This window comes from Verrucomicrobium spinosum DSM 4136 = JCM 18804, assembly GCF_000172155.1.
In the GTDB taxonomy this organism is placed as follows: Bacteria; Verrucomicrobiota; Verrucomicrobiia; order Verrucomicrobiales; family Verrucomicrobiaceae; genus Verrucomicrobium; species Verrucomicrobium spinosum.
The window spans coordinates 576,715-634,385 of record NZ_ABIZ01000001.1; the positions used below are offsets into that span (position 1 = coordinate 576,715).

Genomic DNA, 57,671 nt, shown 5'->3' on the forward strand with positions numbered 1-57,671 from the left:
AATCGAAATCCAAAGTGGCGACCGCGCAACGTGTTTGCCGGGCATTTTAGTTTACGCCGTTGGCGTGGAGTTGCTCGCCAAGTCGCCAGCACTATCCCAACTCCTCATGAACATCGCTTCTAAGTTTCATTTCTCGCCCGCTTTGGAGCAGGTCCGTATGAATTGGCGCCCTCAGACCCAGGATAGGTTCCAATAATAAGTGAAATGAGCGGGCCTGCGAATGGAATCAGACTTAGCAAGACCAGCCAACCAGACATGTTGCAATCTCGCCAACGTTTGGCTTGTATGGCGAAAGAAGACCAGATCAGCACTGGAAAGAGGCAACTTGCCACAAGCCAAGAGGGCACAGTCCATTCAGAATCGCGATCCAAGAAGGAAACACTGGCCCAACGAACCATCAAGTTGAGCGTTGCCAGAGTGACAAAGGATTGAAGCGCGTAGGCCAACCAGTAGGGTGCGCGAGAAACACGTCCTGAGAACGATAGCAGAAGCTGAACGACTGAGAATGTGTATCGTGACCTGCACCACACTGCGGTGATGAACATGGCCAGGAAGAATGTGGCGCACACCGAGAGGATGCCCTTCAACTTGAGCCAAAGGAAGATGAAGTCGCGTGGGTCTGCCTGCCAGAACGGCAAATCCCCGATTCCGATCGCCAGTAGCGACATGCCGAGCAGCCCAAGCCAAAATCTGCCATGAAGGCCGCGTGTCGTAAAAGCGATTGCCAGAACGAAAATGCAAAACGCAATTTGAGGCAGATAGAAGAGGTATTGAATTCCTGAACTCATCGGAGGACGTAATGGGGAGGGGTGGCAGTCCCGCTGTCAGTGTTTTCTAAAGAGCTTGCTGGCAGGTCCACGGTGGCTCTTCCGGCAGGAACAGGTGAGCGGACGTAGATGCCCAAGTGTACGGGAGCGACTATGCGGACAACGTCTGGTTGTCTTTTGTTGGCTGCCATGGGTCTTCGACATGAGGGTGCCCATAAGACGGGCCATGCACGTTTTCTCCATCTGATCCAGGGAGCGATCCTATGATTGCAGTGGCGACCGCGCCCACCCCAGGAACAAAGATCAACAGTGAGAGCCAGCCGGATCTACCGATGTCATGCAAACGCTTCACGTGGATCGAAAGGGTCACCCACACCAGGACAGGAATGGGAAGGGAGGCGGCAATCCAAGCTGGCCAGAAATTCAGCGTCCCGTTCCCGGGAGCCTTTTGATGATACGGGAGATTCTCCATAGTAATCGCGATATTGCCTCCCGCATACAGAAGCAGAAGGAAAGTCATCCAGAAAATGGAACGTGGCAGGCGCCCTGAAAGCCTGAAGAGTTCGTTCACGGAGATGCTGCGCATGCGCTTGTCGGCCCACAGCGAAACGAGAAACATTCCCAGGCAGAAATAGCCGTAAAACAGTGTCAGAGAAGCCACGATAGACCAGGGCAAATCAGGAAAGTACGACTCGCGGTTTGCAAGCAGTGTTGCTCCCAAGTTCATCACTCGGCAACCTGCGAAGGCGATTAGCCACTGCTTCCCTGCGACGCGCGCCGTTAATGCGGCAACCACAAACAGAATATTCAGTGCGATGAAAGGACCAAACTCCAAGGCCCAAAGCTGAAAGGACATGTCGGATTCCATGAAAGATAGGCAAAAGCCAACCAGGCGAAAAGCAGCGTGACCGGTGCTGCTTCAGCTGAGGGGGCAGATCAAGTTAAATACACTATCACGTGGCGCAAGATAAAACGCCACAGAGAACATGATCCGAATCTGACACCCATTCTCCGCACTCCGGTTCTGCTGAGTGGGGAGCAGCGGAGTTTTGAACGCAATCCAACGCTCTTACGCCAGCAGTTCCGTCACCACCCTGGCCTCGGCGTTTTCCACGAGCACTTGATCGGTGCCGTTGCGCTTGTAGCTCAGCTTTTTCGGATCAAGACCAAACAGGTGGAGGAGGGTGGCGTGGTAGTCATAGTGGTTGACCACATTCTCCACGGCATGGTGGCCGAACTCATCGGTGGCACCGTGGACGTACCCGCCTTTGAAGCCGCCGCCGGCGACCCACATGCTGAACCCATAGGTGTTGTGGTCACGGCCAACCTTGCTGCGGTCGTTCTTGCCGCCCGCGCGGTTTTGGATGACGGGCAGGCGGCCCATTTCTCCGCCCCAATGAACGACGGTGCTGTCCAGCAGGCCACGGTCCTTGAGATCAATGACGAGGGCGGCGGCGGGCTTGTCCACGTATTTGCAGGCAGCAGGGAGGCCGGTGCCGATAGAGGCGTGGTGGTCCCAGGTCTGGTTGCCGGTGAAGAGACTCACAAAGCGCACGCCGCGTTCCACGAGACGGCGGGCGATGAGGCAACGGGTGCCAAACTCCTGGGTGGCGGGATCATCAATGCCGTAGAGTTTCCTTGTACCCTCACTCTCCTTGCTGATGTCGAGGGCCTCCTTGGCCGCGGTCTGCATGCGGGCGGCCAGTTCAAAGCTCTGAATGCGGGCCTCAAGATCGAACTCGCCCGGCCGGCGGGCCAGGTGCTCTTGATTCAGCTGGCCGAGGAAACCGAGGTAGCGGTCCTGGGCCTCGCCGCGGAGGGACATGGGGGCGTCGAGATTGAGGATGCGGGGCTCACGAGGACGGATGACAGTGCCTTGGTAGAGGGAAGGCAGCCAGCCGTTGGACCAGTTGTCCACCCCCAAGACGGGCACGCCGCGGGGGTCGGTGAGGGCCACATAGGCAGGCAGGTCCTGGTTCTCGGAGCCAAGCCCGTAGGTCACCCAGCTCCCCAGGGTGGGGCGGCCGCCCACGATGCGGCCGTTCATAAGGGCATAGATGGACTGGCCGTGATTGTTCACCCCGGTGTGCATGGAGCGGATGAGCGTGATGTCATCGGCGATGCTGCCCATGTGCGGCACGAGTTCCGACATCTCCATGCCGCTCTGGCCGTGCTTTTTGAACTTCCATGGGCTGCCCATCATTTCCAGGCTGGCACCGGCGGCGTCATCCTGCTTGATCTCACCGGTGTAGCTCTTGCCGTCGTGTTTGGTGAGCTCGGGTTTGGGGTCAAAGAGATCGATGTGGCTGGGGCCGCCCTGCATGAACATGGAGATCATGGCCCTGGCCTGCGGCGGCTTGTGGGCGGGCTTGGCCAGGAGGTCGAAGTGCTGGGTCTTGAGCCGCTCGCTGGAGGCCAGCAGGCCTTCTTGCTTCAACAACCAGGCCAGGGCCACGGAACCGATGCCGTAGGCGTTCGAGGAAAGAAAGTGGCGGCGGGAGAAGGGGTTGCAGGCTCCAGAGTTCATGGGGCGAAGGACAGAAAAACGGCGTTCCAGGGGAGTGATCGGTCAGTCAACGTAGAGGAATTCATTCGCGCTCATGAGCGCGTGGCAGAGGGCCGCGAGGCTGAGCAGTGCCGGATCTGCATAGGTCTTGGAGGGTGGTCCCACGGCGTATTCCAGCGGGGCGGGATGTTCCTTGTAAAAGCCCATCTGGGCTGTCACAAATTCCACGGCGCGCGTGGTTTCCTCCGGCACGGCCGGGCGGCCGTAAGCCAGTTCATAGGCGCGGCGTACCTGGGCGGGCACATCGGCAGGGCGTTCCTTTTGCAGGCGGGTGGCGAAGAGCTGTGCATACTCGCGCATGGATCCATTGTTCATGAGCAACAAAGACTGCGGGCTCACCGTGGTGCGGGGGCGCTCCGCACAGTTTGGCTCCATCATAGTGGGAGCATCGAAGGTCTCCAGCATGCCCAAGGGCCGGGTGCGGCGGGCCTGGATGTAAATGCTGCGCCGGTATTCCTCGCCTTTCAGCGGGATGATCTTGCCGGTCTGCCGCCCTGCCGTGTCGGCGGTGTCGATCCCCACCACCACCTGGCCTTCTTCGTTGTACATGATCGGCACAGGCGGGCCGAACATCTTGGGGGTGAGCTTGCCTGCCACGGTGATCATGGCGTCCCGCAGAGATTCGGCCTCCAGCCGGCGCACGTTCATGCGGCCCACCAGGGCATTGTCGGGGTCGAGTTGTTCTTTCCTAGGATCGCGTGTGGAGGTCTGGCGGTAGGCATGGCTGGTCATGATGAGCCGGTGGAGCTTCTTCAGGCTCCAGCCTTCCTTCATGAAGCGGTCTGCCAGCCAGTCCAGCAGTTCGGGATGACTCGGTCGCTGTCCCAGATGGCCAAAGTCTCCGGCGCTGGTGACGATGCCGCGGCCAAAGTGGTGCATCCACACGCGGTTGACCATCACGCGGGCCAGCAGGGGGTGGGTACCGTCGGTGAGCGACTGGGCGAATGCCAGGCGGCGTCCGCTGGTGGGCAGGCTGTTGTTTTTAACCGGGACATCCACATTCCGGCTGCCGCCCAGGATGGTGAGATCTCCCGGGGTCACCGCTTTCTTGGGCTGGTCGGGATCGCCCCGGTGGAAGATGTAAGTCACCGGCACCGTGGCCCCCACAGGCTCGGTCAGGGCCTGGACGAACTCCTCCTTTGGTTTCTTCGCCCGCACAGCAGCGGCAGCATCGGCCATGGTTTTCAGCTCGGCGGCGTGTTTGGTCTTGTAGGTCGTGTCGTAGAGATAGAGCGATCCGCCGCTGAGCTTGTTGATGCTCGGGTGTTGGGCCAGCAGCTTCACCTGCTCCGGCGAGCGTTTCTTGACCTCTGTTTTGTAGGCGGTACGCAGCGGGTCACGCAGGGCCTCTTCACGTTTGGCGAGTTCCTTCTCCAGGGTGGCGTCAATGAACTCGGCCTGCCTGGCAAGGCGGATGTCGTCCAGCTTCTTCGCCTCCACCTCAATGGCGGCGGCCTCCGCGCGTTGTGCGTCACTCATGAGGGAGACAAGGCGGGCGTTGGGGGCCTTCCACTTCTTCCAGTCCAGAGCGGGTTCGAGGAGGGCACGGATGCGGTGGTAGTCCGCATGAGTGATGGGGTCATAACGGTGGTCATGACACTGGGCGCAGTCGATGGTCATGCCATAGAGGGCGCTGCCCATGATTTTGATGGTGTCGGCCAGCACCGCATTGCGGGAGGTCTTGTCGTCCATGGTGCCGGTGCCGTCGGCAGCCATGCGCAGGAAGCCTGTGGCGGCCAGCTTTTCAGCAGCGTCCGCAGAGAGGTTGCGATAGGGCTGTGGGACCATTTCATCACCAGCGAGTTGTTCGCGGATGAACTGGTCAAAGGGTTTGTCCTGGTTCAAGGACTTGATGACATAGTCACGGAAGCGGAAGGCATGCAGGCGCTCGGTGTCTTTTTCCGTGTAGCCGTCTGAGTCGGAATAACCTGCTACATCCAGCCAGTGGCGTCCCCAACGCTCGCCATAGTGAGGCGACTCCAGCAGGCGGGTGATGAGCCTGTCATAGGCACCTGGCCGGGTGTCGGCCTCATAGGCGGCCACCTCCTCGGGGGAGGGCGGCAGGCCGGTCAGGTCAAACGTGGCGCGTCGCACCAGAGAGGCGGGGGTGGTTTCGGGAGACAACTCCAGGCCCTGCTGGCGCAGGTGATAGAGCAAAAAGGCGTCGATGGGGTTCTCCACCTCTGGCCCCATGTCCGGCACGCGTGGCGACTGGATGGGCTGGAAGGCCCACCAGGCGCGCTCCTCGTCCGTGAAAGCGTACTCTGGTCCCAGTTTCTCCGGTTCCGGCCGGGCGGTGTTCGCGCCCTGATTGACCCACTCCTCCAGGATGGCGATTTCTGGTTGGCTTAGCTTTTTGGCCCCTTTGGGCATCTCGCCTGATTTTAGCATTTCCAGGAGGAGGCTTTCATGGGCCTTGCCGGGTACGATTGCCGGTCCCGTGTCACCCCCTTGGGCGAGGAAGCGACGCAGCCGCACGTCAAGGCCTCCTTTGACTTCGCCGTCCTCGCCATGGCAGTGAAAGCAATGCGCCTTCAAGACCGGGCGCACGTCCTTCTCATAAGTCAGGCGTTGGTCTGGGCGGAACTCCGGTGCAGGGGCCGCAGCCTGGAGCAGCGATCCAGCCAGACTGGAGGCCGCCACGGCGGCGAGCACGAAGTTCTGGCGATGACGAAGGGGGAGGAGAGACGGGGACATGAACGCCATGGGCCACATGGCCCGATGCGTTCAACTACGACCCTCCCATCGCGCTCTTTCCGCAGGGCTTGGAAACGGCCCTGGATTGACAATCTTTTTAAGAAAGCGGTACTTTTATGTCTCCTTTGGCGACTGCCTTAGGAGAGAGGGGGCAAAACTTGCCTCCGAAATGCATCAGTCCAGCTTCATCGGCGGCGGCGGGGCCAGCTTGATCGGAGTCGTCTTTTCCTGTGGGTCTTCGACCGGAATGGCCCGCTGCACCGTGGAGCCGTCTTCCAGCACGGGTTCGGCCCGCAGCACGGGTTGCACCGTGTTGTAAGGGTCGGCTCCCAGCACAGTGAGCCCCTTCATGCGAACAGGGGAGACGTTGGCCACCTCCGGTGCCTGGGTGACGAGTTGCTCCTGGATGGTGGCGGAGCCGAGCCCGGCAATGTCATCGCGCAGTTCGCCGTTGCGGTGCAGGTCGCAAAACACATCGAAGTTGGACCGCTGGCGCAGGGCCTCGCGGTAGGTGTTGCGGACGGCGCGGATTTTGCCGGTGGCCGGGTCAGGGATCTTGTCGTAGCAGGTGTCCAGTGCACGCAGTCCGCTGCGGCGGCACACTTCCACCATCTGCATGTCGTGGGGCGGGAGAATTTCCTCCGGCTTGTAGTCCTTGATGGAGGCATTCATCACGTCCGCCCACATGGGCAGGGCCACCTTGTTGCTGAAGGCCCCTTCATAGATCTGTTTCTGCTGGTCGAACCCGCACCACACACCGCAGGTTACTGCGCTGGTGTACCCCACAAACCAAAGGTCCTTGAACTCATAGTGAGTGCCCGTCTTGCCTGCGGCAGGGAAGTCCTTGAGACCGTAGTCGTCGTAAGCCTTCTTGCCCGTGCCCTGGCGGAGTGCGTCCACCAGGCAGGAGTGGGTCTGATAAGCGGCCACTTCATCCATGGCCTCCGTCAGCACTTCTTCATCCTGCTTCACCTGGAAGATCACATTGCCGCCGTGGTCGGTGATGCGGTGGATGATGGAAATCTTCTTGGGACGCATGCCTTTGTTCGCGAAGGCGCTGTAGGCCAGACACATCTCGTCCAATTTCACCTCGCTGGCTCCGAGGAAGGAGCTGGGGTAATCGCGAAGCGGGGATTTGATGCCAGCTCTCGTGACGAGGTCCTTCACTGCGGGCAGTCCCAGTTCAAGTCCCAGACGGGCGGTGGCGGCCGTGCGGCTCTGGCTCAGGGCTTCGCGGGCGGAGATGCTGGTGCCATACACCAGGCGGGCATCCTGCTCCGTGCCCCACTCTCCCAGAATGCCCTGAAGGCCGCCGATCATCACGTAGCGGTTGTCCAGCGGGCCATCCTTCAGGCGCTGGGGAGGGAAGTAGTCCGGGCTCTGGAATGCCGTGGCATACACAAAGGGGAGGAAGGCCGTCCCGGCAGGGCGGCGGGACTGCACCGCACGGTTGAACATGCTGTCCACAAAGTCACGCCCGCCCACCATGGCCAGCACGCCGCCATCGCGGTTGTCGATCGCCAGCACCGCCGTCTGGAGGTATTCCGGTTGGGGTTTGGGCGTGTCTTCTGGAATGGTCTTGGCGTTGATCCTCTTCTTGTACTCCTCCAGCAGGGCGCGGTAGTAGGAGAAGGTCTGGTGTTTGTAGCCCGGGGTGCTTTCCACCTCCTCCATGCGTGTCTTGACAGAAGCCTCGGCCGTCCGCTGGAGCTGGCCATCGATGGAGGTGTAGATGTTGAACCCGCCGATTTGGGCCGCCTCCTCACCAATGATGGCGATGGCCTGCTGGCGGATTTCTTCATAGACGTAGCTCAGGCGATTGTCCGTGGTGCGGGGGGAGGTCACTACCGGCTGGGCGGAGAAAGTGTCGCGCTCATCCTTTGAGATGTAGCCCTCCTCGTACATGCGATCCAGCACGTGGTTGCGGGACTTCTTGGAGCGCTCTGGGTGGCGCAGGGGCTGCAGATTGTTGGGACTCTTGATCAGGCCGCAGAGGGTGGCGCTTTCCAGCAGGGTGATGTCGCGCACTTCCTTGCCAAAGTAGCCTTTGGAGGCCGCCTGGATGCCATAGAAACCGGCACCAAAGTAAATGCGGTTCAAGTACATCTCCAGGATCTCGGACTTGGAGTATTTCTTCTCGATGCGCTCGGCTGCGAACCACTCCACGATCTTGCGTTGATAGCGGGAGTTCTTGTCGGTCGTCTCCATCTTCTTCAGGTCGAAGGCGCCACGCGCCAGCTGCTGCGTAATGGTGCTTGCGCCCTGATTCTCTTCGCCCGCCTTGTAGTTCAGCCAAATGGCGCGCAGGATGCCCATCACATCCACACCACTGTGCTGGAAGAACCGGGAGTCTTCCGCGGAGGTGAGGGCCTGGATGAAGTGCATCGGCACGTCATCCACCTTGATGGGCGTGCGGTTTTGCACGTAGATCTTGCCCAGTTCCTCCCCCTTGCGGTCCATGATGCGGCTGGCGACTTCGATCTTCTGGAGATCTGTGATGTCCAGGGACTCGGCCTGCTCCTGAAGCGGGGCTAGGATGGCCATGATCATGCCGAAGGCGGTCACACCGATGATGAGCGTCACCACCACGAGTGCGCCGAACCATCCGCGCTTGTAGATCGGCACCCGCCGCCGGACGTTGCCCCCCTTGCCCGGTGGGCGGGGAGACTTGCTCTTCATCAAGCTGCGGGCAATGGGATTGACTTCCTGATCGGACATTTCGGCAGTTTACGTTGAGGGGAGAAAGCAGTATAGCGGCCAAATCTCACATGGCGAATGCAATCCCTCGGGTCCCGGAACTGCTTCTTGAACGGCTGGCCAGTGCCCCGGGAAAGGTTGCCCCCTGGGCGGAGGTGATGCAACTCGCTCTGTATGAGCCACTCGTGGGATACTATCGCCAGGGGGTGCGCCGGATCGGGCGGGGCGGCGATTTCTACACCAGTGTCAGCGTGGGCCCGCTCTACGGTGAATTGCTCGCGGAACATGCCACTGGCGTGTGGACAGCCGCGGGGTGTCCGGAGCGGTTCGCCGTCCTTGAGCAGGGGGCGCATGATGGCACACTGGCCCGGGACTTGGTGGAAGCCGTGCACCGTCATCACCCGGAACTGGCGGTCAGTCTCAGGTACGTCATCATTGAGCCCGATGAGACCCTTCGGGAGGCTCAGCAGGCCCGTTTGGGGCCGGAGTTTGCGGCTCATCTGAGCCACGCCGCGACTTGGGCGGAAGTCCCGGAAGTTCAGGGACTCCTGATCTGCAATGAGTTGCTGGATGCCTTTGCCGTTCATCGGATCGAGTTCACCTCCGAGGGGTGGAAGGAGCTGCATGTGACCACCCGTGGGGATGGGGCGTTCGAGTTTGTGCAGGGGCCGCCCTCTACACCGGGCCTGCAGGTCGAGCTGGAGCGCCTTGGCAACGATTTCCCCATTGGCTTTGTCACTGAGCTGAATGTGGCCATGCTGGGCTGGTTGGCAGAAGTCTCGCAGAGCGCCTTCACTGGCGAGATCCTGCTGGCTGACTACGGGCATGCTGCCAGGGAGTACTACATTCCAGAACGCAATGGCGGGACCCTCCGGCGCTACTGTCAACACCGGACAGATGACCGGGTGCTGGAGAATCTCGGCGAGGCCGACCTTACGGCCCATGTGAACTTCACCCGTCTCGCAGAGCAGGCCGTTGCGCTGGGAATGACGGTGATGGAATTCATTGAGCAGGGCCGCTTTCTCACGCACGTTGCGGCGCACTTGCTCCGTCGGCCTGGGTTTTCACCGGATCCCGCCTGGCTGCGCCAGTTTCAAACGCTCACCCATCCCGGGCACCTCGGTCACGCCTTCCACATCCTTGCGCTTCAGAAAGGCGGCTGGGAAAGCAAGGCAGAGCCTGACGCGGGCCGCCGGGCGGCTGCGTTGCGCAGACTTGGCATGGAGTCCGCTCCCATCCACTAGAACCCATTGCATGTCAGAGCCAGTCACTTACTACAACCGCTATACCCGTCAGACAGAGACCGAGACCATCTATGGTGAAGGATTCTTGCGCTGGGCTTACGAAAAGCCCCTGGGGCGGGTCGCCGTGTGGGTGCTGGTGAAGCGATCCCTTTTCTCCAAGTGGTATGGCCGCCGCATGAGCCAGTGGAAGAGCCGGCAGCGGGTGCAGCCCTTCGTCGAGAAGTATCACATCTCCGTGGAGGAGATGGCGGGCGATCCGCAGCGGTTTCCCAGTTTCAACGCCTTCTTCGCCCGGCGCCTCAAGCCAGAGGCCCGGCCCATCACACCCGAGCCAGAAGACGTGGCCTTTCCCGCGGATGGCCGGCACTTTGCCATCCCGGACATCGGCACCAACGACGGCATCTTCGTCAAAGGCGTGTCGTTCAACCTTACGGCCCTGCTGGGCGATGCCGCCCTGGCGGAGAAGTACCTGCGAGGATCCCTGCTGATCTCCCGACTGTGCCCGGTGGACTACCACCGCTTCCATTTTCCGGTGGGTGGGCTCCCCGGCAGGGCCCGGCTCATCAATGGCCCCCTCTATTCGGTGAGCCCCATCGCCCTGAGGCAGCGACCCACGCTCTTGTGGGAGAACAAGCGATACATTACGGTGGTGAAGACTAGGGCGTTCGGCGAGGTGCTGTGTCTTGAGATCGGTGCGACCTGTGTGGGCTCCACCCACCAGACCTACCGTCTCGGCTCAGAGGTGGCCAAGGGAGAAGAGAAGGGGTATTTCACCTTCGGCGGCTCCTGCGTCATCACGATCTTTGAACCTGGCCGGATCAAGTTTTCCCCTGACCTGCTTGAGCAGAGCAGCAAGGGCATCGAGATGTATGCCCGGATGGGGGACGTCATGGCCACAAAGACCATGACGCCCTGAGTTCGCTGAAATCGCCAAGTCGCCTACGGGATATAGCGGGAGCCGGTGTCAGTCTCCTCCTGTGGTGAGTGCACTGAGCCCGGCGCGATGAGCGAGCGCAGCTCCGCGACCTCGGCGCGGAGGGCTGCCACTTCCTGCTCCATGCGCCCGCGCCAGTCCGCGTCGTACACAGCTGCTGGCGAGGCTGTCGCCGCCGCTACGGCGAGGCTTGGCGCGCTGAAAACACCGGGTTCCACCAAGCCGGACAGCAGATGGGCAAAGGTCACCGTCTTGCGCCCGCCGCCGGGGGCAAATTGCACTGCCAGGGGGTGGCTAGGGTAGTCGATGAGTTTGTGCAGCTCATGTTCCACAGCAGGAATGTCAGCAAAGGCGTGGAGCCGCTCCGTCCGCTGACGCAGCTCGCCAGAAGTCTGCACCCCGCGCAGCATCAGGACCGCCAGGAGGGCGATGCCGGGTTTGGTCAAGAAGCCAAACTTGGTGCCCAGCGTGTGTTTGTACTTCTGCACCCGAGCGCCCACCAGGGTGAGCTGCAGGACATAGCCGCGGCGTTTCAGGCCGTCCAGCGCCTCCAGCACGGTGTCCTCATCGTAGCGCACCACCGGCTCGCGATTGGTGGTCTGGTTGCAGGCGTTGACCAGGGCATTCAGGGTCAGAGGATAGGCCTCGGGGGTGGTGCCCTCCTTCTCAATCAAGCAGCCCAGCACCCGGACCTGCTCTGCGGTGAGGGGGATGAGCGTCGGGGCTTCGACTTGGGATTCAGCTTCAGAGGCGGTGGGGTCGGTGTCCATGTCCATGGTGAGTTGCGAGTCTAGCTAAAGAGCACTCCTTCGATCAAGTCCTGGATGTGTTTTGGCAACGTATGGGTGCGACGGGTGACCATGACGATCTGCCGCTCAAACCGCCGGGGTAGCGGCACCCGCTGGAGAGCCTTCTTTCTGGGATACGCCGCCAGGGCGCGACGCGGCACCCAACTTGCCCCCAACCCCATCGCGACGAGCTGAATGAGGATCTCGAAGTTGTCCAGCTCCATGGCCGGAGTGTGGGGGTAGTGCTGCTCCTTGAGCCAGCCTGCCAGCTTCTGTCCAGTATGGCTCTGCTGGCTGAGGTGCATCCAGGTCTGGCGATCGAGCCACGCCTGGAGCGTCGCTGCGGGCCAGGGAGGAGGGCCCGGCGGAAGGGTAGCCTGGGCCCCGACGATGAGCTCAAACTCATCGGCGAAGCTATGCTGCACCTGAAGCGCGGCATTGATTTTCTCCGGAGCCGTCAGGATCGCGATGTCCAGGCGGTGATCCAGCAAAGCCGTGAGCAGCCCCGATCCGGCCTCGTGTGAGACTTGCATGCGCACTTCCGGCGAGTTGCGGTGAAATGGCAGCAGGATGCCCGGCAGAGAGGCCAGCCCGACGGAGCGGGAGAAACCGACCCGGACTGTTTTGGCGGCATCCACATGTTCTTCCCGAAACCTTCGCAACCCGGTTTCCAGGGCTCCATTGAGCTGGCGGGCTTCTGCCAGCAGGGCGTATCCAGCCTCCGTCAGCGTGACCCTGCGGGTGGTGCGCTCCAGCAACGTCACGCCCAAGCGGTGCTCCATGCCCTGAATCTGGCGCGTCACTGCGCTCTGGGAAATGCCCGCGAGCTCCGCCGCGCGGGTGAAGCCCCCTTGTGTCGCCACCAATTCGAACAGGTGCATGGAGTAGAGGTCCACGGGCCGGGTGGAAAGGTATTCATGCCTCATACGCATGAATGTATGACATTAATGAATTTCTAGCAACGGGAAGCGCGTGGGAGACTTCAGAAGGCAAACTTCAAAATTCAAACCTCAAACTTCATTTCAACTCCCGCGAGTCATGCCCAACCCTCATTCCAAAGCTCCTGCCAACCACCAAGGCCCTTACTACGTGGACACCGACTGTATCGACTGCCACGGCTGCCGGGAGATCGCACCCCGGCACTTCGGCCTCGATGAGGACACGGGCCTGTCCTATGTGATGCGGCAGCCAGAGACCGCGGAGGAAAAGGAAATCGTGAACGAGGCCATGAACCACTGCCCGACGGAGTCCATTGGGATCGATGGGGAGGAGTAGGGAGAGAGACGCCAGACTGCCAGACTTGAGGTCTGGGGTGGGGCATGTGCGACAGCGTAGCGCAGATTGTCAATCTGCTGTGCCGCCGATTGGCAATCGGCATCAGTCGATTGTCTCCTGATCACCTTTCCCGGCATTCCGGCAGGCACTTCCCCAAGGCCATTCATCAGCGGACTCGCATAGCCTCCCCTTTACAGGATTCTGCCGGACGTATTCTTTGATCCGGGCCATTTCTTCGTCACTGCGAATCCAATGATCGTATGACTCCGGTTGCCAGAAACTCTCTCCGGTTTTTCCAATAAGTTTGTTCGCCTCACGGGCGATCAACCGCTTTCGACTGTGTAAAATGGAACTGAGCGAATGGTTGGCCAGAGGGAGCAGCACGAGATGAATGTGGTTGGGCATGATCACCCACTCATCCAGCTCATACCGAATTCCGTTGAAGTGTTTCAGGGCTTCAACCGCCATCTGAGCGACCTCAGGCCTTTGCAGCCAGCAGGCACCGGCCCCCTGATCCAAGTAACGCTCAATCATCCGCTGCCTGGCCTTCTTTCGTTCTGAGGCAGTAAGCCCCCGGCTTTCGCCACCGACTTCATGCCTGCTATTTTCGAGCTCGAACTCCAACTTGGCCAACACGGATGTCGGCAAAGAATCCGCCAGTCGAAATGTCACAAAGTACCAAGCACCTTCCCGCTTCACATGGGGGAGGTATCCTCGCGTATGTATGCCAGAAAGCAGAGGCGGCAGCTGCTCGGGGGCCTTTCCTTGAATCCGCATCTGGAAGCGAATGCGGTCAAGTTGCTTGGATTCATCTGGGTGATCCATGGCAAAAAGTAGTGAGGCCTGGGACGGTTTCGAGCGTTATTTCGCCGAAACATCTCACAGGCCTCGCGACTGATGCCGATTGCCAATCTGCGGCACAGCAGATTGCCAATCTGCGCTACCAGATGATTTCCCGTGAAGCGGCTCAAGCAAGCCCCGCGCGCACGAGCAGCGCATCCGGATCGGGATCGCGGCCCATGAAGTCGCGGAAGAGCTTCGCGGGATCTTCGCTGTTGCCTTTGCTGAGGATGCAGTCACGCAGGGAGCGACCGACCACGGGGTTGAGCACGCCTTCGTGCTGGAAGCGGGTGAAGGCATCCGCATCGAGCACCTCGGCCCACTTGTAGCTGTAGTAGCTGGCGGCGTAGCCGACGGGGCTGCTGAAGAGGTGGCCAAAGCGGCGGGCCATCGTGGGCGGGCGCGTCTCGGTGGGGAAGGTGTAGTCGTTGACGATGCGGCGGGTGAGCGCGTCGAGATCGGCGGCCTGCTCCGTGGCGTAGTGCATGTGGAGTTCGAGGTCCAACTTGCCAAAGGAGAGCTGGCGCATCATCGCCACGGCACTCATGTAGTTGCGCGCGGCGAACATCTTCTTGAAGAGAACGTCCGGGATCCGCTCGCCGGTCTCGTGGTGTTTGGCAAAGAAGTCGAGGCTCTCCCGCTCCCAGCAGAAGTTTTCCATGAGCTGGGACGGCAGTTCCACGAAGTCCCAGGCCACGTTCACGCCGTTCATGCTCGGGATTTCCACGGTACCCAGGAGCTGGTGCAGCAGGTGGCCAAACTCATGGAACACGGTGCACACCTCATCATGCGTGAGGAGGCCGGGCTTGCCTTCTACCAGCGGGGACATGTTGCCGCACATCAGACCCAGGTGGGGTCGGCGCTCGCGACCGCTGTCACCGGGCCAGCCGCCTTTGAGATAGTTCATCCAGGCGCCGCCACGTTTGGAATCGCGCGGGTGCCAGTCGGCGTAGAAGCTGCCGGTGTGCACGCCTTCCTTGTTGCGCACTTCGTAGAGCTTCACCTCAGGATGCCAGACTTCCACCGGCGAGCCAGCGTCAGCGTCGGCCGGAGTCTGGCCCACGGGGTGAAACACCGAGGGGCGCTCTGTGATGGTGATTTCAAACAACCGCTCGGCCAGCTTGAACATGCCGTCCAGCACGCCCACGACGGGGAAGTACGGGCGGAGCTCCTCGGAATCGAATTCATAACGCTCCTGGCGGCGTTTCTCGCTCCAGAAGGCGATTTCCCAGGGTTCGAGGAGTTTGACATCCGAGCCGGTCTGGTCCGCCTTGTATTCCTGAAGGTCCACGACCTCCCGGTCAAAGGTCTGCTTCACACGGGCGTGCAGGCGCTCCGTGAACTGCAGGGCGGTGGCGCCGGTCTTGGCCATGCGGCGCTCCAGGATGTAGTCTGCAAAATTGGCCTTGCCCAGCAGTTGGGCCTTTTCATGGCGCAGGCGCAGGATCGTCCAGATGAGATCCGTGTTGTCGTATTGGCCGCCGTTGCCGATGGAGCAGCTGCCGGTCCAGACCTGCTTGCGGATGGCGTCGTCTTCCAGGTGTTCCATCACGGGGATGATGGACGGAGCCTTGAGCGTGAGACGGTACTTGGGGGATTCCTCGCTGCCGAGTCCTTTGGCCAGGGCATCAGCTTTGGCAGCGGCCAGGGCGGTTTCGGGCAGCCCCTTGAGCTTCTCAGCATCGTCGAACACCAGCTCCCAGGCGTTCGTGGAGTCGAGCACGTTCTCTGAATACTTCTGGGTGGCCTGGGAGAGCTCAGACTCCAGTTCCTCAAGGCGCTTTTTCTTCTCGGCAGGCAGTTCCGCACCATGCTGGCGGAAGTAGGCGAGCGTCTCATCCAGCGTACGGCGACGCAGGCCGGTCAGGCCACGGGCTTCATCTGTGTTGCTGTAGGTGAGGATGAGGTCCCAAAGCTCGCTGTTGAGCGGGATCTTGGCAAAGAACGCGCTGACCTTCGGCAGCATGCCGTTGTGAGCCTCCCGCAGGGCGGGGGAGTCACAGACGGACACCAGGTGGGTCACCAGACCCCAGGACTCATTCAGCCCACGAAGGGCCTCTTCGTAACCCAGCATCACGCTTTCGAAGGTGAGGCCACCGCGCTGCTGCCCGATCACGGCACTGAGCCGGGTCTCCGCTTCCTCGAGCGCCTTGGTGATGTCAGGCTCAACCGCCTCCGGGGAGAGGGTGGACCAGCGGACATAAAACGAGTCGTCGAGGAAGGGATGGGACATGGTGAGGGGTGCCGGCTGAACCGGCAGGGCAGGAGAGGACGGAAAAACGGAGCAGGGACTGTGCAGGATTACGAATCCAGCACCATGCAGTACACTCTTTTCACGCCGGGGATGGTTTCCAGATCCTTGATCACGACGTCAGCCGGGGCGGTGTCGAGGGTGAGCAGCGTCATTGCCGTGCCGCCCTCTTCGTTGCGGCTCAGGGACATGTTGGCGATGTTCACCTGGTGCTGGCCGAGGATCGTGCCGTAGGCACCGATCATGCCGGGGCGGTCGTCATTTTCCAGCAGCAGGAGCGTGCCTTCCGGCTTGGCTTCCACGCGGCGGCCGTTGATCTTCACGATGCGGGGATCGCCACCGAAGAAGGTGCCGGCGATGACGGCAGTCTGGTCGCCCGAGCCCACCTGCACCTCAATGAGGTCTGTGAACTCCGTCGGTCCGGGCACGCGGCTTTCCGTGAAGCGCAGGCCGAGGTTTTCGGCCGTGCCGATTGCGTTGATGAGGTTGACCTGATCGGCACCGATGGGCTTCTCAAGGTAGCCTTTCAGCACGCCGCGCGAGACGAGCGTCGTGTCCATCTCACCCAGCTTGCCACTGTAGTTCACACGCAGTTTCTCGGCGCGGGCAGGAGCGATCTGGGAAATGAGGCGGCCCAGGATCTCACCGAAACGAAGGGCCGGCCCGATGGCGGCGAGCGTCCTGGGATCCACGTTGGGCATGTTCACCGCGTTCACCACGGTGCCTTCCAGAAGGTTGGCCTTCACCTGCTCGGCGATTTCAATCCCCACCGACTCCTGGGCTTCATCCGTGGAGGCGCCGAGGTGCGGGGTGAAGACCACGTTCGGGGCCTTCAGCAGGGGGTAGTCTGCGGGCGGGGGCTCCACTTCGTACACGTCCAGAGCTGCACCGGCCACGTGACCTTCTTCCAGGAGCTTGGCCAGGGCGTTGTCATCCACCAGACCACCGCGGGCGCAGTTGATGATTCGGACACCCTTCTTGATCTTGCGCATGCGCTCTTCATTGAGCATGTGCTTGGTCTCGGGCGTGAGTGGCATGTGCATTGTAATGAAGTCCGCGTCTTTCACGGCGTCATCCAGATTGTCGGCCAGCTCCACCTTGAGCATCTCGGCGCGGTTGGCGCTGAGGTAGGGGTCATAGGCCACCACGCGCATGCCGAAAGCCTGGGCGCGCTTGGCGAACTCTGCACCGATGCGGCCCATGCCAAGCACGGCGAGGGTCTTCTTGTTGAGCTCGGTCCCCTGGAAGGTCTTGCGGTCAAACTTGCCGCTCGCCACGTTGGCGTGGGCCTGGGGGATCTTGCGGGCCAGGGAGGTCATGAGGGCAAAGGCATGCTCCGCGGTCGAAATGGTGTTGCCGCCAGGGGTGTTCATCACCACCACGCCGCGCTTCGAAGCGGCCGGGACGTCGATGTTGTCCACGCCCACGCCCGCGCGACCGATGACTTTCAGGTTCGGGGCGGCTTCCATGACCTTGGCGGTCACCTTCACGCCGCTGCGCACCACGATCGCATTTGCATCCTTGGCTGCCTCGCAGAAGTCGGACTCTTTTTTCAGGCCAAGGTTCACGACGACTTCGAAGGACGGCTCCGCCTGGAGCAAATCAATGCCGGTCTGCGAAATGGGATCAGCAACGAGGATGTGGAATTTGGCCATAGGGACGCTCAGCGTAGCACGGACCGCAGGGCACTCAAGCGACGAGTGAATCTCCGGGATGAACCCAACGGGCTGTTCGGGTGAGCAGGCGGGAGGCGGGGTGGTGGTGCCGGAACGCAGATTCAAGCTTGTTCATCCTGCGGTTCTCTGGAATAATTCCGAGCCATGAGTTCGTTTTTCCTTTGCAGAATGGCGCTGGCGGTTGGGGTGCTGGCTGGCATTTTGGGACTCCTGCCGGTCTCAGGAGCCGAGCCTGCCGATGGGCAAAAAGCTGCTACTCCGACGGAAATGCTGGCCTTCTTTGATGACACGAAGGAGGCGGTGTTCACCGAGTGGTCAGACCTCGACACAGACACTCAGGCCTGGTCCAAACACACGAAGGACAGTTACGCACCCATCCGCAATGAGGGGAGGGTGCAGGGCGGGGCCAGCCAGTATCGCAAGGTGTTTAAGAAAAAGCTTCCGGGCATGACCGTGTGGTGTCGTACGGCCGAGTCGGAGGTGGCCCACAAGTCGAACAATGTGAGTCTGCTGAAGAAAGGCTACGTCCTGGTGCGGTTGCAGGTCTTCGTGGATACGGAGGGGGCTGCCCGTTTTCAGGGGCTATGGGTCAAAGTGGCGGAGCCGCCAACCGATGCCGCAGGTTGACCGTGGAACGGGAAGCGGGCGTGCCTACCTGGCTTTGCAGGGGATCATCACCCCATCCCGCATGCCGTGCAGCAGCTTCTTGTCTGCGGGCACGATCGTGGCCAGCACGCCGCCGAGTGTCACCTCGCCATGGTGGGCAAAGTAGTAGGGGCAGAGCCGGGCGCGACACTGCATGGGGACGATGCGACCGCTGGCCTGGTCATGCCTGGGGTGGGTGAGCACCCTGGCCCGGTGAAACCTCTGGAGCAGGTAGGGATTGCCGGGATACGAGTCCAGAGCCTCGTCGATTGCCTCGGCCCACTCGTCCTGGGGCAGATCGTGGCCTATCTTCACCCCGCGGGAACCCCAGCTCTTCTCTGACCAGCCGCTGATTTTTACGACCAATTCGCGCTCCCGGCTGCCGAATCGTTTCATCTCCTGCCAGTCGTGAATGCCCAGGCGCGGCCATTCCGCGTGCAGGGGCAGCGGGGTGGGATCGAGGGTCCAACCGTAGGGTATCGACTCCTTCAGGAGCTGGAGGTGGTCTGGGGTCAGCGCTGCCTCCCACCACCGGCGCAGGGCGGGCGACCAGAAGAGGGCCAGCCAGAGTTTCTCCTCCAGATAAGGTTTCATGGGAGGCGTGAAGCGCAACTCGCCAGCCTCCGCCATGCTCAGCAGCGCCTCGGCGTGTTCCACGTTGTCGGTGTCCCACAGCTCGAAGAAGCGGTACACATCCTTGCCCTGAAGATCTCGTGGTTGGATGGACCAGGGGTTGAGGACCCGCCGTCCTCCCCCGTCACGAGCATTGAGCTGAGCGGTCAGCCAGGCCATCTCCGGTTCGTAGTCTGCGGCTTCGCGGGAGACGAGGATGTCATGATCAGGGAAGACGCGGTCAAAGCCATCCATCATGCCGGCGGGACCGCCCAGCACGTCCTCGCCGATGGCGGAGTAAGTCTGGCCCATCCATCCGGTGAGACCGATCCCTCCCGGCAGGTTGTCCAGCTCGGTGATGCTGAGGCCGGTTTCCGTCCACACCAGATCCGGGCGGATCACCCGGGGTAGGGCGTCCTTCCAGCGCGAGTTGCGGCCCAGGGCGACCATGCGCTCCGGTTTGCCCTGATCGAGAACACGCGCCACCCATTGGAGGGAAGGGGTGTCCACAGCCTCCTGGTAGAGGCGGTTGCACGCCGCCTGAAACGCGGCCGTGGCCGGACCGAGTGCATGAATGCGCTTCACCACATCTGCCGGCAGCGGCAGGGCAGAGGGGGATACCTGCCAGTCCTTGTCCCGGAACATGCCGCCCTCCGGCATGGCTGCCCGCACCGCTTTCACGCGGTTAAGCTGCTCGGATTCAGGGGAGGCGAGTTCCTCCAAAAGGGGCGGATTCATGCAAAGGGGCCGACTGGGCACGCACCTAATAAACGACTCCCGTGGTGTCAAACGATGCTTCCACTTGACGGGGCGGCGCATCACTGCTCCTCCATCGCGCATGTTGCACCGCCTCACCACCGTCTTTTCGGCACTTGCCGCCACCATGCTGCTTTCCTCGTGCCTGGATTACGAAGAGGACATGGTGATTCACAAGGACCTTTCAGGCGAGGCTCTCGTCACCATCAACCTGCCGGACTCCCTGGTGTCCAAGTATGATGCCATCCAGGCCGAGTTTGCCCCGGCGAAGATCCAGAAGCGTTTTGAAGATCTGGACGGCGTGACGCTGGTGTCCTACGAAGTGAGCGCAGACCGCAAGCCGGTGGCCAAGCTGAAGCTGAAGTTCAAGTCGATCGACAAGCTCAATGAAGCCATCGCCAAGAATGCACCTGCCGCCATCGTGGCCGGGGTCTTCACGGTGAAGAAGGAGGGGGGCAAGACCACCATCGAACGCAAGCTCGGTCAGGGGGAGCCGAAGGCCGAGCTGGGCGACTTCAACTATGTGCAGTACAAGACTCACTTTGATGGCACCATCGGGGGCACCAATTCCGGCTTCTACAACAGCCACGGCCAGGATGTGCGCTTCCGCTACAAGCTGACGGAGGTGCTGAGCAACAAGCCCTCACAAGTGACCAGCATCGTGAACCCCAAGCCTTGGGCGATCATCTTGTTTTGCATTGCCGTGCTTGGAGGAGCCGCCTTTTACGGTTGGAAACTTCTCGGAAAAAAGAAGGTGGTCGTGCGTTGAGTCGCACCTGCTTGCATCTGGCTAAGATGCCCGCAGATTGCCGCAATTCCGCGCTTGCCACGGCGTATGAGGATACCCTAGCCTCTGCGCCATGCCTTCGGAGAACCCAAATGTCCACAAGACGGCTGCCCCTGAGTGGGACAGCATTGCCGCCCGCCCCGCTTTTCAGGAACTGCTTCGCGTGAAGACGCGTTTCCTGACGAAGATGACGGTGTTTTTCCTGATCTACTTTTTTGCGCTGCCCATCTCCGTGGGTTGGTTCCCGGAGTTCATGAAGAAGGAGGTTCTGGGCAAGGTGAACCTGGCCTACCTCTTCGCACTGTCGCAGTTCTTCATGGCCTGGATCCTGGCGGCTCTCTATGTCCGCCAGGCGGGCAAGTGGGACAAGATGAATGCCGCCTTGCTGGCCGAGGCGCATCTTGAGAAATAATCTGGCCCCTGGTCCTTCCTCACCTCACTTCTCCCTTCCGATCCTCTCTCACTCATGAGCGTCCTCTCCCTCTTCCTGGCCCAGGCGGCCAGTGCCAGTGCCAGCCCTGCCCCAGCCCACACGGGCGGTGTTAATTACACCGCTCTGGGCATGTTCCTCGTCTTCGTGGTTCTCACTCTGGTCATCACGTTCTTCAGTGCCCGCAAGGCCACAGGCTCCGCCGCTTACTTTGCTGCCGGCCGCAGCATCACCGGCTGGCAAAACGGTCTGGCCGTGGCGGGCGACTACATGAGTGCCGCCAGCTTCCTGGGCATCTCCGGCATGATCTGCTTCCTGGGTTATGACGGCTTCATGTATTCCGTCGGGTTCCTGGTGGCCTATCTCACCGTGCTTTTCCTGGTGGCGGAGCCGCTGCGCAACGCGGGCAAGTACACGATGGCCGACCTGCTGGCCTATCGTCTGAGCCCCCGCCCGGTCCGGGCTATGGCCTCGCTGAGCACCATCACGGTCTCCACCTTTTACATGATCGCCCAGATGGTGGGTGCCGGGGTGATCATCAAGAGCCTGCTCGGCCTGAGTTTCGCTCCTGCAGTGATCGGGGTGGGTGTGCTCATGCTGGTGTACGTGGTCTTTGGCGGCATGCTCGCCACCACCTGGGTTCAGATCATCAAGGCGGTGCTCCTCATGGCTGGTGCTTTCTTCCTCAGCTACCTGGTGCTCCAGCATCACGGCTTCAGCCTGGCGAACTTCTTTGACCACGTCTCGCGTGCTGACTACGGCGGCTCTGCTGCGCCCAAGAACCTGCTGGAACCCGGTCTGAAGTATGGTGTCATCGCGGCGGGCCCCTGGGGGCCGCTTGATCTGGTCTCCCTGGCCATGGGCCTGGTGTTGGGCACCGCCGGCCTGCCGCACATTCTCGTGCGCTTCTACACCGTGCCGGACGCCAAGACCGCCCGCTCCAGCGTGGTCTGGGCCATGGCCATCATCGGGGTGTTCTACATCCTCACCACGTTCTTTGGATTCGGAGCTGCCACCATTCTTGAGAAATCCGCCATCACCACGGCGGCAGGCAAGCCTGACACCAACATGGTGGCACCCATTCTGGCGCTGGCCCTTGGTGGGAACCTGTTCTTCGCCTTCATCAGTGCGGTGGCCTTCGCTACGATTCTCGCCGTGGTGGCTGGCCTCACCATGAGCGCTTCCACCTCGTTCGCCCATGACTTCTACACGAACGTGATCCATCATGGCAAAGAGAAGACCGCAGGTGAGGAAGTGCGCGTGGCGCGCATCACGGCCTTCGTGGTGGGGGCGGTCAGTATTGGGATTGCCATCGGTCTTGGACCAGAGGTGAATGCCGCGTTCCTCGTTGGGCTGGCGTTCGCCGTCGCGGCCTCTGCCAACCTGCCGGTGATCCTCTTCTCCGTCTTCTGGAAGCGCTTTAACACCGCCGGTGCCGTGTGCGGCCTGGTGGGGGGGCTTGCCTCCTCGATCTTGCTGATCCTGCTCAGCCCGAGTGGCATCTTTGGCAAGGCAGGGGCCATCTTCCCGTTGGACAACCCGGGCATCGTGAGCATTCCGCTGGGTTTCCTCGCGGCGTATCTGGGCACCGTGCTCACCAAGGCAGACCCGGAAGCCGCGGCCAAATTTGCTGAACTCAAGGTTCGCGCCCACACCGGCCTGGGTGCCGAGAAGGGCGGCGGTCACTGATTTTGTCCGCAGATTGTTCTGGAGAGCCACTTCAAAGGCTGGATGTCGCAAGGCATCCAGCCTTTTTTGCGATGCATGAGGTTTGTTTCCGCGTACCGCGTGAACTTGCTGGCCATCTGTGTGGAGGCTTCACGCCAACGGCGTGGTACAAGTCAGCCCAGTGTCAGGCGAGGCACGAGCCGCCACCCTGGGTCCACGGGCACGTGAACCGGAACTCCGAAGTGAGTTCTACAAACCGCGACCGCATCCCTGAGGTGTTCACCGCATGCAGGATGGCCGTCTCCGGGTGATCTGGACGGTCTGTTGAACTCCCTTGGAGTTCCATCGCAACCTCGCGCAACCCGGGGTGGCGACCGCTTCGCGGTCTGACCCCGGGCTCTTATGTATCACGCCGTTGGCGTGAGGGGTAAGGCCTATTTCTTGAACGCAAGGATGGCTTCCTCGTGCCAGCGACCAGGGACTACGCCAACTCGTGCGTCCAAGGAGCGGCGGTTGTGGAAGCACAAACCGCCGCTCCTTGGGGTGACTCAGTAGGCTGTGTTACTTCCCCGCCTCGTAGTTCTTCTCGGAAACAATGCGGTCGTGATCATAGACCCGTTCGCGGTAGAGGAGGCCGGCTTCGGTCCACTCGCGGTTCTTGCCCACGCGTTCGCCTTTGACAAAGTCGGTCTCGGCCAGGGGCTTGCCGTTGGGGTGCCACTCCTTCACGGTGCCTTCGTAGTAGCCGTTCTTGATCGGGTACTCCGCCTTCAACTTGCCGTCCTTGTAGTAGTCTTTGGAAATCCCCGTGAAGGCCTTGCCGGTTTTGGGATCGGCAAAGGCGTTGTTGAGGTACTTCAGATCCTTGTACGGCAGTTCCTTGGGCTTTTCACAGGAGGGGAGCCCCAGGGCCAGACCCAGGCCAACGAGGCAGGTGAGCAGGATGGGAAGGCGGCGCGTCATGCCGACTAGTTCACAGAAATCTCAGCGCGAATCAAGCGCCGTCGCAGGGACGTGCAGATCGCGGGACTGCCAAGAGGGTGTCTGCTTGGCGGTGATGGGCATCAGACCGACCTCTTTGGCCGCCTGGAGGGCGGCAGCATTGAACCGTCGTGTGACAAGAAAGCTGCCAAGTAACAGGATGAAGTAGGGCACCACCATGGAAAGCAGGAGGAGCCCTCCTCCCCAATTCAGATAGCACACGAGAATCAGAGAAAGGTAAAACAACGCGGAGAACAAGGGGATGCCGGGGCTCCACGTCGCAGCTTTCACGCGAGTGAGGCATTTGCCGCCCCCATGATATTCGGTCACGGTCACGAAGCGAAGCCGGGTGCCCGAGTCCGCGAAGCTGCCATCCCACAGGCTCCAGTCCCCGGCGGGGCGGCAGCGCAGGTCGTAGGTCTCCTGCAACTCTTTGGCAAAGGCTTCCAGCCAGGCCTCGCGGCCCACCCCGTCAGCACTCCAGAAGACGAACTCTGTGCGTTCAGGTGTCTCAGGCGCGAAGGTCAACGGTGCTGTTTTCCACGGCCATTGCAGTTTGCCCTTGGGCAGGGCGCGGTAGCGCATCATGCCCCGCAGTCGGGCCCAGTCGCGGACCACCGGTTGGATGAAACAAAGCGTCCACAACAGGGCCCGGTGCCGCCAGGTGTGGGAGATGAGCATGAAGTCATTCATGGCAGCGCGCTTGTTGGCCACCCGGAGGGACAACACGAGCATGACGGCCGGGATTCCCAGCCAGGCGAGGTGCAGAAAACCCAGGGGCAGGGCGGCAATACAACCCGCCAGCCAGGGCAGGCCGCTCATCCAGTGCGCCAGAGTGTCGCCATTGCCGCTGTAGATGCACTGGAAGGGCGCCAGCCCATGGGTGCCAAAGTGAATGTGCTGCCGTTCCAGATCACCGTGATAGGTGTCATCCCCATAGATGGCACCCCGCCAGCGAGCCCCGCCCAGCCAGGCGAAACGCTTGGGGAAATGGCCGATCAAGAGCGCCTCAGCCAGACCGTACCCAGTCTGTTGACGAAGGTAGGCGCTGACGGTGAAGCGGCGGTGATGCCAGACCACGGCCGCAGGAACGAAACGCAGCCTCCCGCCTTGTTCCTGAAGACGCCAGCAGACGTCCACATCATCGCCAGCCGTGGTGAATTCCACACGGAATCCACCGATGGCTTCGAGGGAGGCTTTGCGGATGGCCAGGTTGCAGCCGGGCAGGTGCTCCGCTTCTTCGTTGCCCATCAGCACATGGGCTGGGGCTCCGGGAGCGGCAGCCACACAGGCCTCGGTGAGATTGCGGGGCGGCGGCGGCAGGTTGGGCCCGCCCGCAGCCACCCAGGAGGGCTCGTCGAAGGCCGGGGCCAGGCACTTCAGCCAGTCTTCGTCGGGAATGCAGTCATCATCCGTGTAGGCCAGGATTTCCCCGCTGGCCAGGCGCATGCCGTGATTCCGCGCAGCGCTGAGGCCACCCGGAGGCTGGTGATGATACTTCACGTACGGGAACTCCCGGGCGATTTCGGAGGTCTCGTCCGTGGAACCATCGTCGATGACCAGGACTTCGTAGTTGGCATACGTCTGCGTGCCGAGGGCGACCAGACAGTTCCGCAGCGTGGCGGAGCCGTTGCGGGTGCAGACGATGACGGAGATCCGGGGATGTGAGGCGGGTGTCTCAGCGGGCGCGGCAGCGAGCGCTTCTGAAGCCAGCTTGGGCCGGCGGTCACGTGTCACCAGGCCAAACTCCCATGCCGTGACTTCCTCGCCTCCGCGGTGCCACTCGTCTGTGAAGGAGAACCAGAAGTTGCCCGCTACAGCCGAGCGTTGCACGGTCTCTTGCTGCCATTGCAGAGCCCGGGCCTGGGCGGCCTCGCCATGCGTTTTGGAATCGAGCCCGAACTCCGAAATGACCAGGGGCTTGCCATCAGCCAGGATCTGGAGCCGCTTCAAGTAGGCCGCGAACCGATCCACGTTCTCCAGGAAGACGTTAAAGGCCACAAAATCGGCATTTCTCGGGACGAGATACTCGGTGGACGGATAGCTGGCGTAGGCGACAGGGAGGTCCGGGGCCTCTGTCTTGACCGCGGAGATGAGCTTTTCCAGAAAGCGCCGGACGGGCTCCGGTCGCATCCAGCGCACCAGCGTTTTTTCGATCTCATTGCCCACCAGGAGCCCCGCCACCACCGGATCAGTGCCAAAACGGCGGGCAGCATCCTGCACCCGGGCGATCGCCTCTGCCTGGATGGCGGGATCACTCAGAAAGTCCACATGCTGGGTCCACGGGACACCCACGAGCAGGCGAAGTCCGTGATCACGGGCCGCCTGGAGGACTGTCCCGGTGGGAAGCTCATAAACACGTACCGTGTTGAAGCCCAGTTCCGCCATCTTGCGGAAGTCATCCTGCAACCGAGCCTCCTCGGGCCAGGGCTGGCTCTGGGCGTTGGGCTTGAAAGGGCCATAGGTCGCGCCGCGCAGGTACACCTTGGCCCCCGTTGCTTCCCGGAACCACCGGCCGGAGACCCGCCATGCTCCTGACCCGGATTGGGCCGTGCAAGGTGGGGAGGACGGGGGGCAAAGCATCTCGATTCTCAGGTAGGGGGTGCGGGATTCTACAGATAGACGAGTAACTCTGCGGACGCATTCGGCAATCTCTTGCACGCGCGGGCAGTTTTTTGGCCGCCTCCGCCGCTCAATGACCAGTTCGGCCTTCTGACTTTACAATTTGACCGTCAGCCCGCTAGAACATGCGGATGCACCGATGCTTTCTCCCCCTGCTGGCGATTCCGCTGGCCACCAGCCTGGCTGTGGCTGCGGACGGTCCCACCACCCCGAATCCCGGTCTGCGCTACCACTACGATGTGCCGAAGGCAGACCCACCCCAGATCATCAAGGTGGATCTGTGCGTGTACGGAGGCACCCCGGCTGGCATCGGTGCGGCGGTGCAGGCCCGCCGCCTGGGCAAGACCGCCGCGTTGGCAGTCCATCGCCGCCACGTGGGGGGGCTCACTTCCGCAGGGCTCACGGCGGTGGACCTGGGCAAAAAGGAGTCCATTGGCGGCATGGCTGCCGAATTCCTCAACCGGATGGGCAAGTGGAGCGGCTTCCGCTCGGGCGACGCAGAGAACGTTTTCCGCGCCATGTTGAAGGAGGCGGATGTGCCTGTGTACTATGAGCACCGCCTGTCCAAGGTGGTGAAGGACGGCAACCGCATCACGGCGCTGGAGTTTGAGAACGGCAACCGGATCGAGGCCAAGTGTTTCGTGGATGCCACCTATGAGGGCGATCTCTTTGCCGGGGCGGGTGTCTCCTACCATGTAGGGCGTGAGGACAACTCCGTGTACGGCGAGACGGTGAACGGCTACTTTGTGGCGGACAAGCACCAGTTCCGTTTTGATGTGGACCCTTATGTGAAGGCTGGGGACCCTTCCAGCGGACTGTTGCCCGGCATTCAGCCCGGGCCGCCGCGTCCTGCCGGCTCAGGTGACAAGTGGGTGCAGGCCTACAACTTCCGCATGTGGCTGACGAAGGCCGACCAGGGCATCGCGTACCCCAAGCCTGCCAACTACAACCGGGATGATTATGCGCTGCTGCTGCGCTACATCACGACGCAGCCGGATTTCCCGTGGGATTTCACGTACAAGTACGGCCCCATCAAACTGAACCTGGGCGACTGCAATAACGCCGGCCCTGTCTCCACGGACTTCATCGGCGGCAGCAACGAGTGGCCAGAGGCTGATCAGGCCAGGCGCGAAAAGATCTTCCAGGCGCATGTGACCTACCAGCAGGGCATGATGTGGTTCCTCGCCAATGACGAGGCGGTGCCGCAGCGGCTCCGTGACTTTGTGAAGACATTCGGCCTGCCCAAGGACCAGTTTCCTGAAACTGGCGGCTGGCCGCATGAGCTCTATGTGCGTGAAGGGCGCCGCATGATCTCAGACTACGTGATGACCGAGCACAACTGCACAGGCAAGGTGGTGCCGGAAGACAGCGTGGGCCTGGCGAGCTACACCATGGATTCCCACCACACCTCCCGCGTCGTGGTGGACGGTTTCGTGAAAGCGGAAGGGAATGTGGAGAAGCCCACCCCGGCCCCCTACCCGGTGAGCTATCGTGCGATGGTGCCCAAGGAGAGCGAGTGCAACAACCTCCTCGTGGGCGTCTGCGTCTCCAGTTCCCACATTGCCTACGGCAGCATCCGCATGGAGCCCGTGTTCCTGCTGCTGGGCCAGTCGGCGGCCACGGCGGCTTCCATCGCCATCGATGACGGCCTGACGGTGCAGAAGGTGCCCTACGCCAAGCTGCGTGAACGTCTCCTGAAGGATCACCAGATCCTGGACTGGACCCTGGAGATGCAAGCCAAGGCGGTCGCTGCTGAGAAGGAGCGGAAGGAGAAGGAAAAGGCCAAGGCGGCCCAGTCGAAGGCGGAGGGCAAGAAGGGGGCCACCAAGGAGAAGACCCCGGCCCCCGGTCCCGCGAACTGATCCGGGCACGCATTGATCTCATCCAACCACGAAAAAGGGAGGCCGGAGCCTCCCTTTTTTGATAGGTTGAGATCGTTGCCAGGATCGGGCCTGGTTAGATTCGGCGCTTGATCACCTGCTCAAGTCTTTGCACGCCGCGGCGGATGCGGGCCTTCACCGTGCCGAGTGGCTCGTTGAGACGTTCCGCGATCTCGCTCTGGGTCAGCCCGCCGAAGTAGGCCATCTGGATGGCTTCACGCTGTTCAGGCGTGAGTTCCAGGACGGCGCTTTGCACCGCAGCGTCGCTTTCCTTGGCGATGAGGACATCGCTGGTGTCATCCACGAATTCTGGCTGGGCCGTGCGGGACTCCGATTCGAAGTCGTCATTGAGCCGGCTACGACGCTGTTTGGCGCGGATCCGGTCAATGGCGCGGTTGCGGGCCATCGTGGTCACCCAGGTCAGGGGTTTACCCTTGGTAGGCTCATAAAGGTGGGCTTTCTGCCAAATCTGGACGAGAACCTCCTGCATGATGTCCTCGGTGTCCTGGTGGTCGTTCAGGACGCGGTGGATGGTGGAATAGAGCAGGCCACTGAACTTCTTATAGAAGAACTGGAAGGCGGCGACATCGCGTTGGCCGATGCGCTGAAGCAGGGCCATATCCGCATCGACTTCCTCAGCGGTAGGGGCAGCCGGAGCAGCAGAGGTTGTGTTCCGAGTGCGACGGTTCGTTGCAATCATCGTTTTCACAATGACAACATCTCACGTGTTGAGCTTTTGTCTACAATATTTTTATCGCCGTCTATGATTTGTCTATTAAACGGATTGCCCCTTTCGGTTGTCTAAGCTGCCTGTTTTCTGCCTTTACTTGGGCAAGTGGAACAGGTCTTTACATCCAATACGCTCCGCCATCCGCAAAGGACGTCGCATTGCTTCCGCCATGCGCTGGGCTTCCTCCTGGCCCCGCAGGTCCTGGCAGCGGGGGTGGGCCTCTGAAGCGGCGATGTGCCCCAGAAGGGTGAGCACGTGGGCGGTGCTGTGTTTGTAGGCGGAGGCGCTCATCTTCTCGTCGAGGCGGAATACCAGGTCCTCGAAGGACTGGATGGCCTCAAAGACCTTGTACACCCGGGTGTCGAAGCGGCCCGTGCCGGTCTTGAACTGCTTTTCCGCCACACTGTCGAGCAGCCACATGTCCTTGGCCGCGCAGATGAGCGGGCAGGCGCTGACGCCGGCCCCGATGAGCAGCGGCAGCCCGAGCCGGATGGCGGTGCAGATCCCAAAGTCATCCCCACTGTGTGGAGCGAAGTCCAGCTTCAGGGATTTGCACATGGCGGCCCAGTAGAGGAAGTGCGGCTCATCCAGGGTGGAGATTTTGCCGCCGACGAATTTAGGGTGCTTGGCCAGCTCATGAAGCAGCCAGGGCTCGTAGGGAGTGGCCCAGGGGACAAAGGAAGGCTCCAGCGCGTGGACAATGCCGGGGCGGATGAGGTGCTCGGCCAGCTCAAAATAGGCATCCCGTCGGGCCTCGGTGCCCAGGGAGTTGAGGGTGCGGGAGGTCATGAGCATGACCTCGCAGTTGCCGTGCTCCTGCACGGCATCGATCATGGGGAAGTAACGCTCCGCCTTGAAGTCGTTGTGGCCGAGGTCCTTGCCGGTGACGCCGGCGATGAAGCGCTGGTCGGGGAAGGCGGCACGGAACCGCAGGAGGACTTCGCGGTACTCCTCCAAGGTCAGGTCAAAGATGTAGCCGGTGTCCGCATTGAGCACGAAGTCGATTTCCACGCCATAGCGAGCAGCGCAGCGGCGCATCCAGTCGATGCTGCGGACGAAGCCGTCCCAGTCAGGCTTCTGGTCCTGAAAGGGGAGCAGGGCGGCTACGCAGAGGCGAGCCTTGGTGGAGTGATCCACCAGCTCTTCCTCGCTGGTCCAGGCCCAGACCGTGTCGCTCCAGGGTGTGGAGGGTTTCAGGTCGGCGGGGTCGTGAATAAGGGCGCTCATGCGGGTGCTGGGTGGAGAGGAACGGTGGCGTGTGGGGTCCATCCTCTCCAGTCCGATTTTTATGTCAACGTCGGGGGCATCTTGTGGCGGAGTCGGGCGTCTTCTTTGTGCTAGCTGGGCCGACTTTGTCCAGATTCGCGAGAGTCTAAGGCAAATCGAACTTGCCAAGAACGTCACCTAATGTCACTTGACGGGCTCTCAGGCCTTATCCCCTCCCGCATGTTCAGCAGTCTCTTCAAACGCGACGACACGTTCTACACTTTGCTGGAGGCCAGTGCCGCGGAAGCGCGCAACTGCGCAATCCTTCTGAAAGATGTGATGGCCCACATGGGTGCCGACACCAGCTCCCAGCTCGATGCGATCCATCAGAGCCGGCGCAAGCACAAGCGCCTGACCCAGGAGGTAACGGAGCGTCTGTGCAAGACCTTCATCACCCCGCTGGACCGTGAGGACATCGAGCATCTTAGCAGTGCTCTGCACAAGATCCCCAAGACGGTGGAAAAGATTGCAGAACGCCTCGCGCTCTGCCCCGTGCAGTACGCCAACGACATCGTTTCCCGCCAGATCAACCTGCTGGACCTGGGCACGGTGGAAGTGGTGAACATGGTGGGTGCCCTGCGCAAGAAGGCTGGCATGGAGCACATCCAGGACATGCAGGACCGTCTGCAGCATATTGAGGGGGATGGCGACAAGATGCTCATGGATCTGTTGCGCCAGCTCTACAACGGCAAGGCCGACCCGATCGAGGTGCTGATCCTCAAAGACCTCTACGAACTCCTGGAGCGCGCGATCGACCGGTGCCGCGACGCCGGGAACGTGGTCTTCCAAGTGGTGCTGAAGTACTCCTGATCCGCCACTCCCGCCCATGCTGACGCTTTTCCTCTGCGTACTCATCGCAGCGCTGGCCTTCGAGTACATCAACGGCTTCCACGATGCGGCGAACGCCATCGCCACGGTGGTGTCCACCAAGGTGCTGACACCCCGGCAGGCCATCATGCTGGCGGCGGTGTGCAATCTTTTTGGGGCGCTCATGGGTACCGCCGTCGCCAAGGCGGTGGGCAAGGACTTCGTGGACGTGAGTGCTGTGACCATGGCCACAGTGCTGGCCGCCCTGCTCGGTGCCATCATCTGGAATTTGATCACCTGGTGGTTCGGCATCCCATCCAGCTCCAGCCATGCGCTGGTGGGTGGGCTCTGCGGTGCGGGGATCGCTTCCTCACCCAAAGGGTGGGATGTGCTGCTCTGGGGCACGGGCCTTTGGCCCAAATTGATCAAGCCCATGATCCTGTCTCCACTGATCGGCTTCATCCTGGGAGCCATCATCATGTTGCTGCTCAATTTGTCGCTCTTCAAGGCACAGCCCTCCTGGATCAATCGGGTCTTCGGTCGTCTGCAGATTGTGAGTGCTGCCTTCATGGGCCTGAGTCACGGGACCAATGATGCGCAAAAGACCATGGGGATCATCGCACTGGCGATGTACACCGGCACACAAGCGGGGGCTTTCAATGAACTGCCCGGCTGGCTGGGCTTCCTGAAGTCGGAGAAATTTGAGATCCCCCCTTGGGTAGTGATTGTCTGCGCCATCACCATGTTTGCCGGCACGGCAGGCGGTGGCTGGCGCATCATCAAGACCATGGGCCACAAGATGGTGAAGCTGATGCCGGTGCACGGCTTTGCTGCCGAGACCACCGCGGCGGTTATCATTCAGTCTGCCAGCCACATGGGCATCCCCCTTTCCACCACGCACGTCATCTCCACCAGCATCATGGGCGTGGGGGCCACCCGCCGTCTGAGCGCGGTAAAGTGGGGCATCGTGCACCGCATCGTCTGGGCCTGGGTGCTGACCCTGCCCATCACGGGCATCCTCGGCTACTGGCTGCTGAAGCTGCTGGATGTCTTCGGTTTCCATTGATCTCGAAGTCGGATCGATCAGGTGAGGGTTGATCCGACACGTTTGTATCATTCTCCGGCCTTGCAGGCGGAGGCGGACCTTGTTCAAGTTGAGGCGCATGTCTGCCGCCCTGCCTTGGTACGCTGTTGAGAACATCGACGAGATTCCGTCGCCCTCCCTGCTGGTCTATCCGGACCGGATCGAGGAGAATTTGCGGCGGATGATCGCCATGGTGGGAGATGTGCAGCGGCTGCGTCCGCACATGAAGACCCACAAGATGCCGGATGTGATCAAGCTGCACCTCGCGCTAGGCATCACGAAGTTCAAATGCGCCACCATCGCTGAGGCGGAAATGACGGCCGAAGCCGGGGCCAAGGACATTCTGTTGGCCTATCCGCTCGTCGGGCCAAACATCGCGCGTTTCTTGAAGTTGAAGCGGCAGTATCCGCAGACGCGGTTCTGCGCGGTGGCAGACGATGCGGATGCGGCTCGTGCGCTCTCCGCCGCGGCGGGGAAGGAAGGTGTGACGGTGGAAGTGATGCTAGAGGTGAATTGCGGCATGGCCCGCACGGGCATCGCGCCCGGCGAAGGAGCAATCCAGCTCTATCAATTACTCGCCACCCTGCCGAACGTGCAGGTGGCTGGGATCCATGCCTACGATGGCCACATTCACGATCACGATTTGGCGGCCCGTACGTCCGGAGTGGAAGTGGCGTATCAACCTGTGGAAGCCTTGCGGGATCGTCTGCTGGCGCTGGGCTTGAGCGTACCGCACTATGTGGTGAGCGGCACGCCCACGTTTGGCATCCATGCCCGGCGGGGTTCCTATGAATGCAGCCCCGGCACCTGCGTGGTCTGGGACTGGGGTTATGGCACGAAGCATCCGGATCTCGACTTCCTGCACGCGGCGCTGGTGGTGACGCGGGTGATCAGTAAACCGGCTCCCGAGCGGTTGACTTTGGACCTGGGGCACAAGGCGATCGCTGCCGAGAATCCGCATCCCAGAGTTTATCTCCTGAACCTGCCCGATGCCAAAGCGGTGATGCACAGCGAGGAACACCTGGCCGTGGAGACCCCGCTGGCGGGTGATTTCCCCGTGGGCAGCGTCGTGTACGGCGTGCCCTGGCACATTTGCCCCACCGTGGCGCTGCACTCCCATGCTTTTGTCGTGCGGGGCGGCCGCGCGGATGGCACCTGGAAGGTGGCGGGCCGGGAGCGGGTAATCACAGTTTAGCATCAGGCATCATTCTTCAGTAGCATGAGCACACATTTCATCTTCGACGCCCATCTTGATCTCTCCATGAATGCCATGGAGTGGAACCGTGATTTGACTCGTCCCATTGAGGAAATCCGCCGCCGGGAGCAGGGCAAGACGGACATGAAGGATCGCGGTAACGGGGTGGTGTGCTTCCCGGAGATGCGACGGGGTCGGATCGGGATCTGTGTGGCCACTCAGATCGCTCGTTATGTGAAGGAGACCAATCCCTTCCCCGGCTGGCATTCCCCGGAGATTGCCTGGGCGATGACGCAGGCGCAGCTCGCTTGGTATCGGGCGATGGAGGAGAAGGGGGAGATGAAGCAGATCCGCACCGCCGGAGAGCTCAAAGCGATGGCGGATCTCTGGATGGGAGAACCGCCGGCCGATGCGCCGATTGGCTACATCCTCAGCCTGGAAGGGGCGGACTCCATGATCACCCTGGGGCATCTGGAGCGCTCCTATTCCGACGGTTTGCGCGCCCTGGGGCCCGCCCACTATGGCGTAGGGACGTACTCTCCTGGAACCGAGGCGGAAGGTCCGCTCACCGCCAAAGGCCGGGAGCTGGTGAAGGAGATGGACCGCCTGGGCATCATCATGGATGCCACGCACCTGACCGACGAGGCTTTCTGGGAGGCGGTCGAGTTGTTTCAAGGACCCGTGTGGGCCAGTCATCAGAACTGCCGCGCCCTGGTGCCGGCCCAGCGACAGTTCACGGATGAGCAGCTCAAGCATCTTATTGACCGCGGCGGCGTGATCGGTGCCGCCCTGGACGCCTGGATGATGGTGCCGGGCTGGATCAAGTTCAAAACTCGGCCAGAAGACGCCGGGGTGAACCTGCAGCACATGGTGGATCACATCGATCACGTCTGCCAGCTCGCGGGGAATTCCCTGCATGCCGGCGTGGGTACGGATTTGGACGGCGGCTTCGGTCGCGAGCAGGCCCCTATGGACCTGGAAACCATCGCGGATCTGCAAAAGGTACCCCCAATGCTGGCCGCCAGAGGCTACTCCGAGAACGACATTGCCAACATCATGCACGGGAATTTCCTGCGGTTCTTGGAGAAGAATTTGCCGGCCTAAGTCCAATTGCCGCACTTGACCAAGTACTTGGTCCGAAATATAGTCCGGTATGACCACTGTCAATCTTCATGAGCTCAAAGCGCATCTGTCTGAGTATGCGCGGAGGGTAAAGAGCGGTGAAACGGTGGTCGTGTGCGAACGGAATAAGCCGATCGGCGAGTTTCGACCGCTTCCGACGGCCGCTTCCCGCCTGAGGCCGGCACCCGGACTGTTTCGCGGCCAAATCCAAGTGACCGATGACTTTTTTTTGGTGAATGACGAGCTGGCAGCTTCCTTCGAGGAGGGTGGCGCGGAGTAAATAGTTCAGCGATAGAAGCTTGTGAAACTTCTTTTGGATACGTGTGCCGCGCTTTGGTACTGGGCAGGAGACGCAAGACTCTCCAGCAAGGCAATCTCTGCCCTGAGCGATCCAGAGAACGAGGTGGTATTCCACCAAGTTTCCTACCTTGAGATAACTTTGAGGCATTCGCTGGGAAAACTTCCAATGGCTGAGCCTCCCGGGGCCTTGGTTCCCAAAGCCATAAAAGCTTATGGAATCGACTATGCCGTTTTGTCTAATCGAGACATTCAAGGCTTGGAACAACTGCCGTTTCATCATCGTGATCCTTTTGACCGCCTCTTGATTTCGCACGCTCGACACAAAGGGTTGGTCATTGTCTCCGCTGATGAGGAGATGCCGAAATACGACGTGTCCGTGCTGTGGTAGATGATTGACTAGCTCGAATAGGTACCATGCGCACTTCCAACATCCTTGCCAAACTCCGCACTGGCGGTGTGGCCCGGGTCTGCTCGACCGGGGCGGCCATCCAGTCATTCCCTCAGCATGCGCAGCGGGCCGGATTTGATGCAGTGGTGTTGGACGGCGAACATCGTCCCTGGCATGCGGGGGATGTCTCGTTGATGCTGGCCCAGGCGAAGCTGGCGAATGTGGACACCTTGTGGAGGACGCCCTCGGTCGAGCCGGTGGCGTTGTCGCGAGTGTTGGAGGACGGAGCTACAGGCGTCATGGTGCCGATGGTGGAGACTGTGGAGCAGGCGGCCGCGGTGGTGGCTGCCGCCAAGCATCCGCCGCTTGGCAATCGTGGACTGGATGGCTCGTGGGTCGATGGCGATTTCGGCGCGCATGCCAAGGATGCCTATGTGGCACATGCCTTGGCGGAGACCTTGGTGGTGCTGATGATCGAATCCCCGCAAGGCGTGGCCAATGCGGAGGCTATCGCGGCTTTGCCGGGTGTGGACGTGTTGTTCATTGGCCCAGGGGACTTGTCATTGCGGTTGGGCTGCAAGCCGTCGCTTCAGGAAACAAAAATGCGTAGTGCCGTGGAGACGGTGGCCGCGGCGTGTGCGAGGCAGGGGAAGTGCTTGGGGCATCCCGCCAAGAGCGCGGATGATGCGCGGGAGGTGATCGGCATGGGGGCGCGATTCGTAATGATGGGCAGCGAAGGCCAGGCCGTGCAGCAGCATTTGCAGGCGTGCAAAGGGATGCTGGATGGGGCGGGAGTGTGAGGTGGAGTGGATGTGGTGGACGCGGCGAAATGGGCCTACCGCTCCGCGGTAGAGTTGGCTCCTGCAGCCCCATGGGTGGTCCTCGCTACGCCCGGCCGACCCATGGCTACGCATGGTGAACCCTCAGGGTTCGATATGTCACGAGATGGAGCTGGTGGGTTGAATTTCAGCGCTCCTGCTTTTTGACGAGAAATGAAAGATTCCGTATTCCTGTATTGAACCCGGAGGGTTCGCCATGAGTAGCCATGGGTGAAGGGAGCGTAGCGATCGCAACCCATGGAAATGGTTGGGGCGAATCTACCGCGGAGCGGTAAGCCCATCGCGTGGCATGCCCCTGAGGATGGCCATGCGCGATAGGCATCTCTTTCCCCATCACCCCAGCTTTCCCGTCAGCACACCCCGGGCATCCGTGGGATTGGGTTTCATCCGGTTCATGCTGTTGACGAAAGCGATCTTCACGGTGTCGTTCTCAAAGGTGGCGGTGATGAAATCGTGATGGGGTGTTTCGTAGTACCGCCATTGCATCTCTAGGGTCTTCTCGTCCTTCCAGGCGGCGCTGGAGGCGATCTTGAACGGCGTGCCCGCAGGGGAGGCCCCACCGGAGATGAGGCGCGGCGGGGTGCCGGGCAGGCCGGTTTCCCCCTTCACCCAGGAGCCGACACCGCAGGTGACGACGTGTTCCTTCCCGCCCGCTTGAGCGGTGAAAACGCACTGTCCGCCCTCGATCTTGAACTGCACCTTCTCAATGCCGAGGCTGTTGGTTTCCAGGGCATACGTCTTGCCGCTGATCCCTGCCGGATCTGAAGACGCCTTCTTGCCCACCAGGGGAGGCAGGGCCAGCGCGCCCAACGTACTCTTCAAGCGCTGCTCAGCCTCGGGATTGGCGGGGAGCGTAGCGTCCTTCTTCAGGGCGGGGAGCAGATGTTCCCAGATGAGATCCAGCTGACCCTGCATGCTGGGGCTCTCGCTATTGATGGCAATCACCGTTTCCTGCTCGGGAAGAAGAATGGTGAATTGGCCGAAAGCTCCGTCGCCGCGGTAGGCACCGTGTTGACTGCGCCAGAACTGGTAGGCGTAGCCCTGGAGCCAGTCGTTCTGCTCCTTCGGCCGGGTCGGCTTGGCGGGCTCGGGCTGCTGGATCTTGAAGCTGGTTGCCTCCTCGATCCACGATGCGGGCAGGATCTGTTTCCGCTGCCACTGGCCTTTTTGGAGGAAGAGCTGGCCAAACTTGGCGAGGGCTCCGGTGGGAACGCTCAAGCCCCAGCCTCCGGTGTTGATCCCCTTGGGGCAGCTCTCCCACGTGGGAGCCTGGATGGCGAGGGGCTCGAAGAGGCGCGGGGTGAGGTATTGCAGGATGGGCTGCCCTACCAGCTTTTGTACAATGGCGGAGCACATGTAGGTGGCGGCACTGTTGTACATGAACACCGTGCCAGGCTGGTGGGTGATGGGCTGGGCCAGGAAGGTTCGCACCCAGTGGTCGGACTTCACCACTGCCTGGGTGGGCTCCTTCTCATTGCCAACAGACATGGTGAGCAGGTCCTTCACCGTCAGGGCTGCAAGGTTGTCGCTCACGGTGGCCGGCAGGTCATCGGGGAAAAAGGAAACCACCTTGTCCGTGACCTTGAGCCGGCCTTCTGCCACGGCAAAGCCGACGGCGGTGGAGGTGAAGCTCTTGCTCATGGAGTACAGCGTGTGGCGCAGGTCCGGGGCGTAAGGATCCCACCAGCCTTCGGCGATCACGTGCCCGCGCCGCGCCATCACGAAGCCGTGCATCTCATGATTGCTTGTCGCCAGGGCGTCAAAGAAGGCCTGGATGCTGGCGCTGGATACGCCCTGCGCCTCTGGCGTGCTGCGGGGGAGTGCCGTGAAGGTTGCCTTGGACTCAGCGAAGAGGACGGCGCTGGGTGCCCAGGAAATAGCGGCGAGACCGGAGCCCAGTTGCTTGAGGAAAGTGCGTCGGGAGGCGTGCATGGCCCCGAGGATGGGCAGAATTTCATCTGAACCTCAAGTGAATAAATGCTTCCCTGGAGCGTATCCTCGCCCTCCTCATGTTTTCCCATCGCCTCTCAATCCCAAGCCTGGTGCTGTGCACTGGTGCGCTTATCCTCTCTCCCATCGTCCCCGCCGCAGAAGACTATTTCCCGCCACCGGACAGCCAGGGAGGCTGGCGGACGCTGGAGACGACGGACGAGATTCGCGACAAGGCGGGCATGGATCTGGCCAAGCTGGAGCAGGCCTATGCGTTCACGGAGCGGTGCAGCCAGAACGGTGGGCTGCTCGTGGTGCGCAAGGGCTACCTGGTCTTTGAAAAGTACTTCGGCCGGGCTCATCGCAATGCCAATCCCGACATGGCTTCCACCGGCAAGGCGTACACCAGCATCGCCTGCGGCATCATGCTGAATGAGTTCAAGGACAAGATTCCGGAGGGGCTGGATACGAAAGTCTTCACGGAGAAATACCTGCCTGAAGCCTTGCCGCTGAACGATCCGCGCAAGGCGGACATCAAGCTGGGCCAACTGCTCTGCATGACCGCTGGGTACTGGGGAGAGGGGCAGGCCCCGTCTGGTTACGTGATGGGCAAGTCCACGCCGCTCAAACCTGTGCCGGGCCAGAACATCAAAGACCTGGACCAGTCATCACTGAAGGTGCCGCTCTGGACGGATCCGGGGGCTGGCTATTCCTATTCATCTCCCGCTCCGCATATTGCCTCGATTGTGCTGCGTCACGTGACCGGGATGGAACTTCAAGATTACATCCGCAAGCGCCTGGGAGATCCCATGGGCTGGGAGTCGTGGGGATATTGCCTGCATCGTGGCGACTACGACATGCCGCATGCCAATGGCGCGGGCAGCATCGCCGTGCACGCCACGGATGCGTTGCGCTTCGGCTACTGCCTCCTGCGCGAGGGCCGTTGGGGAAATCAGCAGCTGGTACCAGCCGAGTACATCAAGCTCTGTCAGCAGGCGTCGCCGTACAATCCGCACACGCCGTTCTCGCTGCAGTTCGAGCACAATGCCGACGGGCACGTGGTGGGAGCACCCCGGGACGCCTTCTATAAATCCGGGGCGGGAGGTTTCGGTATCTTTGTGGTGCCTTCACTGGATCTGGTGATCTACAAGCTGGGTGGCAAAGACGGCCAGTACGATCCCGCACTCACCGGGCTGCCGCAGCCGTTCCAGTACGATGGTTCGAGAGATAACTGGCAGCCTGTTCCCCGGACGGGATTTCATGAGGGCAGCATGGGAGGAGATGACGGCCTGCGACGCGTGCTGGAGATGGTCGCGGCCGCCATCCGCGGGTGAAACTGAACAAAGGACGACTCAATTTCTGACAAGCCCGGCTGGAAGGACCTCGAAGGGTTCCTTCCAGCCGGGCATCATTGTCGCAGGAAGTGCTTCCAGTCCCGCACGTCGTGGACGTTGCGGATGAGCAGCGTCACGGGCACGGCCTTGGGAGTCACCGGAGGGCGTTGCAAACGCAAGCCCGCCTCCTGGGGCAGGCGGTCAGCCTTCCGGGTATTGATTTTCCGGTCAGCCAGCACGCAGTTTTCCCAGGACGAAGCCCCACCCCGGGACCGGGGCACGACGTGGTCGATGTTGCCTTCGTTCCGGGCCAGCTTGCGCCCCGTGTACTGGCAGACGCCGCCATCCCGTTCCCAGATGCCCCGGGCGGTGAAGCTGGGGCGATGGAGCGGGACTTTGTCGTAACGGGCGGCCACCACCACGGTCGGCACACGGACAGGGCCGTGGGTTGTCTTGACGGATTGGTCGCCGTCGCGAACGGGCAGCTTGAGCCACTGCTCCCAGGTCACGGGGACGATCGACTGGTCATCCTGGACGTCGAGGCCGGTGGCGGCTCCGGTGGAAAGCATGCAGAAGGCTTCGGCAGGAGTCTTGACGTGGATGGCCTGCCAGCATCGGTTCAGCACCAGCACGGTGCTCTTGTTCAGGATGTCAGACATAATCGAAAGGGGGAAAGGGGAGGGGAATGAATAAGTGATTTCATGAACCAAGAAAGCCCGGCTGAACCGGGCGGATTGGGGAGACGGGTTTCCGTCCGCCCTGCGCGGGGGGGCGCGAGGGCGGACGGTGGTTTTGGGGGAGGAGTAGGCCGACGTCTAGGCGGCCAGGGCGTGCAGGCGGAAGAAGGCATCAAGCTCGTCCACATCCCCCGAAACATCCGTGGGATGATTCAGGGCATCCAGACGCACCAGCTCCAGTTCCACGAACTGGGACAGCACCTCCACCGGCGGGGCCGCAGAGAGCTCTTTGGCGCTCTGCTTCCGGGCCACCAGCTCTGCCACGGCCTCGCGGACGTCGGCTTCATCCAGCACCGCGTTCACCAGCTCCTGGAAGAGCATGGGGACCGGGGACTGGAAGCGCTCGATCCAGCGGCAGGCCAGCAGCGGGCGCAGCACATAGAGATACTTCTTCAAGCTCACCATGTCGCGGCCGCGCAGGTAGTCGCGGTAGTTGCCGAAAGCCATGTGCAGGTAGTGCACGAAGCACTTCTTGGGCGAGTAGAACTCCTCGGAGAGAGCGCGGAACTGTTCGAGGAACGCGGGATCGCTCCAGTACACCATGGGCGAGCGCAGCCACTCCATGAGGGAGGGGTTGCTCTTGCGCAGCAGACGCAGAGCCTTCCGCAGCTCCCAACCGCTCACATCCAGCTCCTCGCTGATGGGCAGCTCGATCACATCGCGCTTTTCATCAACGGAAAGGTACCAGTCGCGCTCGTGGACATAGAGGAAGCGCACGTCGTAGTCGCTGTCCGGGGAGGCGAAACCCCAGGCGCGGCTGCCGCTTTCGCAGGCGTAGAGCACGCGCACACCGCGGCGGAACTCGAGATCCTGCAGCGTGTTCTGCACGCGTCTGACAACTCCTGGATCGAGGGCGGAGGGGAAGGGTTTCAAAGTCATGGGAGGGGAGGTTGAGGAGAGGGAGAAAGGGGCCGGAGAAATCCGGAGGGAGGGGCGGGCACTAAGTATGGAGTGCAAAAAAGACAGGGCAGGAAATGGGCGCAGACTTACCCCTGATGTTATCGTCCAAGTTACAAAGACAATAACATTGACAGCCGTTGCTCGTGGGCGACCCTGGTGGCCGCACCGGCATTGGACATCTCGGCGTGAGACTGGATAAGGCTGGTGACCCGGGTGTTGCCCCGCCGTCAGTTGGAGCTGGCGGCAGGACGATGGCTACCCTGTCAGGAAGTGGGAGAGTGTTTTAGAAGAAGGTGGGCCTCCGATCTGGTTGAGGGTGGTCTGGTTTTGGTTCTGGGGGGGGTAATCAGTGGAAAGACAGGGCGGAAAACAAAAAACCCTGCCGGCCTTATCAGGGCGGGCAGGGTTCAGAAAAACTATGGATCAATCCATCAGATCTGAATCTGCCTGCCGGTTCCTTCGTGCGCTGCCTGTTTGCTACCGTCGCAGGTGAGCACGACAAGTCGGACGACCGGAATGGCCTGGAACATGCCGGAACGCGTCAGCCAGGAGGCTGCAGGCGTTGCGTAGGTGCTGTTCCAGTTGGAGTTCATGAGGCGGGATGAAGTTGCCGGAGAGTAAGTGGAGTGAATAAGTTGGTCAACTTATTTTGATGTTATTTTCAGGCGGTGAACCATGTGATTTGCCCGGGTGGGCAGGGTCAGAATTTTCTTTAGGCAGACTGTGGGAAGGTCCGGGGTGCCGATGAAATGAGGGAAATGTGCTGCTGGGGCATTCTCGCGACAATCACCCATATCGCCCGGTCTCTGCCTGCCATGACTCCCTCCAAGTTCCTCCTCCTCTGTTCAGCCGTCCTGTTTCCGGCAGGAAATCCCTGGTTGTCAGCCGCCCCGTTGACTTGGGATGTGGATCCCGGCACGTCCGAGGTGCAGGACGGCGGGGGCAACTGGCTGGATGCCAATCGCTGGCTCAGCGGGGGATCCAACCAGAACTGGGCAGACGGGAACGATGCCCTGTTTGGTGGCGGCTCAGGGCTTGCCGGGACCGTGACCCTGGCGGCACCCGTGATCGCCGGCTCTCTCACTTTTAATGCTGCGGGCAGCGGCACCTATACGTTGTCTGGCAGCACCCTCACTCTTTCGACGGGCAATGTGGTGGTGAATGTGAATGCGACCATCAACTCCATCCTTGCGGGCAGCGCGGGCCTGACCAAGACGGGTGCTGGTGTGTTGACCCTGGGAGGGGCAGGCGCAAACACTTACACGGGGCTCACCACCATCTCTGAGGGCGGGCTCAACCTTAACAAGACGTCTGGAAATGCAGTTGGTGGCGACATTGCCATTACAAACGGCGGTCGTTTGCAGATGACGCTGGCCAACCAGGTTGCCGACACCGCTGCCATTACCATGAGTGGTGCCACCAGCGTGTTCAATGGCACAGCCGTGAATGGCGGACAGAGCAACCAGGGGGAGACCTTCGCAAGCCTGACCGTCACTGGGGGCGCTGTGAACTCCGGCAACGGGGTAAATGGCTTTGTGGTGACGGGGGCAACGACGATGACCGGTGGTGCCGGTAACACGATCTTCGTGGGCAACAGCGGCATGACCTACACGACAAACAGCCTGAGCCTGACCAACATCAACTCGGTGGCAGGTGGAAATGTGGCCGCCGTCAACACGTTCACCGTTTACGGTAATACTGCGACACGCATCAGCAGCCTGTTTGTCGGGAACGGTGGCATCACGCTGAACAACAGCCGGATCAATCTTCGCAAGGGCTCGGTCGGGACGGCGGGTGCCAAGGGCAGTCGGCTTGTCCTGGACGGGGACATCACTACCACCGGGACGTCTGCCTCCTTCATCACGCTGGACACAGCGGCAAGCGCCGAAGGGGTTGCCGATCTTGAACTGAGCAGCACCAGTGCGGCGGTGACCCGCACCTTTAACATCGGCGGGGGCGGTGCGAACCTCACCATCGATGTGAGGGTCACCAACGGAGCCTCTGCGGCGGCAGGCATCCTGAAGCAGGGGGCCGGACAGCTGACTTTCTCAGGCGATGCTGCCTACACTGGGATCACCACCATCAGGGAAGGCATCCTGGCGGTGGCGGGGTCGGGAGGCAAGTTGTCTGGCACGAGCGCTGTGGTGGTGTCGGGCGGAGGCACATTGCATGTGGGTAGCGGGACTGCGACATCCAGCCTGAACAATGGGATCGCCAACAGGATCAATCCCGCGGCCTCGCTGGCTCTGGGCGGTGCCGATGCCTCTGGGGGAAATGTGATCCTGGCGGCCGCTGCGATCGGCAACACTCACGCCCAAAGCTTTAGTCAGCTTTCCATCGGGACGGGCGTTCACAGCATCGCCTCCAATGCCGCCACGGGAACCAACACGCTGACCTTCGATGGGGCTGCTGCCTCTGTCTATACCCGCAGTGCCGGAGGGTATGTGAATTTTGGGAACCAGGCAGGCTTTGGCGTCGCTTTCACCAACGCGGCCACGGGCAGCTCGGTGGCGGGAACTGCAGCGGATGCCGTGCTGATAGGGGCTACGATGAACAACCGGACGGATTTTGTGACGGCGGCGGCAGGGACTTTGGTGGCAGCGACCTACACAAGCACGGGTGCTTCCACTTGGATGACGGGCAAGAACATGGACGTCACCGGGGATGTGACGACGGGTGCGGGCGATGCGGGCGTCAACAGCCTGCGGTTCAATGACGCAACGGCTCGCTCAGTCACGCTTGACGGCACGCAGACTCTGACCAGCGGGATGATCCTCAATACGGCCAACGTGGGAGCACGGGACAACATCATCACGGGCGGGGTGCTGAAAGGGGCTGCAGGCGGTGATCTGCTGGTCATTCAAAACAACGCCAGCGGTCTGCTGACGATCAGTTCTGACATTCAGGATAACGGCAGTGCCACGGCACTGACCAAGGTCGGGGCGGGGGTGCTGGTCATGAGTGGCACCAATACCTACACGGGCACCACCTATGTCTTGGAGGGCACGCTTCGCACTGCTGGGGTGGCAAGCCTCGGTGCAGGGAACCTGCTCCTGAATGGCGGCGTATATGAGTCGAACGGCACCTTTGACCGCTCCCTTGGCACGGGGGACAATCAGGTGCAGATCACCGGAGGCGTATCCGGATTCAGCGCCTTCGGGGGCAGCCTCACCATCAATCTGGGTGGGGCGGGCGGCACCATTGTCTGGGGGACGTCTTCCTTTCAACCCAGCACGCTGGTTTTGAATGGCTCCACCGCCAACGCGTCGCTCGATCTGTTGAATGGACTGGACCTGAATGGAGCGGTCAGGACCATCAGCGTTGGTGCCAATGTGGCCACGCTTTCAGGACAGATCAGCAACACCGGGGCCGCGGGAAGTGCGGGGCTGACGAAGACGGGAACTGGTGCGCTGCTGATTTCCAGTGCGAACTCGTATGATGGCGTGACCACCATCACGGCAGGTGCGCTTCAGGCCGGTCACAATCAGGCGTTTGGCACCAGCACCGTGGTGCTCGCAGGAGGCGAGTTGCAGGCAAGTGGTGGAGCTCGGGTGCTGGGAAATCAGGTGAGAGTGACGGCCAGCAGCACCATCAGCGGAAGCAATGCCCTGACGCTCAATGGCACCCTCACCAATGGCTCCACCACGCCCTCGCTGACGAACAGCCTTACCTCAGGAAATGTCCTGACCCTCAATGGCAACGTCTATCTCTCAGAGGACAATACGACCACGGGCCGCTACCTCCAGATTTTGGGATCCGGCAGCACGGTGATCAACGGCGTGATTGCCAACAACAGCCTGGGCAACAGCACCGCCACAGGCCTGTTCCTAAACGGGGGACGGCTTCAACTGACGGCTGATAACACCTACACCGGCCGCACGCTGGTGGCCAACGGTCCGCTGGTCATCACCAGAGACAGGAACTTGGGAATCGCTGAATCCACGCCGCTGACTGATGCCATCATTCTCGCAGTGTCTTCCAAGCTGCGGATCGAAGGGACCTTTGCGCTGGATGTGAACCGTTCCATCGGCATTGGAAACTCTTCTGGTGGGGCGGCTACGGGCACCATCGAGGTGGCAGCGGGGCAGACCTTCACCGTTGGAGGAACCATCACGAACCGCACCGTCAATGTTGACGGGAGCGCCATAAACACCTCAGTGAATGGGCCGAGTGTGGGCAGTTTGACCAAGGCCGACAGCGGCAGACTGGTGCTCTCTGGCAACAACACCTATTCAGGGCTCACGACGGTCAGCAACGGCATCCTCCTGCTTCGCCATGGGAACGCGCTGGGGACCACGGAGGCGGGCACCACTGTAGGCGGAGGTGCATCCCTACAGCTCGCTGGAGACATCACCGTCGGGGCGGAGGCGCTTACGATCAACGGCAGCGGGCTGGGCGGTGTGGGCGCGTTGCGCAATGCAGAAGGAAACAACACCTGGGGAGGCTTGATCACCCTTGGGGGCACCAGCACCCGGATTAATTCTGACCTCGGGACATTGACTTTGGATGTTGCATCCGGCGACGCCATCGTCAACACGGCCACTACGGGCACGCGTACCCTTTCCCTGGGTGGAACGGGGCAAATCGTCGTGGTGGATGCGATCAATCAGTCTGGTGTGGGCGGCACCCTGGCCATTGTAAAAGATGGCGTGGGAACGGTCACTCTTTCCGGGACGAACAACATCAATGGCAACGTCACAGTCAACAGCGGCCGGCTGGTGCTGGACTACTCGTCTGCAAATACCGTGCTGCAGACTGACAAGGCGCTTACCTTTAACGGTGGAACCATTGAGGTGAAGGCCCAGAGTGGAGGCTCACCGATTCTTGGCAATATCACCCTGGTTGGGAACAGCGGGTTGAACAAGCTGGTGGTGGGTGAGGGCACGACGCTCACCCTCGGCAATACCTGGACGCGCAACAGCACCAGCCTGCTGCTGATCGATCTTTCCGCCGCAGGAAGCGTGCTGAACTCCAGTCCGGCCACCGAGACCAAGACCATCGCCTCCTCTGGCACCACCACGCGGGGGATGATTGTGGGGGGCGGATTTGCTGCTTACACCGTGGAAGACGGCAACGGACGCTACGACTTTGCCGCCCTGAGCGGAGGCTCCGTCGTGAGGCTGGATGCCAGTCTGGCCCTGCCAGCGACAGGGGGGAGCACCGGCAGTGCTTATTTGCTGAAACCGACCACGGGGTCGTCCACGCTTCAGTTCAATGCTGGGGTCACCGTGAACACCGCCGTGGTGCGGGTGGATACCACCGAGGCAGCTGGTGAATTGGACCTCAACGGAGGCAAGCTGGTGCTTAACGACCTCGGGTTCCTGGTGGACGGGAGCAACAACTTCACCATCAAGGACACCAGCGTGGGGCAGACGGGGCTCCTTGAGGGAACCTCGACCAATACTGCCCTGTTCATGTACCACTACGGGACCGGGACTCTTACCATTACCGCCAAGCTCTCCAGCGGCGGTGGGTCGGTGGCCTTCATTGGTGAAGGGGGCTTGGTGGACTGGAACTCGGCCTCCAATTCCACAGGTTCCACGAACATACAGGGGGCCGTGGTGCGGGCCAGCCATGTGGGGGCGCTTTCACTGAACAACTCGGCCACCGCCGGGGGAGGCACGCAGTTCATCAACCTTTCCAACGGCGGCATTCTGGAGCTGGCGACCGGCAACCTCACTCGCAATCTCGGTACTTCCGGCAACGGAGTGCTCGGATTTCAGGCTGGCGATGGCGGCGGTTTCAGCGCGTTTGGTGCAGACCGGACGGTCAACTTCACCTCTGGAGCGACTAGCATCAATATTGTCTGGGGCTCCACCACGGGTTTCCTGGCCAGTGGCAGCAAACTGATCCTGGGCTCCAAGTACGCCAACAAGCAGGTGGACCTCGCCAACAGCGTGGATCTAAACGGTGGCAACCAGGTCGTGGATGTGCAAAGCACCTTTGCCGCCGGTGTAGGGGGCAAGCTCAGCGGGGTCATCAGCGGCACCACAGGCAGCCTCCAGAAGATCGGGCAGGGCATCCTGGAAGTCACAGGAAACAACACCTATGGCGGAGGCACCACCGTCAGTGAGGGCACCTTGCTTGCGAACAACTCCCTGGGCTCCGCCACCGGCACGGGAAACGTCACGGTGCTCAGCGGTGCCCGTCTGGGCGGCAACGGCACGGTGGGGGCCTCCGCCAGCCCGGCCAATCTCACCGTGAAATCGGGCGGGATCCTGTCCGTGGGCCAGCTGGGGAACACCAGCGGTCAGCAGCTCAAGCTCGCCACAGGTGTGGGCGGGGTGATCACCCTGTCCGGCACGGTGGAGTTCGACATCTTCGGCAACAATGGCGGGGTCAACCCGATTGGGAACAACGACTCGCTGGGTCTCACCAGCAGTTCGCCCATCGCCCTGGGGGGCACGCTCAAGATCGTGGATTCCACCGACCTCGCAACGGAGCTGACGCTGGGTTCCTCCTGGCAGCTTATCGACTGGACGAACGTGATCGTCAGCAACGGACAGAAGTACACGGGCGGCTTCACCACCTTTGACGTGCCGGTGCTGGCGGAGGGGCTGGCCTGGGACTACTCCCAGCTCTACACCACGGGTTACGTCTCCATTTCCGTCGTTCCAGAACCGGGACGCGTGATGCTTCTGGCGGGTGGGCTGGCGGCCTTGCTGTTGCGCCGCCGTCGCCGTCAGAGGGCCTGAGCTGGCTCACGGAGCGGCGTCCCACGCCTTCAGTTCGCGTCCCAGAAACACCTGCCATTTCCTTGAACCAGAGGTTCCCAGGGGCACACGAATCTCACCCAGCTTTTCCACCTGGGTGAAGTTCCGTTCCAGCCGACGTGGCAGGGGTTTCTCTGACGGCTGCAGGATCAGGGCATCCCGTCCCAGGGCTTCGGCAGGTGTCGGCCACAGCTCGTACTGGGAGGCGATGATGCCGTCTGGCTGCCAGCGGTAGGCACGCGGATGCTGAGGGGTGTAAAAGGCGAACTGGCTCGCGTTCTCCCGATGCCCCAGGGCCAGGAGAAACGTCTGCTCTGGCCGAGGGGTGGCGGCGAGGAATTCACCAGCTTTCTGTCCGGCCTCAGACCATCCGTGAATGCGGGCCATGGGATCCAGCTTGTCGTCGCCGGTACGGCCGGTGGCCCACATTCCCACCGGCACCAGATAGGCCAGGGAAGTCAGAGTTGCGGCAACGACCAGGGCCGGGCGTTGCAGTTTCATGAACCCTGGCCAGAGGGTCAGGCCGGTGGTGGCGCGGGTCCAGGTGGCGGCCAGCAGCACCATGGCGGCCAGGTAATATACCGCAGGCCAGTTTGGGTTCACGCTCTGGCGCAACGCCAGGAGGTGAAAGACCACCAGGGCCGGGGCGGAGAAGGTGGCCAGCAGGCGCTCCTTCAGCCCCAGCCGACGCCACTGCCAGAGGGCGGTGGCCGAGACCGTGAGCAGCCCGAACCAGGTGATCGGGGTGAAGAGCCCGGCCTGGGTGGCGGGAAACTCGATGAACTGCACGAGGTGATCCAGCAGGCCGGCCTGTTCCTTGGTGTTGAAGTGGTGCTTCGTGTGCTCCAGGGTGATCCACCCGTGCCGCTGGTTCCACCACAGCACCGGCAGCATGAAGAGCAGCGCTCCCACCATGCTGAGCCATAATCCAGGCCGCTTGAGCAGGGGGCGAGCCTCTTTCGTGAGAGCGGCAAAGAGGATCATGAGCACGGGAAACACGAGCATCATCTGCTTGCTCAGCGTGCCGACACCCATCACGAGGCAGAGGATCAGCCAGCGCGTCAAACGTTCTGGGCTCTGTACCGCTGACCAGAAAGCCAGAAGCGCGGCTGACCAGAGCAACACCAATGGCGAGTCGATGGTGAAGAAGAGGTTCAGCGCGACATTCGCCGGAGTCAGTGCCGCCAGCGCCAGCACCAGGAGACCGGTCGACTCATCAAACATCCGTTTCCCCAGCAGATAGAGCAGCGTCAGGGATCCCGTGCCCACCATGAGCGCGGCCAGGCGCACGCCCCACTCCTGATTCCCACTGAGCCACCCCACCATGCCCATGAGCCAGCCGATCAGGGGCGGCTTGCTGTAGTAGCCCCAATCGGGTCGGCGGCCCCACTCCCAGTAGTAGCTCTCGTCCCCGGCCAGATCATAGAGGCTGCAGAAAAAGGGGAGGAACAGCAGTCGAAGCAGCAGCAGCCCGAGCAAGAGGTGCCAGGCGCGGAGCTTTGACCATGGGGAAGTGGGCGACATCGCGTCTCGTGCTCGAATCCTGCGTGGCTAACAAGTGACGATCTTGCCATTCTGGCTAGCCGGGGCTTTCCTGTGCCATGCCCCCTGTCGATCCCGCCCGCCCTTTCTCCACCTGGATGGAGCAGGCCTTGTTCGCACCGGACACGGGCTATTACTCCGCCCGCATTCGCACCGTGGGCCGTCGTGGAGACTTTGCCACCTCCGCCACAGTCTCGAGCCTCCTGGGGGAGGGGATCGCACGGTGGATCTCCCGCGAGTTGGAGCGGCAAAAAGGCGTGCGCGCCATCATTGAGGTGGGCGGCGGCGACGGCTCGCTGTCCGCCAGCGTCCGGAGCGCTGTTGGCTGGTGGCAGCGCAGGAAGCTCGCGTGGCACATGGTGGAGACCTCACCCATTCTGAGGGATCGCCAACAGGAGCGGCTAAAAGGGGCTCAGGTGCACTGGCATGAGACGATGGAAAGCGCACTCCAGGCCTGCGGGGGCCGGGCGATCATCTTTCACAATGAACTGGTGGACGCCTTTCCGGTGACGCTACTGGAATGGGAGGCCACCCGCGGCATCTGGCAGGAGGTCTGGGTGGTGCCTGATCGGGCCGGATGGCGGGAGGAACTGCGCGCTCTCACGCTGCCTCCGGGGCAAAGGGGGGCCTTTTCCGTCCTCACGCAGTGGCACGCCCTGAACCCGCCGCCGCAACGTCGCCAGAGGGTGGAGCTGCATCGTTCCTTCCGGGACTGGATGCAGGGCTGGTCCTCGCGTTGGCAGCAGGGAGCCATGCTCACAGTGGACTATGGGGATCTGTTCCCGGGTCTCTACCACCGTCGTGCCCAAGGCACTCTCCGCGGCTACCTGCTGCATCAGCGGCTCTCCGGCCCGGACCTTTACCAGAACATGGGGCGTCAGGACATCACCGCTGATGTAAATTTCTCCGATCTCCTTCACTGGGGGGAAACGCTGGGGTGGGGGGATGGTCAGGTGGAGACGCAAGCCGCCTTCCTCAAGACTTGGGTGCCGGACCTGGAGAAGCGCCTCAAGTCAAGCGGAGCCGACCAGTTTGTGGCAGGACTGGAAGGCGCAGGGGAGGCCTTCAAGGTGTGGACCGTGCGCACCGCGTCCTAAAAAGGTTTGCACCCACCCAGCAGCGATGTTAGCTGACCGCCCCTTTTCTTTTCGTTTTCGCGTTCCCATGAAATCTCACCAAATCATTGCCGCCCTGAGCCCCGCTCTCAAGAAGGACATCACTTCCTATCTGCAGAAGGAGACCCGTGAAGCCTTCCGCACGGCGCTGTATTCGGTGGGTCAGCAGAAGAAGCTCCGCCCCCAGTACTTCCAGAACAAGTCTCGTGAAGAACAGGGTGCCTGGTTGATCGAGCAGATCAAGACCAAGACCTTCGACGGCGTGGCGGAACAGCTTCTCCAGCTCTGGCTGCTCAAGGGCAAGGTGGATATGCTCACTGCCTTCCTGGATGCGACGGGGATCCAGCACGACGGCAAAGGCCAGGTAGATGACCTTCCGGAAGAGCTGACCACGGAGCAGGTGGAGGCGGGTGTGGACGCCATGCTGAAGACCCATCCTGCCGAGGAAGTCGCCCTCTACCTCAATCTTTTCCAACTTCAACGCCCCGGCGGCTGGTCCGCAATCTCCGAGGTCTTGGAGAAGCGCACAGAGGTGAAGCTAGGCTAGGCTGAGTGGAGCGGTAGCCTTTATCCTTGCGAGTTTGCAACCCGTTTCGCCGTTTGGCGGAGCGGGTTTTTTTGTATTTATCGTTCTGGTAACTTTTGGGCGACCGAGTTCCCAGAGGGGGAAGGGGGCTCCACCGAGCATTTATTCCATAATAGGAATTATATAATTTACAGATAGTGAAGTGGATGCTAATTGTTCGTGTAATTCAACACCTTGGAGACCTATGATTAAAAAATATCCATGGCTTGCTTTGGCGATGATTGCACTGACTGGCGGGACAGGGTTCGCTGATATCCAGCTAGGCGGGCCTAGTGTTCCAGTGGGCCTGGTCGTGGCAACCAAAGTGCCGTTCAAGATCAGTTATCAACTGCCCAACTCCTATCGCTTCGTTTTTCGGGGGATCGAGGCGCGCGGCGATACCTTGGGCGCTCCGGGGAACTCAGGTACCAACGGAAATGGCGGGCAATTTCACTTGAGTGCCACCGTGTCCACTTCAGTCGGGTCTGAGAAGGTTGGGAAGATCGAATTCCGCGATGTCCAGGATTTCAACCTGAGCCCTTTAAAGACGCTGTTGATCACCGAGGCTGTTTACAAGGCCACCACATCGCCCATCTCCGTGAGCATGGAATGGGCGGGGCAGGGGAACGCGCACAAGCCCAACGGATTCTTCAACATCTTGGGGGAGCACCAAGTAGCGCCTCCCGTCCCCGTGGGGAAGCTTGAGTTTGCCGTAGGCGATTTGTTGCTGACCGCCGCGGGCACTCAGCCACCTGGGACGGCCACGATCACCCGCGACTGACCAGCCGTCTTCGGAGACAGGGTCACCCATGGATCCATGAAACTGCGCCCGCAAAAAGTTAAGGGAGGCAATTTTTTCCGCCTCATTTCTCCCTGTCTTGCGGGGATTTGGTCAGGCCTGACAGGGGGCGTGGCTCTCTCCCAAATGCCTGCAATTCCTGCCCCATCAGCCAATCTGGCGCAGGCCCGGGATGTGGTGACGGAGGAGGAGCTCAAAAAGGTGGCAAAGTCGGGAAGTACTTTGTCTGATATGTTGGCCAAGGCCACCACCCAGGCCCCAGTGGCGGCCCGGCCCTCCATGGAGAGCTCACTCTACCGGAAGTCGGTCATCCTCTACGACGGCGAGCACCACACGGTAGTGCCGGTCGGCTCCGTCTTGCAACTGCCTGCGGGCTATCGAAACCGCGTCGTGGAAAAGCCGGTGGGAGTTTTCACCTTCTGGCCCGCCTTCCTCGAACGCAATGCCGCCTGGCTGGGCGCGTGGGAGGTGCCGCTGCGCATGGCGGAGGGTGATGAGGCGGTGGCAAAAAAAGTGCTCGCCACCACGGCCAATGATTCCCGCGTGCTGGTGGCGGTGTATCGCGGGGGGCCCATCACCATTCTGGAGCCCGTGCCTGAAGCCACCAACACAACCAAATCGGGCAGCACTGCTACCGACCAGAACCAGAAGGTAAAACCATGATGAAACTGGCGTGCCTGACCGGGCTGCTCCTTGCAGGCCTGGCGATGACAGCCCCTGCTCAGCAAGCCTGGGTGAGGGAGACCAATCTTGCCAACGGGATGATCTATGACATCCCGCTATCCGCCACCGGCGGCAGCTTCATCCCGCCGCTGCCGATTTCAGAGGATGGGAACATCTTTGAATTATTTGCCCGCGGCACGGCGTGGGATACGAATGTTTATCTCCTCGATACCAAACTGATCCGTGCGTACACCCCCACGGCCAGTTTTGAGATCGTCAGCGAGGACACCTATGTCCGGGGAGATCCTACGAGCGCCAACTACGTAAAACGCACGCGGGCAGACCGGCCCTACCGTCTGAAGATGAAAACCAGCGGCCTGGTGTGGGGCAGTAACAATCCCGCAGAGAACTCCGTGTACTTTTCGTTCCAGGGCCGGAACTACGACCCCCAAAGCTACTCCGGGTTGGGGAAAGAACTCTACATGCTGCATGAGGGCAACTTGGGGAACGTCAACCTGACGCTGTACCCGCTCTATCACGAGTTGACTTCCACCATGCGCAGTACCGGATGCGGGGAGCAGGTGTTCACCTTCGTCCGGTATGCTGCGGACGGAGTGCCGGACACGGTGCTGGCCCAGCCCAAGCTGCAAGTGTGGCCCGTGCCATCCGTCACCATCGAGAATATTACTGCCGGCAAGGTGTACATCGACAGACTCCCTGCGGTGATCTTCAACTTCAAGGACCTCTATCCAGACTCCCGCACCTATGCGCAGATCTACTCCGGGAACGCGGTGCTGGGGAAGAAGGGCACCATGGTGGGCGGCACGGAACGCCGTGTCGGAAAGTACTACAACCCGGACACCACTCTGGAGAGTGCGGACGTTCCGCAGACGCTGTCCATCACTGTCAACGCCCTGTCCAACTACACGGCCACCGATGGCGTTTACACGCTGGAAGTGCTCACGGAATCTCCGTTTTTCAACCGCGCTCCGGAGCGGCTCAAGGTCATCACCTTTGAGGTGGACCGCATCATCTCCTCCCGAGGCAAGCTGAGCACCGCCGAGGAGGGGGCGGCTCCCGGATTATGAAAGCATCACCTCCAGGGTGCCGTCGCCACAGGTACCGGGGCAGTCTCCTGTTGGAGGCTTCCATTGCGATGGGGGCCGCGGCCATTCTGGCGCTGCTGCTCATGAAGTCTTCTCTGCTCTCTATTTCCGGGAACCAGTGGGCCTCTGTGCAGTCGCTGACGGATGCCGCGCTGACCAAGGAGGCGGCTCTGGCCCAGCGGGTGCCCTTTGCGGAGGTGGCCTCGAACACCTCCTTGTGGCCGGACGCTGCGGCGGGCATTCCCTCGTCCGGGCAGAGCGTGGTGATCGGCCGTATGACAGGTGGCAATCCGCTTTCGGGCACCATCACCAGATTCCGCGTGAGTGCCACGCCAAGTGACGACGCAGAGGCTGGGCTCACGCTCTGGCGGCTTTATTCCGTCCTCCGCTACAAGGTGGGACGGAACGAGTATGTGAAATCCAGTTCCACCCTCCGCGTTCAATGACCAGCCTCGCCCCCAGATCCCCGGCCTGGCGGTCAACCGCCGGCTTCAGCCTGCTGGAGACTTCCGCCGCGATGGGCATCCTGCTGGCGCTGGCGCTGGCGATGCTGGCGATGCTTCAGCAGCACATCGTTTTCATGAATCTGGCCCGGCAGCAGGGCTTCTTGACCACGGACGCGCCGCAGGTGGGAAATCTGGTGGGACGGTTGTTTGCGAAGGCGGACCACTACTTCGTCTATGAGAATCGGGCGGGTGCGCTAGCAGGTGCCCCGGCTGTGCTGTCGAACGGGAAGGCGGCCCGGCTCTTTTTTGAGGCGGCCAACGGGGAGACCCGTGAGCAATGGATCACAGCGGAGACATCGGGCGGCAGCACGTCGTTAGTCTGCCGGTCAAGACGCGCGGATGGCTCGGAGTTCTCATGGAACATCTGCACCGGGCTGGCCGGGGCCAACTTCCGTTGCGATGAAGGTGTGCTGGGCGTGACTCTCAAAGGAGCCGGTGGCGAGGAAATAAGTTACTACGGAGGCAGCCAATGACGAGGCGTTTCAGCAGTTCATTCCAGCGCGGATTTGCGGCCATGCCGATGGTTGCCACCTTCTCCCTGCTCATGCTCCTGGGGGTGACGATGGTGTTTCGCACCAGTTTGTTGCGTCGCGACCAGGCTGCCAAGGCGCAGTTGCGGCAGGACTATAGGGAGCGTGAGGAGGCGGTGCTGCGCTCCCTCATCGCAGTGTTTCCAAAGAAAGCCATCGCCTGCATGAAGGCGGGTTACGCGACCTCGGACAATCACACGTGGCGTGCCATTTTTGACGAGGCTCTGACCACTGCCGTGGTGGAAAAGTCCCTGCCCGACGCCGCGGTTGCAGCCATGGGGTTGTCCCGGGTCCGGCGGGGCGATGTGGGTGACCATGCCGCCGCAGAAGCCGCAGGTTGGATCACCTCCCTCACCGGTGTGGCGGGGAATGTCACCCCGGGGACCACGGCGTACGCCGCCGTCTTTCAGGGGCCCGAGTTCGCAGGCAAGGTGCCGCCCCTGCTGGAGGCTCCGGCAGGGCTCGCGGACGCAGACGCTCTGCGGCCGGTGGTGCATCTGGACAAGATCTACACCACCCAGGCCACCGGGCTGCTGGCTGATGTCACCAAGTATTCCCGCTTCAACCTGATCCCGTATCCCAACATCCGCTTCGGTTATGCCAGCCCCGGGGCGCCTTTTGTGGCAAAGAGGAACTGGTGGGCCTTCTCCATCCGGTATGGCAAGAAGGTGGGGCAGAAGAAGAACTACATTCTCTCCCTGTACGAGGTGCCCTCACAGCTCCCCATTGAAGCGGCCACCTTTGCCGACATCGGGCGTCATGAAGACGGTACGGCCTGGGGCGCGGGCATCACCATAGACGGCGGCGTGTATGCCGACAGCCTTCGGATGAATGGCGCGCATGGTGCCAGCCGGATTGCAGGGCGCAGGTCCATCGATGTCGAGGGGGACACCAGTCTCGGCGGCATGGCGGTGGCTGATGATTTTGACAAACTCGGGGTGCGGGAGCGCATGCAGGCGGAGTTGGGGACCAGTGCGCTGCCGGTGGCACTTTCCGCGAACTCCGGACGGGTGGTCTTTTTCCCCATCCCCTCTGGTCCCGCTTTTTTGACCCGCCCTTCGGCCCCTCCCACCACCTGGGACACCTATGTTGGTGGTGGCAGGAACTGCAAAGTTTCGGTCGAGGCACTGGCCATGGTGAGCATTGATGACCAGACGCCTGTGACGCTTCGATTGCGTTTCAAAAACTCCTCAGACGCGGTTTCGGAGGTGATTCTCCGGCGGGGGCAGAACTGGCCGACTCTGCTAGAGGCCGGGGGGGACGCGATGCCGTTTCAGACCGAACTCACCAACAGCAACCGCTCCTGTGTGACTTTCTATCCCGCGCTGGTAGATGCCTGGCTGCAATCCAATGGGGGCGCGACGGTGGCCGTGAACAACAGCTACCATTTTTCCACCGTCCCAGAAGCCGATCCTTTGACGGTGCGGCCCCTCTCGTCGCCGCCCGCATCCGTGGACATGTGTGTGATTGTGAGAAAAGGGCAGGATCTCAGACCCTTCACCCAGGGCCTTTCGATCATGGCTCCGCTGCGAGTTTACATCGGCGATGACCTTAACGCTGTGCCCGCCCCGGCACCTCCCGCTGGCTCAGGGCTTCCAGAGGGATCTCTGTACTACCCGCCCATGTCCATCTTTGCGGCGGAGATGCGGGTGGGCACCACCCCCTTCATCAGGCCCTTTGAACATCATGGGCAGATGGGCTCGCTCCTTTCAGGGGCCAGCTCGACCTGGCGACCGCTTGACATGAAATCTGGCACAGAAGAGGCGGTGCACAGTGAGGGCATTCTGGCGGACCTTTCACCGCTCCGCAGCCCGGCAGAACTTCCTCCAGTGTACCAGATGAACTGGCTGGTGGTGGTTGAAGAAATCCCCCAAAACTAACTGGATACTGGACTCCTCCTCAGCGCAGACATGACAGGCATTCCTGACTCCCCGGTGCAAAACCTGCTTGGGCGGCTCGCAGACGCCTACCCGGGTCGTGAAATCTCGGACGTGCAACTGCGGTCGAACGGGCTGATCTATGTGCACACCAACCGGGGGATCGAGATCGCAGAGTCCTTCGGCATTCAGACCGATGCCATGGTCCACCAGGTGGCAGAAGCCTTGTATCTCAATCAGACCCTGGAGATATGGACGGATGTGAGCGAGGCCGGGTCAGTGGACAAGATGTGGGAGCTCGTCAAGACCCGGCGGGTGATCGATTTCAGCTGTGACGCCGGAGCGCTGGGGGCTCCTGTCCGCATGCGTGTGCAGATGCACCTCAGCGAGGGCGGCATGGGCCTGACCTGCCGCTGGCTGCGCGGCACCATCTCGCAACTGGAGACACTGGGGCTTGAGCCCATGATTTCGGACAGCCTGCGTGAGCTCATGCAGCGTCGGTTTGGTCTCGGCCTGATCACCGGCCCCACCGGTTCAGGGAAATCCACCACCCTCGCAGCGGTGCTGGACTGGGTGCGCAGGAACTTCCCCAAGCACATCGTCACGGTGGAGGATCCCATTGAATACCGCTACTCCGCCACCATGGAGGACCCGAACCAGCCGGGCGTGCAGATCCCCTGCCCCTCCCTGGTGACCCAGCAGGAGGTGGGCAAGCACACCAACTCCTACCAGTCTGGGCTGAAGGAAGTGCTGCGCAAAACGCCCAACATCATTCTGATTGGCGAAATCCGGGATCGGGAAACCATGGAGACGTGCATTGAGGCCGCCCAGACGGGCCACTTCGTTCTTTCCACGCTGCACACGCGCGGAGCGGTGAAGACCATTGACCGTATTCTGGAGTTTTTCCCCAAGGAGCAGCAGCCGGCCATCCTGCATCGCCTGGGGGAGACACTCACGTTTGTGCTTTCTCAAGGCCTGCTGACGGGTTTCAACGGGCGTGTGCTCGTTACGGAGTATCTGCAGAACACCAGCGAGTCGGTGGCCGCCGGCATCCGGGCGTATGACGGCAACGCCACGTCCCTGGCAGACGCTCTCCGTTACAAGGGCAATCTGCGCTGGGACCAGAGCCTTCTGCAGCTCTATCGCGGCGGGGCCATCTCGGAGAACATCTTCAACGCGAACCTGCTTGGCTGAGGACGCCGGTCCGGGAGAGCTGCCTGCGGATTCTCCCGGCCAGTGTTTCCAGGAACCGGGCGTGGTTTTCGAGCTCCTCCCGGCGTATTTCTGGAATGGCCGCCCACCAGCCCTCATTTTGGGCATGGGAGCGCAACTGGCGGTAGCGGTCCAGGCAGGTGTCAAGATTCTGCCAGGTCCGGGAGGCGGCGGCGAGATCGGTCTGGCCGGGCTGGAGGCTGGCGTTCAGCAGATTGATTGCGGCACCGGCCCCTGTCAGGCAGTCGCCCAGCCCGCTGTCGTCGGAGAGCGCGTGTTGCAAGGCCCGTTGGGCC

The 57,671-nt window shown here is 61.5% G+C and carries 47 protein-coding genes (1 of these 47 running past the window's edge); 26 read left to right on the forward strand and 21 right to left on the reverse strand.

The features are described 5' to 3' along the window. Positions 1-119: 119 nt before the first annotated feature. From VSP_RS02160 to VSP_RS02180, 5 genes are all read right to left on the reverse strand, one after another. Positions 120-788 carry a DUF805 domain-containing protein gene (locus tag VSP_RS02160; protein ID WP_009958423.1) on the reverse strand — a complete coding sequence of 223 codons (669 nt, stop codon included), beginning with the start codon at positions 786-788 and terminating at the stop codon, positions 120-122. 130 nt (positions 789-918) lie between these two features. After that, positions 919-1,623 carry a DUF805 domain-containing protein gene (locus VSP_RS02165; RefSeq protein WP_198141295.1) on the reverse strand — a complete coding sequence of 235 codons (705 nt, stop codon included), beginning with the start codon at positions 1,621-1,623 and terminating at the stop codon, positions 919-921. 213 nt (positions 1,624-1,836) lie between these two features. Further along, positions 1,837-3,294 carry a DUF1501 domain-containing protein gene (locus VSP_RS02170; RefSeq protein ID WP_009958426.1) on the reverse strand — a complete coding sequence of 486 codons (1,458 nt, stop codon included), beginning with the start codon at positions 3,292-3,294 and terminating at the stop codon, positions 1,837-1,839. 42 nt (positions 3,295-3,336) lie between these two features. Next, complete coding sequence (locus VSP_RS02175; protein WP_198141296.1) at positions 3,337-6,030, reverse strand: PSD1 and planctomycete cytochrome C domain-containing protein; 2,694 nt, start codon at positions 6,028-6,030, stop codon at positions 3,337-3,339. A 174-nt stretch (positions 6,031-6,204) separates the two neighbouring features. Further along, positions 6,205-8,748 (reverse strand): transglycosylase domain-containing protein, encoded by a 2,544-nt coding sequence (locus VSP_RS02180; RefSeq protein WP_009958428.1) that lies wholly within the window; start codon positions 8,746-8,748, stop codon positions 6,205-6,207. Between the two features lie 50 nt (positions 8,749-8,798). On the opposite strand from VSP_RS02180, the gene VSP_RS33455 reads away from it, so the two are divergent. Both VSP_RS33455 and VSP_RS02190 read left to right on the forward strand, forming a co-directional pair. Beyond that, the gene (locus tag VSP_RS33455; protein ID WP_009958430.1) at positions 8,799-9,971 is read left to right on the forward strand and encodes a class I SAM-dependent methyltransferase; all 1,173 of its coding nucleotides are present in this window, start codon (positions 8,799-8,801) and stop codon (positions 9,969-9,971) included. 10 nt (positions 9,972-9,981) lie between these two features. Beyond that, positions 9,982-10,887: a phosphatidylserine decarboxylase gene (locus VSP_RS02190; RefSeq protein WP_009958431.1), complete on the forward strand. Its 906-nt coding sequence runs from the start codon at positions 9,982-9,984 to the stop codon at positions 10,885-10,887. A 23-nt stretch (positions 10,888-10,910) separates the two neighbouring features. Here the strand turns inward: VSP_RS02190 and VSP_RS33460 are convergent, their stop codons facing one another. Beyond that, on the reverse strand, positions 10,911-11,681 hold the full coding sequence (locus tag VSP_RS33460; RefSeq protein ID WP_009958432.1) for a YceH family protein: 771 nt from the start codon (positions 11,679-11,681) through the stop codon (positions 10,911-10,913). A 14-nt stretch (positions 11,682-11,695) separates the two neighbouring features. Further along, positions 11,696-12,625 carry a LysR family transcriptional regulator gene (locus VSP_RS02200; protein ID WP_029190107.1) on the reverse strand — a complete coding sequence of 310 codons (930 nt, stop codon included), beginning with the start codon at positions 12,623-12,625 and terminating at the stop codon, positions 11,696-11,698. A gap of 106 nt (positions 12,626-12,731) precedes the next feature. On the opposite strand from VSP_RS02200, the gene VSP_RS02205 reads away from it, so the two are divergent. Further along, positions 12,732-12,968: a ferredoxin gene (locus tag VSP_RS02205; protein WP_009958435.1), complete on the forward strand. Its 237-nt coding sequence runs from the start codon at positions 12,732-12,734 to the stop codon at positions 12,966-12,968. Positions 12,969-13,070: 102 nt separating this feature from the next. On the opposite strand, the gene VSP_RS33465 is transcribed toward VSP_RS02205, so the two are convergent. The 3 genes from VSP_RS33465 to serA form a co-directional block, all read right to left on the reverse strand. After that, complete coding sequence (locus VSP_RS33465) at positions 13,071-13,793, reverse strand: transposase (protein WP_081452353.1); 723 nt, start codon at positions 13,791-13,793, stop codon at positions 13,071-13,073. Positions 13,794-13,935: 142 nt separating this feature from the next. Further along, positions 13,936-16,041, reverse strand: coding sequence for a M3 family metallopeptidase (locus VSP_RS02215; protein WP_009958438.1), 2,106 nt, complete (start codon positions 16,039-16,041; stop codon positions 13,936-13,938). Between the two features lie 68 nt (positions 16,042-16,109). Further along, positions 16,110-17,840, reverse strand: a complete 1,731-nt coding sequence (gene serA, locus VSP_RS02220) for a phosphoglycerate dehydrogenase (RefSeq protein WP_232289539.1) — start codon at positions 17,838-17,840, stop codon at positions 16,110-16,112. 39 nt (positions 17,841-17,879) lie between these two features. On the opposite strand from serA, the gene VSP_RS02225 reads away from it, so the two are divergent. Beyond that, positions 17,880-18,362 carry a hypothetical protein gene (locus VSP_RS02225; RefSeq protein WP_156345581.1) on the forward strand — a complete coding sequence of 161 codons (483 nt, stop codon included), beginning with the start codon at positions 17,880-17,882 and terminating at the stop codon, positions 18,360-18,362. A 24-nt stretch (positions 18,363-18,386) separates the two neighbouring features. Here the strand turns inward: VSP_RS02225 and VSP_RS02230 are convergent, their stop codons facing one another. After that, positions 18,387-19,730: a hypothetical protein gene (locus tag VSP_RS02230; RefSeq protein WP_009958441.1), complete on the reverse strand. Its 1,344-nt coding sequence runs from the start codon at positions 19,728-19,730 to the stop codon at positions 18,387-18,389. Positions 19,731-19,830: 100 nt separating this feature from the next. Between VSP_RS02230 and VSP_RS02235 the strand changes: the two genes are divergently transcribed. The 3 genes from VSP_RS02235 (at position 19,831) to VSP_RS02245 (ending at position 22,654) form a co-directional block, all read left to right on the forward strand. After that, a complete protein-coding gene (locus tag VSP_RS02235) occupies positions 19,831-20,517 on the forward strand; it encodes a hypothetical protein (protein WP_009958442.1) in 687 nt (228 codons plus the stop codon). Between the two features lie 91 nt (positions 20,518-20,608). Beyond that, positions 20,609-20,947, forward strand: a complete 339-nt coding sequence (locus tag VSP_RS02240) for a DUF485 domain-containing protein (RefSeq protein ID WP_009958443.1) — start codon at positions 20,609-20,611, stop codon at positions 20,945-20,947. A gap of 150 nt (positions 20,948-21,097) precedes the next feature. Next, complete coding sequence (locus tag VSP_RS02245; RefSeq protein ID WP_044133853.1) at positions 21,098-22,654, forward strand: sodium:solute symporter family transporter; 1,557 nt, start codon at positions 21,098-21,100, stop codon at positions 22,652-22,654. Between the two features lie 540 nt (positions 22,655-23,194). Here VSP_RS02245 and VSP_RS38800 read toward each other — a convergent pair. Further along, complete coding sequence (locus tag VSP_RS38800; RefSeq protein ID WP_009958445.1) at positions 23,195-23,596, reverse strand: toxin-antitoxin system YwqK family antitoxin; 402 nt, start codon at positions 23,594-23,596, stop codon at positions 23,195-23,197. Positions 23,597-23,617: 21 nt separating this feature from the next. Continuing rightward, positions 23,618-26,197 carry a glycosyltransferase gene (locus VSP_RS33475; RefSeq protein WP_081452354.1) on the reverse strand — a complete coding sequence of 860 codons (2,580 nt, stop codon included), beginning with the start codon at positions 26,195-26,197 and terminating at the stop codon, positions 23,618-23,620. A 164-nt stretch (positions 26,198-26,361) separates the two neighbouring features. On the opposite strand from VSP_RS33475, the gene VSP_RS02260 reads away from it, so the two are divergent. Beyond that, positions 26,362-28,098, forward strand: coding sequence for an FAD-dependent oxidoreductase (locus VSP_RS02260; protein ID WP_009958447.1), 1,737 nt, complete (start codon positions 26,362-26,364; stop codon positions 28,096-28,098). 94 nt (positions 28,099-28,192) lie between these two features. Here VSP_RS02260 and VSP_RS33480 read toward each other — a convergent pair whose 3' ends face one another. Both VSP_RS33480 and VSP_RS02270 read right to left on the reverse strand, forming a co-directional pair. Continuing rightward, a complete protein-coding gene (locus VSP_RS33480; protein ID WP_009958448.1) occupies positions 28,193-28,816 on the reverse strand; it encodes an RNA polymerase sigma factor in 624 nt (207 codons plus the stop codon). 123 nt (positions 28,817-28,939) lie between these two features. Beyond that, complete coding sequence (locus VSP_RS02270) at positions 28,940-30,073, reverse strand: beta/alpha barrel domain-containing protein (protein WP_009958449.1); 1,134 nt, start codon at positions 30,071-30,073, stop codon at positions 28,940-28,942. A gap of 219 nt (positions 30,074-30,292) precedes the next feature. On the opposite strand from VSP_RS02270, the gene VSP_RS02280 reads away from it, so the two are divergent. The 7 genes from VSP_RS02280 (at position 30,293) to VSP_RS02310 (ending at position 35,808) form a co-directional block, all read left to right on the forward strand. Continuing rightward, the gene (locus VSP_RS02280; protein WP_009958451.1) at positions 30,293-30,922 is read left to right on the forward strand and encodes a DUF47 domain-containing protein; all 630 of its coding nucleotides are present in this window, start codon (positions 30,293-30,295) and stop codon (positions 30,920-30,922) included. 16 nt (positions 30,923-30,938) lie between these two features. Beyond that, positions 30,939-31,985 carry an inorganic phosphate transporter gene (locus VSP_RS02285; RefSeq protein WP_009958452.1) on the forward strand — a complete coding sequence of 349 codons (1,047 nt, stop codon included), beginning with the start codon at positions 30,939-30,941 and terminating at the stop codon, positions 31,983-31,985. Between the two features lie 97 nt (positions 31,986-32,082). After that, positions 32,083-33,198, forward strand: a complete 1,116-nt coding sequence (locus VSP_RS02290; protein WP_009958455.1) for a D-TA family PLP-dependent enzyme — start codon at positions 32,083-32,085, stop codon at positions 33,196-33,198. Positions 33,199-33,222: 24 nt separating this feature from the next. Beyond that, a complete protein-coding gene (locus tag VSP_RS02295) occupies positions 33,223-34,302 on the forward strand; it encodes a dipeptidase (RefSeq protein ID WP_009958456.1) in 1,080 nt (359 codons plus the stop codon). 49 nt (positions 34,303-34,351) lie between these two features. Next, positions 34,352-34,600, forward strand: a complete 249-nt coding sequence (locus VSP_RS43775) for a type II toxin-antitoxin system prevent-host-death family antitoxin (protein ID WP_009958457.1) — start codon at positions 34,352-34,354, stop codon at positions 34,598-34,600. Positions 34,601-34,621: 21 nt separating this feature from the next. Then, complete coding sequence (locus tag VSP_RS40480; protein WP_009958458.1) at positions 34,622-35,008, forward strand: type II toxin-antitoxin system VapC family toxin; 387 nt, start codon at positions 34,622-34,624, stop codon at positions 35,006-35,008. A gap of 26 nt (positions 35,009-35,034) precedes the next feature. Then, entirely contained in the window at positions 35,035-35,808 is a 774-nt protein-coding gene (locus tag VSP_RS02310; RefSeq protein WP_009958459.1) for an HpcH/HpaI aldolase family protein, read from the forward strand. 372 nt (positions 35,809-36,180) lie between these two features. On the opposite strand, the gene VSP_RS02315 is transcribed toward VSP_RS02310, so the two are convergent. After that, positions 36,181-37,779 carry a serine hydrolase domain-containing protein gene (locus VSP_RS02315; RefSeq protein ID WP_009958460.1) on the reverse strand — a complete coding sequence of 533 codons (1,599 nt, stop codon included), beginning with the start codon at positions 37,777-37,779 and terminating at the stop codon, positions 36,181-36,183. 77 nt (positions 37,780-37,856) lie between these two features. On the opposite strand from VSP_RS02315, the gene VSP_RS02320 reads away from it, so the two are divergent. Continuing rightward, positions 37,857-39,110, forward strand: a complete 1,254-nt coding sequence (locus VSP_RS02320; RefSeq protein WP_009958462.1) for a serine hydrolase domain-containing protein — start codon at positions 37,857-37,859, stop codon at positions 39,108-39,110. A 74-nt stretch (positions 39,111-39,184) separates the two neighbouring features. Here the strand turns inward: VSP_RS02320 and VSP_RS02325 are convergent, their stop codons facing one another. The 3 genes from VSP_RS02325 to VSP_RS41850 all read right to left on the reverse strand — a co-directional run bounded on the left by VSP_RS02325 (position 39,185) and on the right by VSP_RS41850 (position 41,340). Next, positions 39,185-39,769 (reverse strand): HNH endonuclease, encoded by a 585-nt coding sequence (locus tag VSP_RS02325; protein ID WP_009958463.1) that lies wholly within the window; start codon positions 39,767-39,769, stop codon positions 39,185-39,187. A gap of 156 nt (positions 39,770-39,925) precedes the next feature. Beyond that, positions 39,926-40,726: a nucleotidyltransferase domain-containing protein gene (locus tag VSP_RS02330; RefSeq protein ID WP_009958464.1), complete on the reverse strand. Its 801-nt coding sequence runs from the start codon at positions 40,724-40,726 to the stop codon at positions 39,926-39,928. Between the two features lie 452 nt (positions 40,727-41,178). Then, positions 41,179-41,340, reverse strand: coding sequence for a hypothetical protein (locus tag VSP_RS41850; RefSeq protein ID WP_009958465.1), 162 nt, complete (start codon positions 41,338-41,340; stop codon positions 41,179-41,181). Positions 41,341-41,562: 222 nt separating this feature from the next. Between VSP_RS41850 and VSP_RS02340 the strand changes: the two genes are divergently transcribed. Further along, positions 41,563-47,442: a beta strand repeat-containing protein gene (locus tag VSP_RS02340; protein WP_009958466.1), complete on the forward strand. Its 5,880-nt coding sequence runs from the start codon at positions 41,563-41,565 to the stop codon at positions 47,440-47,442. Between the two features lie 6 nt (positions 47,443-47,448). On the opposite strand, the gene VSP_RS02345 is transcribed toward VSP_RS02340, so the two are convergent. Further along, the gene (locus tag VSP_RS02345; protein WP_009958467.1) at positions 47,449-48,984 is read right to left on the reverse strand and encodes an ArnT family glycosyltransferase; all 1,536 of its coding nucleotides are present in this window, start codon (positions 48,982-48,984) and stop codon (positions 47,449-47,451) included. 77 nt (positions 48,985-49,061) lie between these two features. Here VSP_RS02345 and VSP_RS02350 point away from each other — a divergent pair, with 77 nt between their 5' ends. From VSP_RS02350 to VSP_RS33485, 9 genes are all read left to right on the forward strand, one after another. Then, positions 49,062-50,099: an SAM-dependent methyltransferase gene (locus tag VSP_RS02350; RefSeq protein WP_009958469.1), complete on the forward strand. Its 1,038-nt coding sequence runs from the start codon at positions 49,062-49,064 to the stop codon at positions 50,097-50,099. Between the two features lie 67 nt (positions 50,100-50,166). Continuing rightward, on the forward strand, positions 50,167-50,664 hold the full coding sequence (locus tag VSP_RS02355; RefSeq protein ID WP_009958470.1) for a hypothetical protein: 498 nt from the start codon (positions 50,167-50,169) through the stop codon (positions 50,662-50,664). A gap of 256 nt (positions 50,665-50,920) precedes the next feature. Then, complete coding sequence (locus tag VSP_RS02360; RefSeq protein ID WP_198141297.1) at positions 50,921-51,463, forward strand: hypothetical protein; 543 nt, start codon at positions 50,921-50,923, stop codon at positions 51,461-51,463. Positions 51,464-51,607: 144 nt separating this feature from the next. Beyond that, on the forward strand, positions 51,608-52,144 hold the full coding sequence (locus VSP_RS02365; protein ID WP_009958472.1) for a hypothetical protein: 537 nt from the start codon (positions 51,608-51,610) through the stop codon (positions 52,142-52,144). Next, positions 52,141-53,232, forward strand: coding sequence for a hypothetical protein (locus tag VSP_RS02370; RefSeq protein ID WP_156345572.1), 1,092 nt, complete (start codon positions 52,141-52,143; stop codon positions 53,230-53,232). The genes VSP_RS02365 and VSP_RS02370 overlap by 4 nt, the downstream gene beginning before the upstream one ends. Beyond that, positions 53,229-53,696 (forward strand): hypothetical protein, encoded by a 468-nt coding sequence (locus tag VSP_RS02375; protein ID WP_157210692.1) that lies wholly within the window; start codon positions 53,229-53,231, stop codon positions 53,694-53,696. Before VSP_RS02370 ends, VSP_RS02375 begins: the two co-directional genes overlap by 4 nt. Beyond that, positions 53,693-54,229 carry a hypothetical protein gene (locus VSP_RS02380; RefSeq protein ID WP_009958476.1) on the forward strand — a complete coding sequence of 179 codons (537 nt, stop codon included), beginning with the start codon at positions 53,693-53,695 and terminating at the stop codon, positions 54,227-54,229. Before VSP_RS02375 ends, VSP_RS02380 begins: the two co-directional genes overlap by 4 nt. Before the next feature lie 41 nt (positions 54,230-54,270). Next, complete coding sequence (locus tag VSP_RS02385) at positions 54,271-56,166, forward strand: hypothetical protein (RefSeq protein WP_009958477.1); 1,896 nt, start codon at positions 54,271-54,273, stop codon at positions 56,164-56,166. A gap of 30 nt (positions 56,167-56,196) precedes the next feature. Then, positions 56,197-57,357 (forward strand): type IV pilus twitching motility protein PilT, encoded by a 1,161-nt coding sequence (locus VSP_RS33485; protein ID WP_009958478.1) that lies wholly within the window; start codon positions 56,197-56,199, stop codon positions 57,355-57,357. On the opposite strand, the gene VSP_RS02395 is transcribed toward VSP_RS33485, so the two are convergent. Next, positions 57,335-57,671 carry the final stretch of a hypothetical protein gene (locus VSP_RS02395; RefSeq protein ID WP_009958479.1) on the reverse strand. It continues 593 nt past the right edge of the window, so the window shows 337 of its 930 coding nt (coding positions 594-930); its start codon lies beyond the right edge, outside the window — the gene reads right to left on this strand; its stop codon occupies positions 57,335-57,337. The genes VSP_RS33485 and VSP_RS02395 overlap by 23 nt on opposite strands.

Bases quoted from the DNA above. Each gene is read 5' to 3' on its own strand.
- VSP_RS02160 (WP_009958423.1), bottom strand. From the start codon at position 788: ATGAGTTCAGGAATTCAATACCTCTTCTATCTGCCTCAAATTGCGTTT.
- VSP_RS02165 (WP_198141295.1), bottom strand. From the start codon at position 1,623: ATGTCCTTTCAGCTTTGGGCCTTGGAGTTTGGTCCTTTCATCGCACTG.
- VSP_RS02170 (WP_009958426.1), bottom strand. From the start codon at position 3,294: ATGAACTCTGGAGCCTGCAACCCCTTCTCCCGCCGCCACTTTCTTTCC.
- VSP_RS02175 (WP_198141296.1), bottom strand. From the start codon at position 6,030: ATGTCCCCGTCTCTCCTCCCCCTTCGTCATCGCCAGAACTTCGTGCTC.
- VSP_RS02180 (WP_009958428.1), bottom strand. From the start codon at position 8,748: ATGTCCGATCAGGAAGTCAATCCCATTGCCCGCAGCTTGATGAAGAGC.
- VSP_RS33455 (WP_009958430.1), top strand. From the start codon at position 8,799: ATGGCGAATGCAATCCCTCGGGTCCCGGAACTGCTTCTTGAACGGCTG.
- VSP_RS02190 (WP_009958431.1), top strand. From the start codon at position 9,982: ATGTCAGAGCCAGTCACTTACTACAACCGCTATACCCGTCAGACAGAG.
- VSP_RS33460 (WP_009958432.1), bottom strand. From the start codon at position 11,681: ATGGACATGGACACCGACCCCACCGCCTCTGAAGCTGAATCCCAAGTC.
- VSP_RS02200 (WP_029190107.1), bottom strand. From the start codon at position 12,625: ATGCGTATGAGGCATGAATACCTTTCCACCCGGCCCGTGGACCTCTAC.
- VSP_RS02205 (WP_009958435.1), top strand. From the start codon at position 12,732: ATGCCCAACCCTCATTCCAAAGCTCCTGCCAACCACCAAGGCCCTTAC.
- VSP_RS33465 (WP_081452353.1), bottom strand. From the start codon at position 13,793: ATGGATCACCCAGATGAATCCAAGCAACTTGACCGCATTCGCTTCCAG.
- VSP_RS02215 (WP_009958438.1), bottom strand. From the start codon at position 16,041: ATGTCCCATCCCTTCCTCGACGACTCGTTTTATGTCCGCTGGTCCACC.
- VSP_RS02225 (WP_156345581.1), top strand. From the start codon at position 17,880: ATGAGTTCGTTTTTCCTTTGCAGAATGGCGCTGGCGGTTGGGGTGCTG.
- VSP_RS02230 (WP_009958441.1), bottom strand. From the start codon at position 19,730: ATGAATCCGCCCCTTTTGGAGGAACTCGCCTCCCCTGAATCCGAGCAG.
- VSP_RS02235 (WP_009958442.1), top strand. From the start codon at position 19,831: ATGTTGCACCGCCTCACCACCGTCTTTTCGGCACTTGCCGCCACCATG.
- VSP_RS02240 (WP_009958443.1), top strand. From the start codon at position 20,609: ATGCCTTCGGAGAACCCAAATGTCCACAAGACGGCTGCCCCTGAGTGG.
- VSP_RS02245 (WP_044133853.1), top strand. From the start codon at position 21,098: ATGTTCCTCGTCTTCGTGGTTCTCACTCTGGTCATCACGTTCTTCAGT.
- VSP_RS38800 (WP_009958445.1), bottom strand. From the start codon at position 23,596: ATGACGCGCCGCCTTCCCATCCTGCTCACCTGCCTCGTTGGCCTGGGT.
- VSP_RS33475 (WP_081452354.1), bottom strand. From the start codon at position 26,197: ATGCTTTGCCCCCCGTCCTCCCCACCTTGCACGGCCCAATCCGGGTCA.
- VSP_RS02260 (WP_009958447.1), top strand. From the start codon at position 26,362: ATGCGGATGCACCGATGCTTTCTCCCCCTGCTGGCGATTCCGCTGGCC.
- VSP_RS33480 (WP_009958448.1), bottom strand. From the start codon at position 28,816: ATGATTGCAACGAACCGTCGCACTCGGAACACAACCTCTGCTGCTCCG.
- VSP_RS02270 (WP_009958449.1), bottom strand. From the start codon at position 30,073: ATGAGCGCCCTTATTCACGACCCCGCCGACCTGAAACCCTCCACACCC.
- VSP_RS02280 (WP_009958451.1), top strand. From the start codon at position 30,293: ATGTTCAGCAGTCTCTTCAAACGCGACGACACGTTCTACACTTTGCTG.
- VSP_RS02285 (WP_009958452.1), top strand. From the start codon at position 30,939: ATGCTGACGCTTTTCCTCTGCGTACTCATCGCAGCGCTGGCCTTCGAG.
- VSP_RS02290 (WP_009958455.1), top strand. From the start codon at position 32,083: ATGTCTGCCGCCCTGCCTTGGTACGCTGTTGAGAACATCGACGAGATT.
- VSP_RS02295 (WP_009958456.1), top strand. From the start codon at position 33,223: ATGAGCACACATTTCATCTTCGACGCCCATCTTGATCTCTCCATGAAT.
- VSP_RS43775 (WP_009958457.1), top strand. From the start codon at position 34,352: ATGACCACTGTCAATCTTCATGAGCTCAAAGCGCATCTGTCTGAGTAT.
- VSP_RS02310 (WP_009958459.1), top strand. From the start codon at position 35,035: ATGCGCACTTCCAACATCCTTGCCAAACTCCGCACTGGCGGTGTGGCC.
- VSP_RS02315 (WP_009958460.1), bottom strand. From the start codon at position 37,779: ATGCACGCCTCCCGACGCACTTTCCTCAAGCAACTGGGCTCCGGTCTC.
- VSP_RS02320 (WP_009958462.1), top strand. From the start codon at position 37,857: ATGTTTTCCCATCGCCTCTCAATCCCAAGCCTGGTGCTGTGCACTGGT.
- VSP_RS02325 (WP_009958463.1), bottom strand. From the start codon at position 39,769: ATGTCTGACATCCTGAACAAGAGCACCGTGCTGGTGCTGAACCGATGC.
- VSP_RS02330 (WP_009958464.1), bottom strand. From the start codon at position 40,726: ATGACTTTGAAACCCTTCCCCTCCGCCCTCGATCCAGGAGTTGTCAGA.
- VSP_RS41850 (WP_009958465.1), bottom strand. From the start codon at position 41,340: ATGAACTCCAACTGGAACAGCACCTACGCAACGCCTGCAGCCTCCTGG.
- VSP_RS02340 (WP_009958466.1), top strand. From the start codon at position 41,563: ATGACTCCCTCCAAGTTCCTCCTCCTCTGTTCAGCCGTCCTGTTTCCG.
- VSP_RS02345 (WP_009958467.1), bottom strand. From the start codon at position 48,984: ATGTCGCCCACTTCCCCATGGTCAAAGCTCCGCGCCTGGCACCTCTTG.
- VSP_RS02350 (WP_009958469.1), top strand. From the start codon at position 49,062: ATGCCCCCTGTCGATCCCGCCCGCCCTTTCTCCACCTGGATGGAGCAG.
- VSP_RS02355 (WP_009958470.1), top strand. From the start codon at position 50,167: ATGAAATCTCACCAAATCATTGCCGCCCTGAGCCCCGCTCTCAAGAAG.
- VSP_RS02360 (WP_198141297.1), top strand. From the start codon at position 50,921: ATGATTGCACTGACTGGCGGGACAGGGTTCGCTGATATCCAGCTAGGC.
- VSP_RS02365 (WP_009958472.1), top strand. From the start codon at position 51,608: ATGCCTGCAATTCCTGCCCCATCAGCCAATCTGGCGCAGGCCCGGGAT.
- VSP_RS02370 (WP_156345572.1), top strand. From the start codon at position 52,141: ATGATGAAACTGGCGTGCCTGACCGGGCTGCTCCTTGCAGGCCTGGCG.
- VSP_RS02375 (WP_157210692.1), top strand. From the start codon at position 53,229: ATGAAAGCATCACCTCCAGGGTGCCGTCGCCACAGGTACCGGGGCAGT.
- VSP_RS02380 (WP_009958476.1), top strand. From the start codon at position 53,693: ATGACCAGCCTCGCCCCCAGATCCCCGGCCTGGCGGTCAACCGCCGGC.
- VSP_RS02385 (WP_009958477.1), top strand. From the start codon at position 54,271: ATGCCGATGGTTGCCACCTTCTCCCTGCTCATGCTCCTGGGGGTGACG.
- VSP_RS33485 (WP_009958478.1), top strand. From the start codon at position 56,197: ATGACAGGCATTCCTGACTCCCCGGTGCAAAACCTGCTTGGGCGGCTC.